The organism is Bacillus sp. JK106, from assembly GCF_053663355.1.
Window position 1 is genome coordinate 972,956 of record NZ_JBSJQC010000002.1, and the last position, 57,671, is coordinate 1,030,626.

Here is a 57,671-nt window from a genome sequence, read left to right on the forward strand (position 1 = left end):
GTGGAAAAAGGGGCTTATATCGTTTCCAAAGCCCAAACGGAATCACCGGCCGCTCTTCTTTTAGCGACAGGTTCTGAAGTCGGACTTGCGATCGAAGCTCAAGCGAAACTGGCTGAAGAAAACATTCACGTATCTGTAGTCAGCATGCCGAGCTGGGACCGCTTTGAAAAACAATCGGCCGAGTACAAAAACAGCGTGCTTCCTCCGAATGTGACGAAACGTCTTGCGATCGAAATGGGTTCAAGCTTCGGATGGGGCAAATTTACCGGTCTTGAAGGAGACGTTCTCGCAATTGACCGTTTCGGTGCTTCAGCTCCGGGAGAAACAATTATGAAAGAATACGGGTTTACTGCAGAAAACGTAGTTGACCGGGTGAAAAAACTTCTAAACAAATAACGAGACAAAAGAGGATGAGTCAAATCATCCTCTTTTTCCTGTTTATGCGACAAAAATAGAAGGGGCGGCGTAACAGTAATAGACAATTCTTTCTTTTCTCCTTTTGTATAATAGAAAGCAATAACGAAGCGCTGTAGAAGGGGATGAGGAAATGGAACGTCATTACTATACGCACCTGATAAAGGATGAGTTTGCGAACCACTACTTCGGGCGGGAAACGGCTATGTTTGAGTTGTTTCGAGACTATCATTGGACAGATCTGACACCCCAGGAATATCAAATGACAGAAAAGCAAGTTCAATATATAACGGAACCGATTCCGGTGATACATATGCATCAGCATCTCCAGCTGCATTTAAACCGAATGAGTTACAGCCGTTTGGATTCCATTTACCGGCTTACACTGCCCGGAGAAAAGGGCCGCGCCACCTTCATGATGAAAGACAGTTTAATTGAGATTGCGGCTTCGGGAGATTATGAGGCGGAAACGATTTTCTTTGAGATTCTGCGTAAAATCAGCCCCTGTTTTCTTGCAATGGATTTCAAGACACGGCGTTACGGGTGGTTAAATCCGGTCAGAGAAAGAAATTTTGTCTAAAAACGAGGAAAAAGAGATGTAAATGTTGTATAATAGCCTTTGGTTTAGTACACTTTAAACTAGACAACATGAAGGAGGAAATAAAATGACTTTATGGGTTGGCATCCTAGTGGGCGTTGTCGCATTGCTCATAGGTGTTGCACTCGGGTTTTTTATTGCTCGTAAATATATGATGAGCTATTTGAAAAAGAATCCGCCTATTAATGAACAAATGTTACGCATGATGATGATGCAAATGGGAATGAAACCTTCTCAAAAGAAAATTAATCAAATGATGAAAGCCATGAATAATCAAGCGAAATAATACGTACAGATTATGATATAGAGATACATGGTTATAAAAATAAAAAACCCGGAGAGGGTTTTTTATTTTGGCGTCATGTTTCACCCCAACTGCCGGTGTGCAGTTCTTTTTGGTATTGTATGAGAAGGTGGTCAAGCTCCTGGCTGAGTTCTATCGTAATGTTTGATGTCATTCCGTTTGTCATGACGATTTTAAGCAGCTCTGCCCGTTTTTTTTCAATTTCATTTAATAGATGCTCTCTAATCACAGGGATATATCCTTTCATACATAAATCTTTCACCTGAGTCGCTATTATTATATCCACATTTATACTGTTTTTCAAATAAGAAGGAGTATAATATCTCGATGTCAAATTAAATTATATAAGCTTTTTCTATAAAAAGTAATCCTTCTCGGGAAAGTGTTAAAAAAATGAAATGATTTTGTCATAACTCGAAGGGAGTGTGTCATCGTGAGTTTTAATTACTTTCTGACGTTTGGGGCCGGATTTCTGTCTTTCATTTCTCCATGCTGTCTGCCGCTGTACCCCGCCTTTTTATCTTACATAACTGGTGTCAGTATGGACGAGGTGAAAACAGAAAAGGTGATGCTGCAAAAGCGTGGCCTCGTGCATACACTTTGTTTTTTGCTTGGTTTCTCCGTGATTTTTATCGCATTGGGATATGGAACTTCGTTTATCGGCAGTTTTTTTACCCAATATCATGAAGCGATCCGCCAGTTCGGCGCTATCATGCTGATCCTTTTCGGGCTGATTACTGCTGGCGTGTTTCAGCCGAAATTCATGATGAAAGAGCGGCGCATTCACTTTAAGCGCCGTCCGGAGGGGTTTATCGGTTCGGTTCTGATCGGTCTTGCGTTTGCAGCCGGATGGTCGCCGTGCAGCGGGCCTATTTTAGGAGCCGTGTTTTCGCTGGCAAATACAAATCCTTCTTCAGCAGTGCCGTATATGTTTTTATATGTTCTCGGTTTTGCGATTCCTTTTCTTGTTCTTTCATTTTTTATTACCAGAATGAATTGGATTCGCAAGCATCAGCTGCTTATCATGAAAATCGGCGGCATTCTTATGATTCTGATCGGAGTTATGCTGTTTTTTAACTGGATGAGCTACATTCTGATCGTTCTGTCAAATCTTTTCGGAGGATTTACGGGTCTGTAACAGATTAATAACTTTTGAACTATTATATACCCTTTCGTTTTTGGTACAATAAGACTAGTTAATGTTAAATATGTGGAGGGGAATATGACACGAGTTTTAGTTGTAGATGACGCCAAGTTCATGAGGGTGAAAATCAGAGAGATTCTGGAATCGGCAAATTACACAGTGGCCGGGGAAGCGGCTGACGGCGAGGAAGCCCTGGCAGTATATCAAAAAATCCGTCCCGACCTGGTGACAATGGATATTACCATGCCGGTCAAAAATGGTATACAGGCGCTGCAGGATATTTTAGCTTTTGACCCGAAAGCCCGGATCATCATGTGCACCGCCATGCGGCAGCAGCGGATCGTTCTGGAAGCGATTGAATTAGGCGCTAAAGACTTTATCGTTAAACCGTTTGAAGCATCTAAAGTGCTGGAGGCCGTAGGCCGGGTAACGGGAACGTAAACGTGTTCTCTTTTCAAATTGGTTTTTTTTATGTTTTTGGAGTATAGTATATAGTATCAAACTCCGTGCAAGCAAAGGAATGATAAAGATGATGATTATAATTTCATCCGTTATTGCAGCGGCCATGGCAATTTCCGTGATGATCGTCAGGATTAAAGCCTCCGACAAGCCCGCTTCACCTAAAAAAATAATTCTCCCGCCGATTTTCATGAGTACGGGAGCGCTTATGTTCCTTTTTCCAATTTTCAGAGTGACGGGCGAAGAATTTTTGGAGGCCATTACGCTGGGCGTGATCTTCTCTATTTTTCTGATTAAAACATCTAAATTTGAGATTAAAAATAATGAAATCTATTTAAAACGGTCAAAAGCGTTTGTGTTTATCCTGATTGGTTTGCTGGTTATCAGAATCGCTATGAAATCCATTTTGAGCACGACGATTGATTACGGAGCTTTAAGCGGAATGTTTTGGATTCTGGCTTTCGGAATGATTGTCCCGTGGCGCATCGCGATGTTTATGTCTTACCGCAAACTTTCTAATGAACTGAAGACCGCTGATATTCAGATGAATTAAAACCTTTCCGTCCGCCGGAAAGGTTTTTTATTTGAGCAGGGCTTGATAAGGAGTAAGATCAATCTGTTTTTCGCGAAGATGCTTTTTTAAAAATTGATGATCACGCTTAGGAGTGGCGAGTATGTAACCCCTGATGATTAAATCACGGTTTATTTGTTCAGCTTCCTCCGCTAAGGAAAGTTCACCGATTTTTCCGGCGATTTTCGCTTTGGCTACATCCCGAAAGAGCTCCGGCACGGGAGCGACCAATTCATCCAAAAACGCCTTGTCACCCGCATTCCATAAGTGCCTGCTTTTTTCAATATAATAGTCCTGCCAATCCAGTTCTGACCGGCCGTCTTCTTTCGGTAAGCGTTTTAAAAATTTTCGAAACATAAAAAACCCGCCGATAGACAGCAATCCGATCATCAGGATGACCCAAAATAAAATAAACCACATAAACCAGCCTTCTAGCATTGTTCTATCTCCTCCTTACTTTAACCATATTGTAAACGAAGACAGAATAGAAGAACACATGAAAAAAAGAATAGAAAAAATGATAGATGTCCAGTCATTCCGGTTGCTAGAACATATTCTATCGTATAGTGATTCTGCTATTTGGCCATGGGAGATTCACTTTTAGGGTATATGACTGATATGACCGGACAAAAAAGCCGCTTCCATTGAGGGATGAAAGCGGCTTTTTTATGTTATAGAGGAAATTGAAAGGAAAATGAGGAAGGAGTCTCATTTGGCTCCTTGTTCATGGAGACGGTCAGAATTTGGTTGGTGAAATCAGTGAAAATATGTTTGTCATTCAGATAAAAAGGAAGCACCATTTGTTTGTTTAACGTCCGTTCAAGCGTTTTAACAGAGAGCATAAACTCATTTCCCGAAAGGGTGACGGTGATCGCCTGCACCTGCTTCAGCGCCGTCAGGTCGGCTTCAATGATATATTGACGGCTTGTTTCATATAGATCGATCGGCAGCGTCTCGTCATACCAAGCATACGGGTCCTCGTAAAACTGCCGCAGCCATTCTTCCGTATCATCAAATTCTTCAGCGTTTTTTGAGTGATTCATGGAAGCATTCCTCCATATTAAAAAGCCTTGCTATAACGTATGCAGAAGCTTTGAATGGGTGAATGGCACAAAAAAACAGACACCGGGGTCTGTTTTACATATCGTGGCTTGTATTATGTTTTTGTCTTGTATGGTTGCGGTTTTTCACTTTTTTGCTTCCGCTCAGCGGTTCCGGCTGGCCGGGGTTATGGCCCTTCGGAGCATTTTTATGCATATCTTTACTTGTGTTTTTATTTGTCATGTTAAAGCCTCCTTTTTAAGGTGTTCCGGCTATTGGTTTGTTTTTCTTTTTTTATTGTTCTGCCGTTCTTCTTCCGTCAGGACGAGCTGGTCATTTTCTATATAACCCGCGCCTTTGCCTTGGCTTTTCGCATCATTCATGCCGTTAATTACATGATTGGCTTTCCGTTTTACCATGATCATCACCTCAACATTAATATGGCTCTTTACAGCCCGTTGTATGAGGCGGAAAATCGGACAAAATTTACCGAAAATCATGCTGATAAGACGATCTTATTGTATTTAATAAAAACATTGATATTTACTTATGTATGATTTTATACTAAGATGAAATTGTGAGAAAATTGTGATGGAATGTGAACATTCATCTAAAGAACGATCTTGATCATTGAAGGGGGATTTTGGAGAATGACAAATCAGCAAAAAGTCGCAACACAAGACGTTTTCCAAGCAAGAAAAACATTTTCTTCAAATGGGAAAACATACAACTACTATTCATTAAAAGCATTGGAAGACGCAGGGGTCGGCAATGTTTCAAAACTTCCTTATTCTATTAAGGTTCTTTTGGAATCCGTTTTGCGTCAGGTAGACGGACGCGTCATTACAAAAGAACATGTTGAAAATTTAGCAAGATGGGGTACTGCTGAATTAAAAGATATCGATGTGCCGTTTAAACCGTCACGGGTTATTCTACAGGACTTTACCGGCGTTCCGGCCGTAGTTGACCTGGCATCTTTAAGAAAAGCCATGGCCTCTGTCGGCGGAGACCCTGATAAAATCAATCCTGAAATTCCGGTTGACCTGGTCATTGACCACTCCGTACAAGTCGACAAAGCCGGTACGGAAGACGCGTTAGCCATTAATATGGACTTAGAATTCGAAAGAAATGCAGAACGTTATAAATTTTTAAGCTGGGCAAAGAAAGCGTTTAACAATTATCAGGCCGTTCCGCCTGCAACAGGTATCGTTCACCAGGTAAACCTTGAGTTTTTGGCAAGTGTTGTCCATACGAAAGAGGAAGACGGAGAACTTGTGACCTATCCTGATACTTTGGTGGGAACTGATTCCCATACAACAATGATTAACGGAATCGGCGTTCTCGGCTGGGGTGTCGGCGGGATTGAGGCGGAAGCGGGAATGCTCGGCCAGCCTTCATATTTCCCTGTTCCTGAGGTCATCGGCGCGAAACTTGTCGGGAAATTGCCTAACGGAACGACGGCGACTGACTTGGCGCTGAAAGTCACTCAAGTGCTGCGTGAAAAAGGCGTAGTCAATAAATTTGTTGAATTCTTCGGTCCTGGTGTTGCTGAGCTTCCGCTTGCGGATCGGGCGACTATTGCCAATATGGCGCCGGAATACGGAGCGACTTGCGGATTCTTCCCGGTTGACGAGGAAGCACTTTCTTACTTGCGTCTGACCGGCCGTGAAGAAGAGCAGATCGATATTGTGGAAGCATACTGCCGCAACAACGGTTTATTCTATACGCCTGACGCGGAAGAGCCGATTTTTACAGACGTTGTGGAAATTGATCTGTCTAAAATCGAAGCGAACCTTTCAGGCCCGAAACGTCCGCAGGATTTAATCCCGCTTTCCGTTATGCAGGAAACGTTTAAAAAACATCTTGTCAGCCCGGCCGGAAACCAAGGATTCGGAGCGGATGCTGCTGAAGAGAACAAAGAAATTTCTTTTAAACTTAACAGCGGCGAAGAAGCGGTTATGAAAACAGGGGCGATTGCAATCGCCGCTATTACAAGCTGTACGAATACATCAAACCCTTATGTATTAATCGGTGCCGGATTGGTAGCCAAAAAAGCGGTAGAATTAGGATTGAAAGTGCCGAATTATGTGAAAACTTCACTTGCACCGGGGTCTAAGGTTGTTACTGGATACTTAGTCAACTCAGGCCTGCTTCCTTACATGAAGGAGCTCGGCTTTAACCTTGTAGGGTATGGCTGTACGACATGTATCGGGAACTCCGGCCCGCTTTCTCCAGAGATTGAAGAAGCGGTTGCTAAAAATGATCTCTTGATCACTTCTGTCCTGTCGGGTAACAGAAACTTTGAAGGCCGGATCCATCCGCTTGTCAAAGGAAACTACCTTGCGTCACCGCCGCTTGTTGTCGCATACGCATTGGCAGGAACTGTAAACATCAACCTGAAAACGGATCCGATCGGCGTCGGAAATGACGGACAAAATGTTTATTTCGATGACATCTGGCCGTCCATGGATGAAATCAATTCTCTCGTCAAACAGACTGTTACGCCGGAATTATTCCGCAAAGAGTATGAAACGGTATTTGACGACAACCAGCGCTGGAACGAAATCGAAACGACGGATGAAGCGCTGTATAAGTGGGACCAGGATTCCACTTACATTCAAAACCCGCCGTTCTTTGAGGAAATGTCTGTAGAGCCGGGAAAAGTTGAGCCTTTAAGAGGACTTCGCGTTGTCGGCAAATTCGGCGATTCCGTGACGACTGACCACATTTCTCCGGCCGGAGCGATCGGAAAAGACACACCGGCGGGCAAATACCTGCAGGAAAAAGGCGTTTCTCCTCGTGACTTTAACTCTTACGGCTCACGCCGCGGAAACCATGAAGTCATGATGAGAGGAACATTCGCCAATATCCGCATTAAAAACCAAATCGCACCGGGTACAGAAGGTGGCTACACAACACATTGGCCTACCGGGGAAGTGACATCTATTTATGATGCCTGCATGCGGTATAAAGAAGATAAAACGGGTCTTGTTGTCCTGGCCGGAAAAGATTACGGAATGGGCTCTTCACGTGACTGGGCTGCAAAAGGAACAAACCTGCTCGGCATCAGAACAGTTATTGCCGAAAGCTTTGAAAGAATTCACAGAAGCAACCTCGTCTTCATGGGTGTGCTGCCGCTCCAGTTCAAACAGGGTGAAAACGCGGATACACTCGGCTTAACCGGTAAGGAAGTCATTGAGGTGGATGTTGATGAATCTGTACGTCCGCGCGACTTGCTGACTGTCAGAGCAATCAGTGAAGACGGTACGGTAAAAACGTTTGAAGTCGTTGTCCGTTTCGACAGTGAAGTGGAAATTGATTACTATCGCCACGGCGGCATTTTACAAATGGTGCTTCGCGATAAAATGAAACAGTAGCAGAATGAACAAAGGAGAGAAAGCAGTCTGCTTTCTCTCTTTTTATGCGGGAGGCCTTAAGATGCTTGCGAAATGGCTGGGCGGAATGTTACTTATCGGGTTGTTAGTGTATGCGGGCTGGAACATTTATTCTGTGCAAAAAAGTCCGAAAGAAGGGACAGAAGAAGGGATGAAAGCCCCTGACTTTACACTTGATACATTGTCAGGAAAAAGTATCTCCCTTTCTGATTATAAAGGAAAAAAAGTGCTCCTCAATTTCTGGGCGACGTGGTGCAAGCCGTGCAGAATGGAAATGCCCGATATGCAGGAGCTGCAGAAAGAATATCCTGATATTGCGGTAGCAGCCGTTAATTTTACGTCCTCTGAAAAAAATATACAGGCTGTGAAATCATTTGCTGATCATTATCAGCTGACCTTTCCTATTCTGATTGACAAAAGCGGAATTAACGGGGATTTCAACGTGCTTTCTTATCCGACAACATACATATTAGACGAAAAAGGAACCATTCAGCATATTCGCGTAGGCACGATGACAAAAAAAGAAATGAAAGAAAAACTGGATCTCAAATAGGGGTTCAGTTTTTTATTGTAAAGGGCTTAGGTTTTGAAAAATTGGAAAAAATGAATGAAAACACGGAGGTGAGAAGATTGAAAAAAATGCGAAAACGTTCTTTTCATGAATTGGTTATGGAAAATAAACGTGAGCTGATGACCAATACGGAATATTTGAATCAGCTTGAAGAAAAGCTGGAGCAGCGGTTCAAACAAAAATAACCTTTAATTTGCAGTCATGTTTACACCTCCTTTTGCAAAATATACTCTTAAGGAGGGATGAACATGGGCATAAACAAGAAAGACGGCCAGCCGCAATACGCTCCGAGCCACTTAGGGACAAAACCCGTTAAATATAAACGCAATAAAGGGGAAAAGTTTCATGACAAGTCAAACGGACATCCGATTGTCATGCAGACGAAAGGCGAATAACATCATCAAAGGAGAGCAGACATTATGACAAACAATGATCAAAAACCGAATCCGGATGACCGTTCCGATAACGTTGAAAAGCTGCAGGATATGGTGCAGAATACAATTGAAAATATAGAAGAAGCGAAAGAATCAATGGAATTTGCGACAGATGAGGAAAAACAGCGCATTCAAGAGAAGAATGCCAGACGCAATGAAAGCATTGAATCGTTCCGCAGTGAAATTCAGGATGAATCGGCTGCAAGAGAAAACGGCTATCAATCATAATAAAAACCAGGGAAACCTGGTTTTTTTCTCTTTCCGGCTCGTTGTGATAAAATGGGGCTAATCTGATAAAAAGGGAGCAGAGAACGTTGCATGTGTCAAAAAAAGAAATAGAAGTGCGTTATGCGGAAACAGATCAAATGGGCATCGTCTATCATGCCAATTACTTAGTCTGGATGGAGGTCGGCAGAACGGCGCTGATTAAGGAACTCGGATTCCTTTACAAAGATATGGAAGATAAAGGAGTGCTGTCCCCTGTATTGGATATCAGCATTTCTTATAAAAAGCCGCTCCGCTACGGAGAAACGGCTGTCGTACATACTTGGATTGAAGAATATAACGGATTTAAAACCGTTTACGGCTACCACATCTATAATCCGGATCAAGAACTTGCCATCAAAGCGACATCCTCTCATATATGCGTTGATAAAGAGAGCTTCAAACCGATTCAGTTTCGCAAGGCTTTTCCTGATTGGCATGCCGCTTACGAAAAGGCAAAAAAATAAGGAGCGGCTGCAGTTATGGCATTTGGAATTACGCGTAAGGAACTGGAAAGATGGAAGCGGGATGTATCGGAAGGTAAAATCGCTTTTTTAACGCATTACTGGCTGGACGACCGCTTTCCGGAGGCTAAGACCGTGACGAAGGCCGGTTCAAGCGATCTCAATAAACTGATCAGATGGGGAGCGGAGTACGGGCTGAAGCCGGAGTGGATTCACCATAAAAATGAATTTCCCCACTTTGACCTGCTCGGTGATACGCAAAGAAGCATATTAGAAAAAGAACGTCTGACTGATCATCTCAAAAGGTTCAGGCTGTAAAAAAAGAACGCATCCGCTGCGTTCTTTTTTTTACACGTAATCAAATACCGGCTCTTCTGCCTGATCTGAATATGTGACTGACAAATCGTGATTATCAAAGTACCATAAGTCGCTTTCTTCAATAAAAAAGGTAATGCCTTCAACTTCCGTGCTGGTGCCGATGTTCATCGGCCGGTCTTTTAAAATGCCGAGAGAAAAGCCTTTCTGAACGTTGCTGCATCCCCCGTAACGGACAAAGAAACGGACATGGTCGCCTGTTTCCAGATCGAGCTCTTCTTTGTACCAATCCAGCGCGCCTTTCGTTACTTTCATGTTCATCCGGAACACTCCCTTTTTGTTTCTCATATAAAGAAATTATCTCTATTATAAACGCATATGGCATTTTGATGTCAAAATTGAAGTTTCATCAAAACCATTTGATCTTCGGTTCTGTTTTGTTTATAATCCGTTTGATGTTTGCCCTGTGTCTGTAGATAACAAACGCGGTCAAGAGCGTCACTACGATTAATAAATAAGGGTCTTTTACAAACAGACAGTAAATAATCGTATAAATCCCTGTTAACATTGAAGACAGAGAAACAAATTTCGTAAGGAATAAAAATACGAAAAATACTGCAACCATCGTAACGAATAACAGCGGAGCATAAAACAGCAGGACGCCCCCTGATGTGGCTACGGCTTTGCCTCCTTTAAACTTTGCGAACACCGGGAATACATGGCCGATCACTGCTGCCACCCCTGCGAGAAGAGGATGAATGGGGACGTGCAGTAAATATGGGAGCGCTGCGGCCAGGGTGCCTTTTAAAATATCGGCTGCGACGACGACAGATCCCGCTTTAACGCCAAGCGTGCGAAAAGCATTTGTAGCGCCCAAATTGCCGCTTCCGTGTTCTCTAATATCGATCCCTTTCGCAAGTTTGCCTACGACTAAACCTGACGGGATGCTGCCTATTACATAGGCCAAAATAATCAATAAAGCAATCAACATCTACATTTCTCCTTTTCAATGTCCCTTCACTCTATTTTAACACGAGTTGTTACCGTCTGATGACAAGTTTTTTGAGAATTAAGCTGACAAAGCGCTTTTTTTGATTCCGGCGAAGCGGTCATGTACAATATATCAAAAGGAGATGGTAAAGATGCAAAATCCTTCAAAATCAGAGATTAAAGAAATTCTGGACCGGAGCAAACGGATCGCAGTCGTCGGGCTGTCAGACCGTCCCGACCGGACTTCTTACATGGTTTCCAAAGCGATGCAGGATGAAGGGTATGAAATTATTCCCGTCAACCCAACGATTGATGAGGCGCTTGGCGTTAAAGCCGTTGCTTCGTTAAAAGACGTGGAGGGACCGATTGATATCGTGAATGTGTTCAGACGCTCTGAGCAGCTTCCCGGCGTTGCTGAAGAATTTTTACAGACGGAGGCTCCCGTTTTTTGGGCGCAGCAGGGCCTTGCAAATGAAGAAGCGTATCGCATGATTACAGACAAAGGACGGACGGCTGTTATGGATTTATGTATAAAAGTCGCCCGCGCTGTTATAAAATAGGAACAAAAAAGGCAAAAATCCTTGGCAAATCAGGGGTTTTTGCTTTTTTATTGAAAGAATACTCTTTGCGTATGATGATGAAACAGATACAATAAAGCATGAACAGCTTTTTTAGAAACCCCTTTATACAGGGGTTTACAGTCTGTTTGCGATGGCCGGCATAAAGCTATATAATAGAAAGCGAACTCATGTTCTTATCTGCCGAAAAGGGCACCAAAAAGATGAAAAGCCGTTCGAATGTATGTCTTGCGGCCTAAAAAACGAGCCATTCGCTTAAATATGTTGCGAAATCAAGCATATTGGTTATAATTGTGAGTCCGAGGAGAATTGGACCGAAGCTTGTGCATACTGAAAAACAAAGACATGAAAACATTTAAAAAAGAGAATGATTAAGAGCAGGTTTTTTGAAAGGGGTTTGTACGTTTGGCTAGAAAACAGCAATTTGATTACAACGAAGATGCCATACAGGTGCTTGAAGGCCTGGAAGCCGTCAGAAAACGACCGGGAATGTACATCGGTTCGACGGACGCACGCGGCCTGCACCATCTGGTATATGAGATCGTCGACAATTCCGTCGATGAAGTTCTTGCCGGCTACGGAGATCATATTATCGTAACGATACATAAGGACAACAGCATCTCTGTACAGGATAGAGGACGCGGAATGCCGACCGGGATGCATAAGCTCGGAAAGCCGACGCCGGAAGTTATTTTCACCGTGCTGCATGCCGGGGGGAAATTCGGACAGGGCGGCTATAAAACAAGCGGCGGTCTGCATGGTGTCGGCGCATCTGTCGTAAACGCGTTATCGGAGTGGCTGACAGTTACTATTGAGCGTGACGGATATGTTTATAAACAGCGGTTTGAAAACGGCGGCAAGCCCGTGACTTCACTTGAAAAAATCGGAACGACCAAAAAAACGGGAACGCTTACCCATTTTAAACCTGATCCGTCAATGTTCAGCGCAACGGTTTATAATTTTGACACGCTGTCAGAACGTCTGCGCGAATCGGCTTTCTTGTTAAAAGGTTTGAAAATAGAATTAATTGATGAACGGAACGGCGTAAAAGAAGTATTTTATTATGAGAACGGAATTGAAGCATTTGTCGCTTATTTAAACGAGGAAAAAGACGCTTTATGCGAAGTCGTTTCCTTTGAAGGCGAGCATCATGACATTGAAGTCGATTTCGCGTTTCAGTTTAATGACGGGTATTCAGAAAATATGCTGTCATTCGTTAATAACGTCAGAACAAAGGACGGCGGCACCCACGAATCAGGAGCCAAAACGGCAATGACAAGAGCGTTTAACGAGTATGCGCGAAAGGTCGCCCTTTTAAAAGAGAAAGACAAGAATCTTGAAGGCGCCGATATCAGGGAAGGTTTGTCCGCAATCATTTCCGTCCGTATCCCGGAGGAACTGCTGCAATTTGAAGGCCAGACGAAAGGGAAGCTCGGCACAAGTGAGGCGAGATCCGCCGCGGATGCCGTCATTTCTGAGAATCTTGCTTATTTCTTGGAAGAAAACCGCGATACGGCAACCCTGCTTGTCAAAAAAGCGATTAAAGCAAGTCAGGCCCGTGAAGCGGCCCGTAAAGCGAGAGAAGAAGCGAGAAGCGGCAAAAAGCGCAAAAAATCAGAAGCGACGCTGAGCGGAAAACTTACACCGGCCGGTTCCAGAAATCCGGCGAAGAATGAATTGTATCTGGTGGAGGGAGACTCTGCGGGAGGTTCTGCAAAACAGGGAAGAGACCGGAAATTCCAAGCCGTGCTGCCCCTTCGCGGAAAGGTCATCAATACAGAGAAAGCAAAGCTTGCAGACATCTTCAAAAATGAAGAAATCAATACGATTATTCATGCGATCGGCGGCGGTGTCGGCGCAGATTTTGATATAGACGACATCAACTATGACAAGATCATCATCATGACGGACGCAGATACCGACGGCGCGCACATTCAAGTCTTGCTGTTAACGTTTTTCTACCGCTATATGAAACCTTTAATTGAGCACGGAAAAGTCTTCATCGCGCTTCCGCCTCTTTACAAAGTGAGCAAAGGAAGCGGTAAGAAAGAGATTATTGAATATGCTTGGTCCGACGAAGAAATGGACGGCGTTTTAAAGAAAGTCGGCAAAGGTTATACCATTCAGCGTTATAAAGGTCTGGGAGAAATGAACGCAGACCAGCTCTGGGAAACGACGATGAATCCCGAATCGCGAACGCTCGTCAGAGTCAAGATCGACGATGCGGCACGGGTAGAGCGCCGTGTAACGACATTAATGGGAGACAAAGTAGAACCGAGAAGAAAATGGATTGAAAAGAATGTTGCCTTCGGATTAGATGAGGAAAGCAATATTTTAGAAAATGAAAACTTGTCGGTCGCTGAGGAGGTTTAATAGTGGCACAGCCAGAATTATTTCATGATTTACCGTTAGAAGAAGTAATCGGCGACCGTTTCGGACGCTACAGTAAATACATTATTCAAGACAGGGCGCTGCCCGACGCTCGTGACGGTTTAAAGCCGGTGCAGCGGAGAATTTTATACGCCATGCACGCAGACGGAAATACATTCGATAAAAATTTCCGTAAAGCGGCGAAAACGGTCGGAAACGTTATCGGTAATTATCATCCGCACGGTGACAGCTCCGTTTATGAAGCGATGGTGCGGATGAGCCAGGATTGGAAAGTGCGGAATGTGCTGATTGAGATGCACGGCAATAACGGAAGCATTGACGGTGATCCGCCGGCTGCCATGCGTTATACGGAAGCGAGATTATCTTCTATCGCGTCAGAGCTTTTGCGTGATATTGATAAAAATACGGTTGAATTCGTTCCGAACTTTGATGACACCAGTAAAGAGCCGGTTGTTTTGCCCGCCATGTTCCCTAACTTGCTTGTCAACGGATCAACCGGGATTTCAGCGGGCTATGCGACTGATATTCCCCCTCATCATCTGGGTGAGGTCATTGATGCCGTCATTAAACGGATTGAATGTCCGGATTGCACCGTCGATGACTTGATGCAGGTGATTAAAGGGCCTGACTTTCCGACAGGAGGCATTATTCAAGGAGTCGATGGCATTCGGAAGGCTTATGAAACCGGTAAAGGCAAAATTATTATCCGCGGCAAGGCTGAAGTGGAATCCGTAAGAGGCGGACGGGAGCAAATCGTCATTACAGAAATTCCGTTTGAAGTAAACAAAGCCAATCTCGTTAAGAAAATGGACGAATACCGCATAGACAAAAAAGTCGAAGGCATTTCTGAAGTCAGGGATGAAACTGACCGCACAGGGCTCCGGGTGGTCGTTGAGTTAAAGAAAGAAGCCGATGCAAAAGGCATCCTGAATTTCTTATATAAAAACACTGATCTACAGACAACATATAACTTTAATATGGTCGCCATACATAACCGCCGGCCGATGCTGATGAGTCTTACGGCCATCCTGGATGCGTATATTTCCCATCAGAAGGAAGTGGTGACAAACCGCTCCGTCTTTGAATTACAAAAAGCAAAAGAGCGGCATCACATCGTTGAAGGACTGATGAAGGCACTGTCCGTGTTAGATGAGGTCATAGCGGTCATCCGGGCAAGCAGCGACAAGAAAGATGCGAAACAAAACTTAATTTCTAAATTCGCATTTACGGAGCCGCAGGCCGAAGCGATCGTATCCTTGCAGCTGTATCGTCTGACAAACACGGATATTACGGCGCTAAAAGAGGAAGCGGAAGAGCTCAGCAAGAAAATTCAGGAGCTCGAAGCCATTTTAAGTCATGATAAAAAGCTGTTAAAAGTCATTACAAGCAGCCTGAAAAAATTGAAAAAGACCTATGCTGACAGCAGACGGTCTGTCATTGAAGAAAAGATTGAGGAAATTAAAATCAATCTTGAAGTCATGGTTGCCTCTGAGGACGTATATGTGACAGTCACAAAAGACGGCTATGTAAAACGAACAAGCCAGCGGTCATTTGCTGCTTCTAACGGCCAGGATTTCGGTATGAAGGATACTGACAGGCTGATTCACCAATTCGAAATGAATACAACGGATGTTCTTCTGCTCTTTACCAATAAGGGAAGCTATGTTTATTGTCCGGTTCACCAGCTTCCCGATATCAGGTGGAAAGACATGGGACAGCACGTAACGAACATCATCACGATTGACCGTGATGAAACCATCGTGAAAGCTATACCGGTAAAAGAATTTGATCCATCTTCATATTTATTGTTCATGACGAAAAACGGTATGGTGAAGAGAACTGAAATGACGCATTACAAAGCGCAGCGTTACTCGAAAGCGCTTGTTGCCCTTAACCTTAAAGGGGATGATGAGCTGATTGATGTTCATGTCACAGACGGCGGCAGCCAGCTGTTTATCGCCACCCGCCTCGGGTACGGTTTATGGTTCGGTGAAGATGAAGTAAATGTAGTCGGTGCCCGTGCGGCCGGCGTAAAGGGCATAAATTTAAAAGACGGTGATACCGTCGTATCAGGGCAAATCCTGCATGAGACAGATTCGCTCGTCCTCGTCACACAGCGGGGAGCGATCAAACGGATGAACCTATCTGAATTCGAAAAAACATCCAGGGCGAAACGCGGTGTCATCATGCTGCGAGAGCTTAAAAAGAACCCGCATCGGGCAGTCGGCGTATTCGCGTGCGCTTTAGCCGACATGATCGCTGCGGAAACAGAAAAAGGCGAGAGAATCGAAATCGCCGTGAAGTCCTTGCGGTCGAATGACCGATACAGCAACGGCTCCTTCTTTACCGATGAAGATGAGACAGGGCCGGTAACAGATGTATGGCGTATCCCTGCATACGATGTTTAAGAGTAAAATTAAAATAAAAAACCTCCGCTCATTGAGCGGAGGTTTTACTATTTAGCTTTCATGGCTGCCGAATAAGTCAGTGATAGCGTGAATGACTTCGATTCCCTGCCATACAAATAAATTCAATGCAGTGAATGAAAACAACCCTAAAATCACCATTCGTAAGATAAACAACATGTTTAACAACCTCCTCATTTTATGTTACATAGATAGGCGATGTTGAACATGAAGCTCATCGAAATACGAGGACTGATAAAATTTAGCGATTAAAAAGCTTTTCTTTCGCTGTCTTCTCCGGGAAGCGGGGCGTCTCCTGTCTGATATCACGATCAGTGAGACAGAAGCGGCAAAAAGCGCCGTCAAGATATATGAGCCCGTCAGCGATTTTTTCTCATCATCAGCATTTTGGCCGGCCTTCATTTCGTGCATTTCCTGCTGGTCGGCTACCGCTTTAAAATGATGAGCGGTATCAAACGCATGGGGAATGGAGAGCAAATGAAAGCTTGCAATCGCTAAAAATAAAATAGAAGCTTTTAAAAACAAGATTTTTTTCAAATGTTCTCCCCCCTTCATAAGTCTGAATATTTTTATTATAATACCCTAATTTAAATGTAAAGTAAACACATTTATTAAATTTAAAAAATTATTATCCTGGTTAAGTATATACCATTCCATCCATCTTTTCATCTCTTTTTTCTTAAAGACCTATTTGTTATGATATGCACGCATTCCTTATGACGTGACAACATTTTTCGGGCTGTAAGATAAAAAACGGGGCATGACAGCAAAAGATGTGATGAAGAAACCGAAACATTTTCTTAAAAAAACTTCTCAACCACTGTTGTTGTGATATAATAATACCCGTTGTGTTAAAAGATCTAACATATGCAGCAAAAATGACAGTAAAAGATATGTAAAAGGGAGGTTAAACATGGAGGCTTTCATCAGTGAAATCATAAATGTTCCAAATGATTTTATTTGGAAGTATCTTGTTTATATTTTAGTCGGGATCGGATTGTACTTTACGTTCCGTTTTCGCTTTATTCAATTCCAGTACTTTTTTGAAATGTTCAGAATCGTCGGGGAGAAGCCGCAAGGAAATAAAGGAGTGTCTTCAATGCAGGCATTCTTTATCTCAGCCGCTTCTCGTGTCGGAACCGGAAACTTGACCGGCGTCGCGCTGGCGATTGCAACAGGCGGTCCCGGCGCAGTATTTTGGATGTGGATCGTAGCGATTGTCGGTATGGCTTCCAGCTTTGTGGAAAGCACCTTGGCGCAGTTGTATAAAGTGCGTTCCGGTGACGAATTCCGCGGCGGTCCGGCATATTACATGGCAAAGGGACTGGGCGCCCGCTGGCTCGGTATTTTATTCGCCGTATTGATTACCGTTTCTTTCGGACTTATCTTTAACGCGGTGCAGTCAAATACGATTTCTGTGGCGTTTGACGAAGCATTCCATGTGAATAAAACAGTTATCGCAATCATTTTAGCTGTATTAACGGCTTTCATTATATTCGGCGGTCTGAAGCGTGTTGTATCTGTCTCGCAATTAATCGTTCCGGTTATGGCGGGAATGTATATTCTGATCGCGCTGTATGTCGTGATTGTAAATATCTCGGCGGTACCTGAGCTGCTTGTTACCATTGTGAAAAATGCGTTCGGTTTTGAGCAGATCGTCGGCGGAAGCTTAGGAAGCATCATTATTATCGGAGCGCAGCGCGGCCTGTTTTCAAACGAAGCGGGTATGGGAAGCGCGCCGAATGCCGCAGCAGCTGCACATGTGTCGCATCCGGCTAAGCAGGGATTAATTCAGACCCTCGGCGTGTTCTTTGATACGTTTATCGTTTGTACATCGACTGCTTTTATCATTTTATTGTACAGCTTTACGCCTAAAGGCGACGGCATCCAAGTGACGCAAGCCGCACTGCAGCACCATCTCGGCGGATGGGCGCCGACATTTATTGCGATTGCGATGTTTTTATTCGCATTCAGCTCAGTCGTCGGCAACTATTACTATGGTGAAACGAATATCGAATTTATTAAAACAAGCAAAACATGGCTTAATATTTACCGCGTATTCGTCGTAGTGATGGTGGTATACGGATGTTTGGCTGACTTCCAGATCGTCTGGGACATGGCAAACTTGTTTATGGGACTCTTGGCTCTCATTAACTTAGTGGCAATCTTACTGCTGAGTAATGTAGCCTACAAGATCTATAAGGATTATGCCGCTCAGCGCAAAAAAGGTCTTGATCCTGTATTCAAAGCCGAGAATACCCCGGAGCTCCAGCATATTGAAACATGGGCGGAAGAAGAAGGTACAAGCCCTGAACGTAAGACTGCTAACTGAGGAAACATGCATACAATTTTCAAAAAAACCCCTTACATTTTGTTGTGAGGGGTTTTTTATGTGAAAAACCGGGTTACTTTTACTGAAAACAGATTTTTTTGAATTTATTGTATTTTTCTCTTGTGTATGTAAGGGCTTTCATATAAAGTTTAACTAAACCGGTTTACCAAACCGATTTAGTCTTAAAGGAAAGGAGTATTGATGTGGCTTCTGATTATGGCATTTTTACGATCGGTGATGCGATGATCACCTTAAATCCCGCAAGCACAGGACCTTTGCGTTTTGTTACCCATTTTGAACGAAAAGCAGGAGGAGCTGAACTGAATTTTGCGATTGCATGCGCCAGATTGAACCTGCACTCAAAGTGGGTCAGCAGACTGGGGAAGGATGAGTTCGGCAGAGTGATTTATCAGTTTGCCAAAGGAGAAGGAATTGATGTGACTGACGTCTCCTTTGTTGAAGGCTTTCCTACATCTTTAAATGTCAAAGAGATCAGAAATGACGGTTCAGGCAAGACGTTTTATTATCGTTTCAATTCACCAATTCTGACTCTTGCACCGGAAGATATAACAGAGAATATGTTTGCCGGCATTCACATCGTTCATCTTACCGGTGTGTTCCTCGCGCTTGATAAGAAAAACCTTGAAATTGCTGAAAGGGTGCTTTCCATCGCCAAAGCAAGAAAGATTCCCGTATCTTTTGATCCGAATATCAGGCTGAAGCTGTGGACGATTGAGGAGGCGCGTGCGGCATTTCATCAAATCTTTCCGCATACTGATATTCTTCTGGCGGGGCGGGACGAAATGAAACAGCTGACAGGTATAGGAGAAAATGAAGCATTAGCCCGGTTTGCAGAGAGCTATTCAATCAGTCAGCTTGTCATAAAAGACGGTGAAGCGGGTTCTGCGCTGTATCATGATCATAAGTGGGTTCACAAAGAGGCTTTCCCGGTTGCGCCTGTCGACACGGTAGGAGCGGGTGACGGCTTTAATGCCGGCTACCTGTACAGTTATCTGCATGGTTTTGAACCGGAAAAACGTCTGGAGTTTGCAAATGCAGTCGGTGCGCTCGTCACCACAGTTTCCGGTGACAATGAAGGGCTTCCCTACCTAGAGGAGGTTCTGTCATTTGTAAACAAAGAGACTGTGATTGAACGGTAGCAAGCACAACTTAAAAAGCGGGTGAAAAAATGAAAGCGGTTCAAGTACGGAAAGCATTTGATCTGATGGTGACGGAATGTGAGAAACCGTCTGTTGTCCACGCGGATGATGTTCTTGTCAAGGTGAAGCGGGTCGGAATTTGCGGATCAGATTTGCATATTTATCATGGGACAAATCCGTTAGCGTCCCTGCCGAGAGTAATCGGACATGAAGTCACAGGGGAAGTCGCAAAGACCGGTTCTCATGTCCGGCGTTTCAAGCCGGGTGACCGGGTAGTGATTGAACCGATATCTTATTGCGGAACATGCTATGCCTGCCGGAAAGGACGTCCGAACGTCTGCAAAGCGCTTTCGGTGTTCGGCGTTCATGAAGATGGCGGGATGCGGGAATATATTGTGCTTCCGGAAAAGCAGCTGTATGCCGTTTCGCCCGATCTGCCCTGGGAGGAGGCGGTCATGGCAGAACCATATACGATCGGCGCCCAGGCCGTTTGGAGAGGCAGCGTCGAGAAGGAAGATACCGTTTTGATTCAAGGAGCGGGGCCAATCGGAATCTGCATATTAAAAATGGCAAAGTTCAAAGGCGCTTCCGTCATGATAACCGACTTGAATGATGAACGCTTAGCATTCGCTGAAAAAAACGGTGCGGACGTTACCGTCAACGCGCAAAAAGAAGATCCCGTTTTGCGGGTGAACGAATGGACAAAAAATGAAGGCGCCAATGTCGTCATTGATGCTGTCTGTCTCCCCTCAACGTTTGAAACGTCCATTGACGCGGTGTCTCCGGCCGGTCATGTGGTTGTGCTAGGTTTTGATGAGAGGACTGCCGGCATTTCTCAGCTTCCGATCACAAAAAAGGAAGTCACGATCACCGGTTCAAGATTGCAGACGAATCAGTTCCCGTACATTACAGACTTACTGAATAAAGGCCTGTTAACGCACGGCGGTCTTATTACACATACATTTTCAGCAGATGACGTCCATCAAGCATTTCAGTTGATCGAACAGCACCCGGGCAAGGTGGGAAAAGCAATCATTACGTTTGATTAAAGGAGGAGCGAGAATGCTGCCTAAGTACGCCATTTACGAAAAACTTCTGCATGCACAAGTGGTGGCTGTCATAAGGGGACAAAACAGCCAAGAGGCGCTTGAAGTTTCAAAAGCGGCCATTTCAGGAGGTATCAGCGCCATTGAGCTTACATACACAACTCCTGAAGTGGAAGATGTCTTTAAGGAACTCCGGCATCAAGATATTCTTCTTGGAGCCGGTTCTGTAATGGATACAGAAACGGCGAGACACGCCATTTTATCAGGCGCCTCATTTATCGTCAGCTCTCATTTTGTAAAAGAGATAGCATCTCTATGCAACCAGTACAGCGTACCGTATCTTCCGGGATGCATGAGCGTGTCTGATATGGCTTTGGCGCTCGAAGCCGGATGTGATGTGGTAAAGCTGTTCCCCGCTAATTCGTTTGACCCTTCATTTATCAAGTCGGTCAACGGCCCTCTGCCGAATGTCCGCATTATGCCGACCGGGGGTATCTCATTAAACAGTATGAATGACTGGCTTTCTGCCGGAGCGGTCGCGGTCGGAGTGGGAAGCGACTTGACAAAAGCATATCAAAAGGGCGGCTATGAAGCTGCCGTATCCCTCAGCAAAGAATACGTCTGCCGAAAAAACGAATATACGGGGGTGTAACATGAATATCACGTTTCGCTGGTATGGCCAAGGTAATGATACGGTGACTCTTGAACATGTCAGACAAATTCCCGGGGTCAAAGGCATCGTCTGGGCTCTTCACCAGAAGCCCGCGGGCGAAGTATGGGAAAAGGAGGACATTGAAGCGGAAGTCAGATTCATTCAATCCTATGGGTTTCATGCAGAGGTCGTGGAAAGCGTGAATGTTCATGAAGCCATTAAACTCGGCCATGAAGAACGCGGACAATATATCGAACACTATAAACAGACCATTCGCAATCTGTCCGAATTCGGCGTGAAAGTCATCTGTTACAATTTCATGCCGATATTTGACTGGACGCGTACCGATATGTTCCGAGTGCTGGAGGATGGGTCAACCGCTTTGTTTTTTGAAAAAGCGAAAGTGGAAAGTCTGCCTCCGGAGGAACTGATCCGCACGGTTGAGAAATCTTCTGACTTGACGCTTCCGGGGTGGGAGCCGGAGAAAATGGCCCGGATCAAGGAACTGTTTGAGGCCTATCAAACGGTCGGTGAAAAACAGCTTTGGGCCAATCTAGAATTCTTTTTACATGAAATCCTTCCTGTAGCGGAGGAACACGGCATTCAAATGGCCATTCATCCGGATGATCCGCCCTGGTCAATTTTTGGCCTGCCCCGTATTATCACCGGTGAGAAAAGTTATGAAAAGCTGCGAGAGATTTCAGATTCACCCGCCAACTGTATTACGTTGTGCACGGGTTCGATGGGAGCGGATCCCGCCAATGATATGGTGAAGATCGCCAAACACTATGCGGGAGCTGCGCCGTTTGCCCATATACGAAATGTGAAAATCTGTGATAACGGTGATTTTACGGAAACTTCGCATCTTACCAGTGATGGGTCCATTGATATTACCGGTGTGGTAAAAGAATTGCACGGCCAAGGCTACAAAGGATATGTACGGCCTGATCACGGCCGTCATATCTGGGGCGAACAATGCCGGCCGGGTTATGGTTTATATGATCGTGCCTTAGGAATTATGTACTTGAGCGGACTGTGGGATGCATTCTCGTCTCATGAGAAAGAGGTGAAGGGATGAGACCGATTCATGAACGTTTATCAGGAAGAACCGCTGTCATAACAGGCGGGAGCGGTGTTCTCTGTTCAGCAATGGCAAAGGAGCTTTCACGGCAGGGGATGAAAATTGCGATCGTCAGCCGGAATGCTGATAAAGCAGAGCGTGCGGCGGGCGAGATTGCTGACGCTGGAGGAACCGCGGTTTCTGTACCGGCTGATGTTTCAGCCCGTGATTCGCTCGAAAAGGCAAAAGACGAGATTATCAGCCGGTTCGGTTCTGTCAATCTTTTAATTAACGGAGCCGGGGGAAACCACCCGGATGCGATCACTGCCAGTGAGACGTATGAAGAGGATGAGCAGAGCCCATCATTTTTTGATATGGACGAAACGGGGTTTTCCAGCGTATTTTCAAGCAACTTTACCGGTGCATTTCTGGCATCGCAAGTGTTTGGAAAAGACCTTTTGAAGGCGGAATGTCCCGCGATTATTAATATTTCTTCTATGAGCGCGTATACACCGATGACAAAGGTGCCCGCCTACAGCGCGGCTAAGGCGGCGGTTCAGAATTTTACGATGTGGATGGCTGTTCATTTCGCAAAAAAAGGGCTGCGGGTGAATGCCATCGCTCCGGGTTTCTTTTTGACTGCGCAAAACCGTGAGTTGTTATTACAGGAAGATGGAAGTCTGACAGACCGATCCAATAAGATTATGGCACATACACCGATGAAACGTTTCGGGAAACCGGAAGACCTTCTGGGAACGCTCCTGTGGCTTTCGGATGATTCATGCTCAGGCTTTGTCACCGGGGTCACCGTTCCCGTCGACGGAGGTTTTATGGCTTATTCCGGAGTGTGACAGAATCCATGTCCCTGTCAGATTGTAAACGATTTACTTCTGACTTATACTAGTGAAAAATGAAGACAGACGGGGATGAGTCTATGAAAACCATTACAATTTCTGATGTGGCGAAATATGCAAACGTATCTAAAAGCACCGTATCTCAATTTTTAAATCAGCGCTATGACTATATGAGCGAGAAAACGAAACAAAAAATAGAAGCGGCCATTCAAGAGCTGAACTATCAGCCGAATTTCGTCGCCCGCAGCTTAAAACAGAAATCAACATTTACGGTAGGTGTGGTGGTGGCTAATATTCTTCACACCTTTTCCACTCAGGTCATCAGGGCGGTGGAAGACTATTTTCATGAACAAGGATTTCATATTATTGTCTGCAATGCGGATGATGAACCGGAAAAAGAAAAGAAATATATTGAAATGCTCAGGGCCAAGCAGGTGGACGGAATTATTATTTTTCCGACGGGCGAAAATCTCTCTTTATATGAAAAGATGAAACGCGATACGTTTCCGGTTGTGTTTATGGACAGAACCATTGAAAAACTCGGGATTCCCACAGTGATGCTTGATAACCATCATGCAGCCGGTCTTGCCGTTGACCGGTTTATCGAGAGCGGCATTAAGAGAATCGCGATTATTACGACGTCCATTATTCGGGAAATCAGTCCGAGGGTAGAGCGGATTGAAGGGTATAAAAAGGCGCTTGACCGCCACGGAATGATGGTGCGGAACGAATATATCAAAACAGCCGATGCGGCTGATATTTCCAATGTTTTGTCAGAGCTGTTCTCACTTCAGGAGCCTCCGAAAGCGATATTGGCGGCAAACGATATCGTTCTTGTTGAGGTGCTGAAGTATATGAAGGAGCATGATATGACAATTCCTGATAAGGCAGCCGTCATCGGAATTGATGAAGTTCCTTTTGCGGGTTTTTTTACTCCTCCGATTACGACGATCGTCCAGCCTGCGGCAGAAATGGCGCGAAAAGCGGGAAGCCTTCTTCTTCGCCAGATACAAGAAAAAGATAGCGGTGAAAAACGGATATACCGCTATAAACCGGCGCTTCTCGCAAGGCAATCCGGATAACCGGTTTCATTGCATAAACCGGTTTACTCCGGCAATTTAAATTATGAAATAAGAGGGAGGGATTTTATGTTCTCAAAGGATAGATTCCCTATTATTCTTCTTTTATTTTCAGCCGGGGTGATTAACTATTTAGACCGCTCAGCGCTGTCTATTGCAGCGCCGTTCATACAGCAGGATCTCACATTGTCTGCAACCCAAATGGGGCTGATTTTCAGCAGTTTTTCTGTCGGATACGCTGTGTTTAACTTTCTCGGCGGTGTTGCATCTGACCGGTACGGGGCTAAATTGACATTGTGTACGGCGATGATCGTTTGGTCTCTTTTCAGCGGGGCGGTTGCGCTTGCTTTCGGATTTGTAAGTCTTTTGATTATCCGTATTTTATTCGGTATGGGCGAGGGGCCGCTGTCGGCTGCCATAAGCAAAATGGTCAACAATTGGTTTCCTCCGTCTCAGCGCGCCACGGTCATCGGCCTGACAAACAGCGGCACGCCGCTCGGCGGAGCGATTTCCGGCCCGATTGTCGGGATGATTGCTGTGGCATTCAGCTGGAAGGTTTCCTTTGTCCTGATCATGATCGTCGGTTTAGTCTGGGCGTTTATCTGGTTTAAATTTGTCAAAGAACGGCCGGCACAGACGGAAGACGCCCCGGCAATGAAAGCGGCGATTCAATCGCATGAGCAGCATATCCCGATGACCTTTTATTTGAAACAAAAAACGGTTCTCTTCACGGCTTTTGCCTTTTTCGCCTACAATTACATCTTATTTTTCTTCTTAACATGGTTTCCGAGCTATCTGGTGAAAGAACGCGGTTTAAGTGTTGAATTTATGAGCGTGGTGACTGTTATTCCCTGGATTCTTGGATTTATCGGTTTGGCGGCAGGCGGAATGATTTCTGATTATGTATACAAAAAAACCGCCGGAAAAGGGGTTTTGTTCTCACGGAAAGTCATTCTTGTCACTTGCCTGTTCGCTTCCGCTGTACTGATCGGATTTGCCGGACTTGTTACCACTATCGTAAGTGCCGTTATTCTCGTTGCTTTATCAGTCTTCTTTTTATATATAACGGGCTCTATCTATTGGGCGGTGATTCACGATGTGGTTGATCAAAGGAATGTCGGGTCAGTCGGCGGCTTTATGCATTTTCTTGCAAACACGGCCGGTATTATCGGGCCTGCTTTAACCGGCTTTATCGCGGATAAAAGCGGATCATTCTCGGGGGCGTTTTTGCTTGCAGGCGGATTAGCCGTTTTGGCCTCGGCTGCGGTAATCCGTTTCGTGCGCCCGATTATCATTCAAACCGCTTCTGAAGATAAAAAAGATACGATACCTTATTCGTAAGCCATCAAAGCCACTGAGGCTGTCCTGCCGATAACGGGATGGCCTTTTCGTTCTGCCGCTTGATCTGTTCCTATGATAATATAGGAATTGTTTACAAAAGAAGGGAAGAGGAGGGGGCATGAAACAGAAGCCGATATATGTCGAAATCAATATTGCATCTGATATAGAAACGCTTTGGGAATATACGCAAAACCCGCATCTTCATAAGGAATGGGATCTGCGTTTTTCTGACATTACATATCTTCATAGGCTGCCAGATGAACCGCAGAGATTTCTATATGAAACACGAATCGGTTTTGGGCTGAAGGTATGCGGCACAGGCGAATCAATAGGTGACATGAGGCCTCGCTCGTCAGAAAGAGTGTCTTCGCTCGCTTTTGCCTCTGATCATCCGCTGTCACTTATAAAAGAAGGCAGGGGCTACTGGAAGTATATAGAGCGGGATAACGGACAAACCTCATTTTTGACTCAATATCAATATGAAACGGCCCGCGGTCTGCCGGGAAGTTGGATAGACCGGTTTTTATTTCGTCCTCTGCTAAGCTGGGCTACCGCATGGAGCTTTGATGCGTTGCGGCTTTGGATAGAACAAAACAGACATCCGAAGATATCAGTCCGTTTCGGATTTGTCTATGTCTGTATGTGTCTCGTATTCAGTCTGTATTGGTTTTTTCAAGGCTTTCATGATGGCTGTGCCGATGCAGAGATCGTGAGGGGAGCGCTGGAGACAGGGTTAGGGGTATTATGGCTGCTTCCCATGCGGAGAAAGTGGCTGATTCACGCCGGGCAGTCAGTCTTCTTTTGTGTAACGGCACTGCTATATTCCGACGGCGGATTCGTGATCTCTTTAGGAGTGCTTACGATAGCCGGCATGATTCTTAAGTTCAAGCTGCCGAGCGCCTGGCATACAAAACGAAAGAGAGAAGTGAAATGACGGATTCAATGTATGAAAAAGCGATTACTCATTATCAATCACTGCACCCGATGCTGCAGAAACGGTACAGATTTGACGGATCACGCAGGTTTTGCGGAGAAGGCGTTATGTCAGAAATAAAGGGAGGTTCTTTTCTTGTCAGAATGCTTTTAAAGACCGGTGTTTTTTTCAGATGTTTTTTCTCAGAGAGGGGAAACGATATCCCTTTCACTATCGAAAACAAAATCAGGCAAAATGGCGTGGAATGGAATCGTACCTTTTTCTTTAAAAGCAAAACGCGTTTTTTTGATGCAGTCATGGAATATGATGAGCGGGAAAACAGAATTCTTGATTACTTCGGCAAACCTCACATCCTACTGTCTGAACTGCATTTAGAAGCGTCTTCAGACGGAGGGCTTGTTATTACATCCGGAAGGCAGTGGCTCCTGATAGGCGGAAAGAAAATCCCGCTTCCGGCATGGCTGTGCGGCAGTTCAACCGTTTATGAGGCTTATGATGAGGAAATGAATTGCTTCAGCATAAAGGTTCATGTGAAAAACCGGATACTCGGCACGCTTTTCTCTTACCGGGGGACTTTCCGGGAAACAGAGGGAGAAACATGCTGAAGCGTCATCTCATGGTCAGCGTGATTAGCTTTTTGGGATTTGCGGCGGCTGAAGCTCCGTATATATCAGCTGCTGAGACGTTTGTTTTATTATCCATACTTTTTTTCGTTCCCGCTGTATTCTGCTTTGCTTTTCGGCCGTCAAAGACCTTAGAGAATGTGTTGTTACGGAGTTATCCTGTTGCCGCTATAGGTGCGGCGCTTGCGCTTGTCACAGGCTTCAGTTTTTTTGCCTTTGTGTGGCTCATTTATACGCTTGGACTGGCACTGTATGCTGTCTGGCGGCTGATGAAAACAAATATTCACAGAACAGAAGAGATGTCTGTTATGGCGGGTTTCATTTATTTGGCCGGGGGCGGATTCTGGTTCTTCGCATATGTTCTTGAGATTCCCGTCATGAATTTCGGCCCGCTTATCGTTCTGCTGACGGCGGTGCACTTTCACTATTCCGCTTTTCTCATTCCGATCTTTAACGGATTGCTCGGCAGGATCATACGGGAGAAACGCGTACTTTACCGGTGGAGCACGGTCATTATTTTGATTTCGCCGGTCCTTATTGCCTTGGGGATTACATTTTCAAAGACACTTGATGTGATTGCTGTCGCTCTGTACCTGGCGGGTCTGTATGTAAATGCATATCTCGTCTTTAAGGCGCCGTTTGTTACGAAAACAGGCAGGATCTTGATCAGGAGTTCTTCGGCTGTGTTAATGATCACAATTGCTTTTTCTTTGATATATTCGTACGGTGTCTACCGCGAGGAGGCAACGCTCACGATCAGCCAGATGATTTGGATTCACGGGGCCGTCAATGCATTCGGCGTTATCCTGCCGGCTTTGGCGGGGTGGAGAATAGAAAATCCTAGACCGTTCGATGAGAACAGTGAAAGAACGTTCAGCAGAATTTACGGGAAAGGAACGATAGGCAAAGATTTTTTGACTGACATTCATGCAGCAAATGACATCCATTATACCGGCCTTCTGGATCAGCTGAGAGAACTGCATTCTGAAGACTTTTCAACTGAAAAGCTGGCGCCGGCCGTTATTTCCTTTTATGAAAAGACAATTGATTATGACATCATGGCGAAAGTGACGTGGAGCGGATGGTTTCGTCCGTTCGCGCGCGTGTACGAGCCGTTCAGCAGAAGAGCGGGGCAGATTCATCTGTCCATGAATCCGGATTGGTATATCATGCACAGTGATATTATAGGAGTTGACTCTGACAAAGACGGCAGAAAAAATGTCCGTGCGTGGATCAGAACAAATGAAAAGCAGGAAACCGTTTTTACTGCGCTGTATTCAGCGTACAGGGCAAAAGGGGAAGGATACATGAATATCTCTCTTCCGCTGCCGTACGGCCAAATGACGGGCATTTTAAAGCCTTATGTGCGTAAGCAGAATCTTGTTTTGACAAGCAGACGGCGAAAAAGCGGAGCGGGTGATGAAGGGATTTATCTCCAGACGAAATGGGGAACGTGTCATCTTCCGCTGGCAGAGACATTTCTTATTTCAGCCCAGAGCGAAACAAGCCTGAAGGCCGTTCATCATATGTGGCTGTTCGGACTGAAATTTTTAACTGTGCATTATCGGATCACTCACGCTTCCGCAGGTAATCGAAGCAAATATTAAGCTGCAGAGCCGTCTGTTTATCAGGCGGCTTTTTCTCATGCAAAGATCCATTGAGCGGCATGATGAAGGCAGCCGGGCAGATGTCCCTGCTGAAAATCTTGTTTTTGTCCATTTTAGCCCATGGCATGATTTTTACGGCAATGTTTGGCTTCACGACGGCATATTGGAATGTCGATTGAGTCTGTTCCGGCGGGCATGAGAGCAACATCGATGGGGCATACCAGGCGCTTTATGCACTCGGTATTTTCGGGGGACCTTGGTTGCGGGATTTTTTAATGATTGGCTGGGCTCAGAGCCGGATTTTATTTCGCGGCAGTGCTTTGGCTGGCGGCTGTCATACTTGCTCGGGGAGCCGATGCGAAAAATTCGTCGGAAAAAAGCAGGGAAGATGCGGCAAAGTATTATCAGACCTGATTTTTTATATGCTTGCCTAAAGAAATGATCTCATTGCGGGTAATGACCAAACAAGAAATTCATTTCAAGCTTGCTTTTGCGTTAGGTTTTATTTCAGCTGAATCAAAACTAACGCTGTAAACATTTTTATACGTGTAACGCTAACTGCAATAACACAATGTGCGGTTATTGCAGTTATAAATTTCTCTTTTTTGTCTCAATAACTAAAGTATACTTGGTTTATGAGACTTGTAATTCATTTCTCTGTATAACTTCCTAGAATATATATTATGTAAACTAGAAATTATGAAGAGAATATAAAAGCGAATCCATATTCTAACAGCATCCCCTTTTTTGTAAGGTAATATTAAAAAACCTCTACGTCCTTAATAAATTAAATTGGTCATAAAGGTTTTTCAGTTTGAGTATTTTCATCGGTTATGTCACTTGTTGCTGGTCTTCTTGATCAAGTCCACGCCATCGTATGCCAGACTTTCCACACTTGCAGCTTTCTGCAGGATGTAATGATCAAAAAAGTTCTTCGTATAGTCTGTAACAAGATTTCGCATCTCCGTGGCATCCCGTTCGCCTCTAAGTTCCTCATTCACACTGGTAAACACGATGTCGCAGTAATCTAAATGCGCAGCACGATCAACAGAGAAATAATAGGTATCCATGCTATTGTTAGCCCCAATGATCGCATTCATGTTATAGTTCGGTTCAGAAAACAGCAGCAAAAAGGGATTCTTAAGGTCGCTGCCCTGAAGGCCGAACGCTCCGCTGTCCAATCCAATCCCGCAGGCAAACCGGTCGTCGTCCCGGCAAACAATCGCCGTCGTAGCCCCGCCATAAGAATGTCCGACTATGCCCATGCCGATGTCAAGCAACAATCTGTCCTTAAAGATGGAATTCAGCTCTCCAGAGTCCAGTTTGACAAGATAATCGGCTGCATACCTTACATCTTCCGCCTGCAATTCACAATACTTTGTTAACTTGCCAAGAATCGGCAGTGTAAACACGTTATGGCACATCTCAATGGCAGTTTCATCGTCAGGACGCATCTCCATCTTACCAGCCAACGCCAGCATCTCCGGATCTTCAGAAAACGCCAAAATGGCAGCAGAAAAATCCTTTGATACATTAAACAGGCGCCCATCTTTACGCTTATACATCGTGCTATTCTGATGGCCGATGCTTACCGCCACATATCCCATGCTTGCCAAGTCTGTACAGATCACTGTGCCCCATTCTGGAGAACCGCCTCCGCCGCAAACATAGAATAACACCGGATAACGCTTTTCTTTCCCGGAGAGAGCAAGGTCGTCGTAACATTGGGTCTTGATATCTATAGAGTAAGCATCCTTCAACGCAGTGAGAATCGGCTGCTCATCAAGCATTTCGCAGACTTCAGGAAACATGTACGTTGATGTAGTCTTCCCTTCGCTGCTGTCGGACGGATAGTACACAAACGCCGTCAGTTCTCTTTTTGTATGATCTGATGCCGTGTACTCAAAATCCATTTGGGTGCGGCCGACAGTATAGCCGCCAATTGGCTCTGGAAATGCGTCATACCTTTTCATTCTCTTGTTCCCCCTTAAGTAATAAAAGTGGCGGATGTGAAATACATACATTGCGCGATAAACGCTTTTCAAAACTGTGAAACGATTACATTATATGTTCAGTGAATCATATCTACTCCGTCACGTAAACCTCCATGTATTGCTGTTTAAGATGATAAAAGCGGACATCGTTGCTGATGTCCGCCTAAAGCTTAACTAATGGGGTTCTGTTCCCCAAATCAGTTTTCCTTGATGATATAATGTAATTTTTTTCGTTGTTTTAAACGTATTTGATTGAAAAAAGGAATAATCGCCGCTTTGTGCATAATTACTCCAGTCATCATGGTGAAGACGAAGCTGAATATTCCCTGTGCTTGCTCCCGGTGACAGCGTTCCTGTTTTAAACCCCAGTTCCAGATAGGTATCTGCACCTTGCTTACACAAATTTGTGGATCAGATTGCCGCATCCAATCTGCGCGTAGTCACAGTCATAGTTTTGGCCTTTGTTTTTCGCGCTATACCAGTAACGGGCAGTGACATCTTTTAAATCAACCGTCGCATTGCCGTTATTTTTTATGTGAAGCTGCGGGCGGATTTGGTTGCTGTTCACACTCCCATCCCCTGCTTTGTATTGTACGGAAATGCCTTTTTCCTGTGCGGGATTATCTTGTGCTGGCGTTTCAGGGGCATCCTTCGTTGAATCTTTGCTGCCGCGAATGTTTTCTCTTACGAATGTTCCTGAAGCAGTTAAATCTGTAAGCGGCCAGCCGCCTGTTTTAGATGCTCCCGGCTTTAAAGCCGAAGATGATTCCTGCTTATCAGAAAGATTCCAGTTCACCCAGCTGATGTTCTTGCTGTCGAGATAATTCAGCCATTCCCGCGACTGGTCAAGGAATACACCGCCATTTCCAGACGCGTCGCTTGTTCCCCATTCCGTCACGAAAATAGGCGCTCCTTTGCTGAGTGCATAGTTTGCTTTATCCTGTAAAGATTGGCCGTGTGTGCCGGCATAAAAATGAAGCGCGTACATGACGTTTGCATCTTTTAGCTGGTCATCGGCAGCATCATTCACATCTTGGCTCCATGTACCGGTTCCGACAATGATGATGTTGTCTGGATCATTTTTGCGGATAGCGGAAATCACGTCTTCCGCATACGGTTTAATATCACGCTTCCAGTTCACATCACCGTTTGGTTCGTTTGCAATTTCATAAATGACGTTTGGCGTGTTTCCGTAAAGACTTGACATTTCCTTAAAAAATTCTTTTGCCTTCTCTTTATGTTGGTTTGGGTTGCCGTCATTTAAGATATGCCAGTCAATGATGACATATATCCCAAGTTCTTTTGCCGCTTCAACCGCTTCTTTTACTTTATTTTTCACGGACGGATTATCAATATAACCGCCATCTGCCGTATACATCGCCGCGCGGAAAACGGTTATGCCCCAATCGTCTCTCAGCCATTTTAAGCTGTCTTTATTGACGAAATCGCCATACCATTGCAGTCCATGTGAACTGATCCCTTTCAATTGTACCGCTTTGCCGTCTCGGTTTACGAGCTGTGTTCCTTTTATGCTAAGCTGACCATTCTTGGCTGCTGGCATTTTTGTCCCTGCTGCAGATGCCGGCGAAGCCGGCAAGCCGCCCATTGTCAATACCGTAATCAATAAACACGTAATAAAAATAGAAATTGACCGTTTCATATCTGATCTTTTCCTCCTTCGCATCATTTTGGCTCTTCGCTTCTTATGAGCTCGAACTCATTGTAAAAATCTTTCTCGTGATTGTCTATCAACCTAATTTCTTGTTTTCGGGAGGTTTAAAAGCCTGTCAATTTGCTCTATCTCTATTGAATAAGACACACCTGACACATATAGAACAAAGAAAACTGGACTGAATCGGGACTTTACACGTTATTTTTCAATCGAATCGAAAAATTAAATGTATTTCCAACGTAGTCGCGCTAAATATGATGAGTCTCAATATGGCATTGAATCTTATGATTGCTGTAAAAAGACGAGCCCTTGCCCGTCCTTGTTAATTTAAGGTTGATGTAAGGTTCGGATTAATACGGGTTAAGGTTGGAGTTGTACAATAAGATTGTACTTCAGTGTGGGCTTCAGCCAGAAGAATTCCCCCTTCAATAAATCATAGAGGTGAAAAGGTTTGAGAGAAAATAAAATTTTGTCTTCATTATGTTACTTCAGTATATTTTTTGCACCGTTTCTGTTTCCGATTATCGTCTATTTCTTAAGCCAGGACGATGTGAAAGATCATGCGAAAAAATCTTTATGGACGCATCTGATTCCTTATTTGATTTTTGGAATTGGCATCATCGCTTCAGGTTTACTTGGTATGAATGATATCAGACATGCCGGGCCTTTCCTGCTTGCGACTTATGCTGTTACATTCCTTGTGGCGATCTATTTTTTCATTTGGAACATTGTCAAAGGAATCAAAGTGTTTTCGGAATAATAGGAAAAAACGGTTCTGTTATTAATCAGCAGAACCGTTTTTTGTATAGCCATTATGATAATTGTATATCTATCGTTGTCCCTTCTCCCGCGGTGCTGTGAATGGTGATGTCCCCTCCGTGCTTTTGGATAACATCCTTTGCTATGGCCATTCCAAGACCAGAGCCTGCATGCGTCGTTCCTGTATTTGTCCCCCTGTAATAGCGATCAAACACTTTTTCCAGCTCCTCTTCTTCTATCCCTTTGCCGTTGTCCTTAATTGTCACATGAGTTCGTTCTTTTTGTTCAAGCTGTACAACGATCTTCACATCGGGATCATTGTGAACGAGGGCATTTAAAATGAGATTCGTGACCGCTCTCCGAATCAATATCGCATCAAGGTCCAGCATCAGCTTTTCCAGGTTCGTTTGAAGCTCAATGGACTTATCCGCATATCTGGAATCGTTTAAAATATCAATTAACGTTTCCCGCAGAAGCGATACAAGGTTTACCCGTTCTTTATTTAACATCACATCGTTGTTTTTCAGCCTTGTCGTTAAATTTAAATCTTCCATCACATCTTTCATATAGAGGGATTTACTCTCAATGATCCGGGCGTAATCTCTGATCTGTTCGACTGTGAGATGATAATTCGGATCTTTGATGATTTCTGCATAGCCTTGAATAGATGCTAATGGTGTTTTAATGTCATGAGAAATATGACTGATCCACTCTTCACGCATTTGCTCTAATTTATATTTTTCTTTTTTGCTTAAAGATAGTTGTTCCGATAAGTGATTGACATTATAGAACACATCTTTATAAATGCCTTTGGATTTCATTTTGATCGTATAATCTCCATTAGCTAACCGCTGGATTCCTTGAATGACACGGCCGAGCGGTTTTGTGAGCTGCCGGCTGAATAGATAGCCAATGAGTAACGCGATTAATGCATCTATTGATAATAATATGATGGTTCCTGCATTGAACTTCGTCACAAATTCCTTGGTATCATATGAGAGGGCAAATTTTCCGAGAGAGGGATTTTTAAACCCTATAAAGTAACTGTACTCCTTGCCGTTTACTTTTTTTCCGCCGGCGTAAATGGTTGATAATAATTGTTCATCCTTATATTTATGTAAATTTACAATTTCAATAGGCGTATATTTTTTCTTCAGTCCTTTAGGTTCTCTATCATGATAAACATCCTGTCCGTTTTCATCTAATATTTGAATCCATGCATTCTGCTCTTTTAAAGCTTTTTGGCCCTCTTTGTTTACTGTGATACCATTGTTCGATAACGTGACATATTGTCCGAATGATCTTGTGAAAGTTTCCGGTGTACTTTCTTCGTCATGTTGGGTGTTCGCCTGGAAAACGAGCCAAAACATAAAAATAAATAAATTAATGAAGACTGTAATGATGGTCACTATGATGACAGATACCATGTATCTGCCTGTTAATCGCCAATTCATCCCTACGCATCCTTTACAACAAATTTGTAGCCTAACCCTTTCACAGTGACGAGAAATTCTGGTTTTGATGGGACAGTTTCTATTTTCTCACGGAGCCTGCGTATATGAACCATCACCGTGTTGTCAGAACCGAAAAAGTCTTCTCCCCATACAGCTTGATAGAGTGTTTCTTTACTGATCACCCGATTGGGATGCTGCAGAAAATAGGTCATAAGCATAAGTTCTTTAGGTGTTAACTCAATAGCCGCTCCATTTTTGGTGAGCTCGGCTTGTTGTTGGTTTAATTCAAATGGCCCTTTTTTTATCACGGTTCCGGTTTGAGAAGGCTGTAAGTAAGAGACCCGTCTCAGCTGCGCTTTGACCCGGTATGCGACTTCTTTAGGGCTGAAAGGTTTTGTAATGTAGTCGTCCCCGCCGATGGCAAGTCCTACAATTTTATCCGTTTCCTCCCCCTTTGCAGACAAAAAGATGATAGGAATGTGTGAAATGTCCCTTATTTGCTTGCAGATATCATAGCCTTCACCGTCTGGCAGCATGATATCCAATATCACAAGATCGGGATTTTCTTGATGAAATTGAGCCAATCCGTCACGGGCAGTTGAAGCGGTCACTACGCGATCAATGCCTTCTCTTATTAATACGGTTTTGATCAGTTCCGAAATTTCTTTTTCATCGTCTATGATTAATACTTTGCTGTGAAGCCGTGACATATATTGATCACTCCTTGAAGTCATTGTCATTATTATACCCAATGTCAGTGTATCGTTAAAAAACCAACACTTCTCTCCCACAGAAAATAAGCCAATTTTCTTTTTCGAGTAAGAAAATTGGCTTAATGCAATGCTGATGCCTTTAACGCTTTACAACAAATGTTGTCACGCTTTGAGCCGGCAGATGGGCCCAAAAATGATTATCCGTTACTTTGAGATCCGTTCCAGGTTGAAGATTGCTGCTGCTGCTCGTGATCCATCTGGATACTTGCGAAGCAGACCCATTCTGCAACACGAAGTTTTGGTTGACCCCTGTGTTATTTTTATTAATGGCAACAATCACGACTTTATTGTCTCCTTTATAGGCTGACACGTAAACATTCGGTTCAGGATTTTTCGTTGCATCAATCCTTACATAGCCAGGGCGCACAAATTTTGAGAAATGAGCCATATTGTATCCGCGTTTGCTGATCATCCCATCTTCTTTCATAGGGCCGTATGATCTGCGGATGTACCACCACACATAAGCTTGAAAATCTCCCTCTACCATTGAATGATGAATATGCTCTGAAACACCTAAAGCCTCAGGCCAGCGATCCGCTGAATTGTTGTCACTGTTCGGATAGTATACCTCCGTCATCCATAGCTCTTTCCCTCCTCCTTTTTGTTTGAAAAGAGGATAAGGAAACTGACTGACCTGAGTGCCGTACAGGTGGGTTCCGAGGATATCCATATTCCTAAGCGCCTGCGGATCGTTCAAAATGGGATCCGATATATTTTTCAGGTATTGAAATGATTCCGGCGCAATCACACGGGCATTAATGGAACCGGCATTCTCTCTCAGGAAACGCAGGATTTCTTGGGGCGTCCACCATGTCCATTCGTGAGCGTAATCAGGCTCGTTCTGCATAGAAATCGCATACAGATTCACACCATTACTCTTCATGAAATTAACGAAATCGTTAAGATGCTGCGCGTATGCGGCGTACTTATCGTATCTCAGCCGCTTAGCTGATGTGTCACCATTATGATTGAAAGTCTCAACCATATCGTTTGGCGGATTCCAAGGGGAAGCAAAAACGATTGCTCCATGTTTGATCGCACTCTTTGCAGTCTCCACTTCCTTGTACCAATTATTTCTATTCTCATCTACATGAATTCTTAAGACCGAAAAACCTAACTGATTCTGTCCATTGCCAAAAGCGGTCTCCCGTTGAGCCGCAGTCAAGTCTCCAATCCAAGCCGGGTGGTTCATTCCTCCAAAACCGCGAATCACTTGTCTTTCTGCAGATATATTAACTGTTGCATCACTTGCTGCTGAAACTTCAGTAACTCCCGGTCCTAACAGCATGACGGACAGCATTGTGAAACATACCAATAATACACAAATTGGTTTTTTTACGCTCGACATCATTTTTTCCTCTCCTTCATTTGTCTTTTATAGACTTAGAAAACGTACCTTTGCTTATCTTTGTGTAAACTGCCAGTAATCAACATTAAACAAGTTCCCTGTACCAGTTCCGGTAAATACAAAGAATACGTTGTGAACACCGGATGCGCCGCTTACCGCAGTTTCTATTTCTCTCCAGGATTGCGTTCCGCCTGTGGAAGGGACATTCAAGGTTCCGACAAGCTTACCGTTTGCACTGTCTAGTCGCACTTCTATTCTTCCGCCAAGAGCGGACGCTACATTTGCTTTAAACGTCCTGGCACCGCCTGACCCGAAGTCTGCATTTCCAACAGCAATCCAGTCTCCGTTATGAATGTTTGTGACATGTTGATTATTGACCGGCCCGCCGGGTGCAGAGGAATTCTCGGTCAAAATCCGTCCGTTCCAGGCAAACGTTTCCGCTTCTACCCGGTGATATGGATTCAAGTTGGATAGCTGTTTGACACCTGCAAAATTTGCCGCTACCTCTTGCAGGGAGCCATCAGGATTATGCACAAGCTTATTTATATGGGGAGAACGGTATCCTTTGCCGGCCCCGTAAAGAGCGGAGCTGACAGTTTGGGTATGATACACCACATACCACTCGTTTTTAAAATTGAAAACAGCATGGTGATTGTTTCCGCCGCCTCCGAAAAATGCTCCCGGATTTTTCAGAAAGTGCCCTCTATACGAAAAAGAATTCATAGGACTTGAGCTGGTCATATAGCCGATCTCACCTGGAGGTTTATCGGCCGGGTGCGCGCCCCCGAAATTGATACAATAGGAATAGTAATATTTTCCGTTATACTTATGCATTCCCGAATCTTCAAACATAAAAGGCGCATCAATCGCAGATGCACTTCCGGCAACACTGGTCATATCAGGCCCTAATTTCATGACTCTTGCTGTTTTAGGATTGGCCCATTGTCCCTGCGTTGGATTTGAACCGCCCGGAACGCCTCCGCCGGCATATAGGTAACCGGTACCGTCATCATCTACGAATACTGCCGGATCAAAAAGCCATACAACACCGGACATTCCTGGTGTACTTGGCGTCACCAGCGGTTTTCCGATCGGATCTGTCCATGGGCCGGTCGGGCTGTCTGCGGTGAGAACCCCGATACCCCCGCCGCCGTTTGCGAAATAAAGGAAAAATTTATCCTTACCGTTGATCTTTTTCACCGCGGCTGACGGGGCCCATGATGCTCCTGCCCATTTGGCAATCCCCCGGCCGCCATTCACCCCATTGGCACCCGCTGCGGGAATCGCTCCGTGATCTGTCCAGTTCACCATATCCGCTGAAGATATGACGGATATTTTATTCAAATTGGCAAATGAATTATCCTTAATCGTTCCGTCACTGTTATATTCATAGTCATCGCTTGACATATAGATGTAGACTCTTCCGTTATAGGTCAGCGCAAACGGATCCGCGCCCAGATGATGGTCGATAAGCGGATTTGAATTCCCAACATGTTTTGCAATTGGAGTGCTTACCGCATTCGCATATTCCCCAGGTAAACAGCTCAATAATAAAGCAAGAACAAATAAACATACGCTGCACTTTTTCATCAGCTTAACATCCTCCTGTTTCCGCATATTAGGTTTTTAAAAAATATGATAACAACAGGTCATGAAGAATGCGTAAAATGAATGATTTTTAGAGTGAAAACGTTGCAAATATCTGACCCTCTTTTATGAAAAATGCCGCCGATTGCAGTCAGCGGCATTTTGCCCTGAATCACTTACATTTTGTCAAACTTCGTGTCGCCAGCAAACGATCCTATTGACAGTTGTTCTTCAAGAACAAGTCCGTGATGATGCCGTTCTTCAATCCTTTTGATAAGAGATCGAATTGTATCCGTATTTTCTTCGATATTGTGAGGGTCAAAGATCGTCACATGGTCTCCTTTTAATTTGTACTCAAGGTAATGCTGTGCGGTTGATTGCTTCCATCCTCTATCGGTCAACTCGCCGCATAGAAAATGATGAATGTTGGCGTTCACCGCGCCGGAATTGATCAGTTTATTGTGATATGTGAGATAGCTTCTGATTTTAACCTTAATGGAAGGAATGGTTAATAATTCTCTGTAATAATCCGGAATGATATCCAGATTCCGATGAATGATCTCTTCGGTTTCCTCTTCCGAAAAATAATTCACCGAAACGGCTCTTTTAGAATCAAGCATCATAATGTCCGATACGATGCGTCCGCGCTTCTCCAAGGCTTTGGCAACCTCAAAAGCCAAATTCGACCCCGAGGAGTAACCGAGTAAAACAAAAGGCCCTTGTTCCTGAATGCCTATCATGCTTTCTGCATACCGGTCGACGATCTCTTGCTCGTAAGACGGCTCTTCTAAGAAATCAGCGGCATAGACGGTGCAGCGGCCGTCTAGTCTTTTCGCCATTTCATTATAGACCAGCCCGTACCCGATTAAAGGCGGGAAACAGAACAAAGGGATTGAACCGTTCTGATTCATCTTGACGAATACGTTATCCGTCTTGGACTCGAAAACTGCCGCTTGAATGGCGCGTGCCATTGTTTCGATGGTAGGAAAATCGTATACGGCTTGATAATGCATTTTGATTCCCATACGGTCGTTGATTTGATGAATAACTTGCAATACTTTGAGCGAATGGCCGCCAACGTCAAAGAAGTTATCTTTAATTCCCGGGTCACTGAGAGCTAAAATGTTCTTCCATATCTCGGCCAGCTGCTTTTCAATTAACGTTCCGGGCGCTTCGTATTCGGTTCCGGTGAGCCTATTTCCCTCAGGAGCCGGCAAAGCTTTTCGATCGATTTTTCCATTTGCGGTTATCGGCATCTTCTCCATTTGAACAAAGTAAGCCGGTATCATATAAGCGGGCAGTTTGTTCAGTAAATGACGCTTCAGCTGCGCCGTATTTAATGAATCGTCTCCTGACAAGTAGGCGCACAGCTGCTTTGAGCCCTCTTCTTCAATCGCGATGACGACCGCTTCTTTGACAGATTCCGATTGCAATAAAGCCGCTTCGACCTCGCCAATTTCAATCCGGTAGCCCCGGATTTTCACCTGATGATCAATTCTTCCTAAATACTCGATATTGCCGTCAGGCAGCCACCGGGTGACATCTCCCGTTTTGTACATTTTTTCGCCTGCAGCAAACGGGTGTTCAACAAATTTCTCAGCCGTTAATTCCGGGCGGTTCAAATATCCTCTGGCCAGTCCCTCTCCTGCCACATAGAGCTCGCCCGGTATGCCCATTATCTGAATGCGTTGATATTCGTCCAAAATATACGCTTGCAGAGTAGGAATAGGTTGTCCGATGTTGCTTCTGCCCTCGTTAATTTCCCGTTCCGTGATTTCTTTATATGTGACATGAACGGTGGTTTCGGTGATGCCGTACATATTGATTAATTGTGTTAAAGGATATTTAAGCTTCCAGTCTTTCAAGAAGGATGGATTTAACGCCTCTCCGCCAAATATGATTTTTCGGATGTTTAAATTGGATTGGGGATCTGCTCTCTCCTCCTGCATCAGTTGATAAAAATAACTTGGCGTTTGATTTAAAATGGTCACAGCTTCCGATTTTAACAATTGTAAATACCTTTCCGGGTTTTTGGCTATTTGTTTCGGAACAATCACTAATTTGCCTCCATACAGCAGCGCTCCGTACATTTCCCATACTGAAAAATCAAAGCAGAAGGAATGAAACAAAGTCCAAGTGTCCGATGTGTTAAAATCAAAAACATTTTTGTTGTTAAATAACAGACGAACCACGTTTTTATGTTCAATGAGCGTGCCTTTCGGATTCCCCGTAGTTCCTGATGTATAAATCACGTAGGCTAATTGATTTGGCATCACGCTCAGATTGAGATTAGATGGTTCGGCGTCGTATGATGACGGATCGTCAAGGAAGACAGTATGACTTTGATAATCGGTACCTTCCAGAAGATGATGTTGCAATAATAAGATAGAGACGTTAGAATCCTCAAGCATATAATGGATGCGTTCTTTCGGATAATCCGGATCGATCGGTACGTAAACGCCCCCGGCTTTCAAAATAGCAAGGATGCCTATCACCATCTCCGGTGAACGTTCCGCCATAATGCCGACAAGCTCCTCGGCCTGAAGACCTTTGGCAACCAAGGTTCGGGCCAGCTGATTGGCGCGTTCATTTACTACCCGATACGTCAGCTTCTTATCTTCAAAAACAATCGCTGCTTGCTCCGGCGTTCGCTCCGCTTGTTCTTCAAACAATTGATGTATCGTCTTTTCCTTTGGATACTCAGCCGCCGTATCGTTGAACTTATCTATCAGAAGCGATCGCTCATCTGCTGTTACGATATCAAGGTCTTGTACGCGAACTTCCTGATCGTCCGCCATTTGCTTCATGATTTGCATGAAATGCGTCTGCATCCGTTCGACACTTGCTTGATCATAAACAGCGCGGTTGTATACAAAACGAATGTCAATTTCTCCATCCGGCATCACGATAAAAGTAAAGTCGTAATGTGTATGTTCTTCCATATGAAAATCGAGAATGTCTAATGCGTTGTCATCCTGCTTCATATGTTCTATTTGTTTCTCAACCGGGTAATTCTCAAATACCATAATATGATTGATCAACTGCTGCTTTTGCTCAGTTTGAGCCTGAATGTCATACAACGGAAATGTATCATATTTTTGAGAAGCCAGTGCCCGCTCCTGGTTCACTTTCAATACTTGTGCAGCTGTCATTTCAGGCTGCGTATGAATACGTACGGGAATGGTATTTATAAATAAACCGACCATGGTTTCAATTCCTGGAATTTCTGCCGGTCTGCCGGATACGACCGTGCCGAAGACGACATCCTGACTTCCGTTATATCTTTGCAGCAATAAGCCCCATGCGGTTTGTATCCATGTATTGACGGTGACTTGCTGGCGGCTTGCGGCCCGTTTGATTTCGTCTGAGAGCTGCTTTCCTAAATGAAACGTATGCTCTCCTTTTTCGTATCCTTTCGTCTGGTTCGTCTGGCCGGAAGGTTGTTCTTGTAACAAAACAGTTTGCCCTTCATAACCTTCCAAGTAATTACGCCAATAGGCTGACGCCTGTTTGTGATCTTGTTGATCGAGCCATTCGATATATCGGCTGTATGGAGTGACGGCTCCCCGCTTCGGCTGCCTTTGTTCGAGTATCGCATAATAGGTTTCAAACACTTCTTTCGTAACAAGAGGCAAACACCAGCCATCCATTAAAATATGATGAAAGCTCCATATCAATCGCGCTTGGTCTTCCTCTGTCCGCAGGATCGATACGCGCATTAAAGCATCCCGGGTGAGATTGAATCCCCGCGCCTTATCTCTTCTAGCAAAATCGGCAATAAACTCGCTGCGCTGATGACTGTTCATGCTGCGAATATCTTCAACAGCCGTTTCAATCGGCTTTTGCCGGAATACAATCTGCAAAGGCTGATCTTTCCATTCTGTATAAAAAAGAGTCCGAAGAATGTCATATTTTTCGGCCAGATGCGCTAAACTCATCCTGAATGCATCGATATCCAAGAAACCTTTCAGATCAAAAGCGGCTTGTTCAAAGTAAGCTTCGGAAGCCGAATCAATCAAGCTGTGGAACAACATTCCTTTCTGCATCGGGGTTAATGGGTATATATTTTCAATGTCACCGAGATGACTCGTTTGCTGCACAAATTGATCCAGTTCACCGATCGTTATACCTTTTAACGAAATGTCGCTTGGCGTCAGGTGAATTTGATCTTGAGCATCACAATGTGCGATGACTTGCTGCAGGCTGCTTTTTAAGAGATCGGCACAGGCTTCCATTGTTTCTCTTTGATATTGTTTACCGCTATAGCTGATGGCCAGCGACAATCGGCCTTCTGAAATCATGCCGTTGATATCAAGTGTATAGGTCAAGGGGCGATTGTCACTGGCTGTTTTCCCGCTTGAGTAAGGGGATACTTCCATCCTGCCGTTCCGGACATCTTGATCAAATTGACCCAAATAATTGAAACGTATTTCCGGATGTCCGGTCCATTCATTCGCCTTCGGGTGATCGGACAAATATTTGATCAGGCCGTAACCTATTCCTTTTTGGGGGATCTGACGCAAATTTTCTTTCACTGTTTTAATCCGCTCCGGGATATCCTGATCAGCTTTGATTTGAAGCGAAACCGGATATAGGCTTGTGAACCATCCCACGGTACGCGAAATATCGAGATCCGGAATGATAGACTCTCTGCCGTGTCCTTCAAGGTGAATGAGAATGTCTTCATATCCGGTCCAACGATGAACAGCAATTCCCAGACCGGTCAGTAATAAATCGTTCATATCGGTCGAATAAGCCCTGTGAGCGTTTTTTAATAAACGTTCGGTTTCCTCGACGGTCCATTGAACGATGACCGTTTCCTTGTCTTTGGCCAGACCGGTCTCCTGTCCATTGTCCTTTGGCAATGTATGTTGCGGATTATGTTTCTGTCTGAACCAGTATTGATTTTCCGCTTCGAATTCCTGACTTTCTGCATAACGATTCAACTGTTCAGCCCATAACAGGTAAGAGTCCGTTTTCTTCGGAAGCCGGATCGCTTCGCCGTTTTGAAGCTGCTCATAAGCTGCCGCTATATCCTCAAGTAAAATCCTCCACGATACGCCGTCGATGACCAGATGATGAACCGCAATCAGCAAATGATCTCCCTCTTGACACCGGAACAATCCCAGTTTCATGAGCGGTCCTTCGGCTAAATGAATGGATTGCTGAATCTCATTGGAAATGGTTTCTATCGTCTGGGACACATTTTTTTCTTCGCGTAATGAGATCACTTCAAGGCTGAACAGATCACCTTCTTCGATCCCCCGATTTCGGGCTTCATATCCATCTTCTGTCGGGACATAGACCATGCGCAACGCATCGTGATGCTCTGTGATCTTCTTCATGACTTTCCGAAGCTTGGATTCATCCAGTCCCTCTTTCCAATAAAGCATAATCGCTTGATTGTAATGGTGTAATTCCGGGTATTTCTGGTCGAAAAACCAATGCTGAATCGGTGTCAGCAGCGCACGGCCTTTGATTACTCCTTGTTCTGCGATTCGGGTTGCCGGCTCTACGTATGGAACAAGCTCGGAGATGGTTGGGTATTTAAACAAGTGTTTGATTTCAAACTTATACCCGGCTTGGTATAATCTTGAGGACACTTGAATCGACTTAATGGAATCGCCCCCCAATTCGAAGAAATGATCTGAGATTCCGACCCGTTCTAAGCCTAAGACCGACTCCCACACCGCGGCCAGTATTTTTTCCAGTTCTGTTCGAGGAGCTTCATAGTTCATACCTGTAAGATTCTCTCTTGGAGAAGGAAGGGATTTACGGTCTATTTTCCCGTTGAAAGTAAGCGGCATCTCTTCCAGCTGAACGAAATACGCAGGTATCATATAGGATGGAAGCTGCCGGGACAGCTCTTCACGGAGCTCGCCTGCAGTTAAAGCATGTTGTGCGGTATAATAGGCGCACAAGGATGTTTCCCCATCGATTTCCCGGGCGATGACGATGGCTTCTTTGATCGCCGGCAGCTGAAAAAAAGCGCCTTCGACTTCGCCGATTTCAATGCGGTAACCGCGGATTTTCACCTGGTGATCAATCCGGCCCAAATACTCGATATTGCCGTCCGGCAGCCATCTTGCCAAGTCTCCCGTCCGGTATATCCGTTCTCCTGATGCAATCGGATGGTTTACAAACTTCTCGGCCGTCAGTTCGGGACGATTCAAGTAGCCCCTTGCAAGCCCATCGCCCGCTATGCACAGTTCTCCCGCCACACCGATCGGCTGCATATGTTCCAAATCAGCATGTAATATATACAATTGAATGTTGGAAATCGGTTTGCCTATCGGAATCGTTGCATATGTTTCTTCCGTCTGGCAATCAAAGTATGATACATCAATTGTTGCCTCAGTCGGTCCGTACAAGTTGATGATTTGAGCCTGGCTCACCGACATGATGATGCGTTTGAAGCCTGCGACATGTACAGGCTTCAAAGCCTCACCGCTTGCAAACACATGTCTTAATGACGCTAATTTTTGTTTCAACATCCCGCTTGGCTTCTGATCCATGGATTCCAGGAAGGCATGCAGCATCGCCGGTACAAAATGCAGTGTGCTGACGCCTTTTTGTGCAATTGTATCTAAAATCAGCTCGGGATTCTTTTCTCCTCCGCTTGGCAGCAGCACCAGTTTAGAACCTGCCAGCGTCCACCAGAACAGTTCCCACACTGATACATCAAAGGTGATCGCAGTTTTTTGCAGAATCGCATCCCGCTCATCCAGAGGGTATTTTTCCTGCATCCACACCAGCCGATTGATGACCGACCGGTGCTCAACCATAACCCCTTTCGGCTTGCCCGTTGAACCCGATGTATAAATAACATAGGCCAGATGATCCGGACCAGCAGCCGGCTCTACATTCGACCCGTCTTCACAAAAGTTGTGCGGATCTTTCATATCCAGCACTTTTCCCGTAAAAGGTACTCTCTCTTGCGATTGATTCTGCACGAGTAACAACTTCGTATCCGAATCCTCCAATATGTATCGAACCCGTTCCTCGGGATAGCCCGGGTCAATCGGTACATACGCCCCGCCGGCTTTCAAGATCCCGAAGATCCCTACAATCATATCCAGAGAGCGTTCGGCCATAATCCCGACCGGCTGATCCGGCTGCACGCCTTCAGATTGCAGTGTCCGAGCGAGTTGATTCGCCTTTTCATTCAATTCCCGGTACGTCAGACGGCTATCCTCGTAGACAACAGCCGTTTGATCAGGGGTGCGTTCCGCTTGTTCCTCCAAAAATTGATGAATCGTTTTTTCTCTTGGATACTCTGCAGCCGTTTGATTATAGGCGATGAGTTGATTTGTCTCTGAGTCTGACAGAATATTAAGCTGTCGGATCATAAGGTCGGGTTGGAATAACAAACTTGAAAAGACCCGGTTTACATGTTCGATCACTTGCATCATATACTGGCGATCATAAGCTTGTTCATTATAAGTTAACTTTAAATGAATCGAATCATTTTCGATGGAAAACTGAAATAACGTATCAGCAGCAGCCGTTTCTATAAAACGAATGGGATGAAGCTGATCTAGTGATACGATCGTATGGATCATTGGCAAATGATTTGAATCGTAGTTCAGATTTAATGGACCGGCCATTTTATCGAAAGGAACGTGCTGATTTAAGATGGCTCCGTTCAGCGTATGCTTGAATTCATTAAATATGGATTTAAATGTGCTGTCAGCATTTATGTTTTGTTTGATTAACATGACTTGATCTAAACGAAGGTCTTCATCGGTTTCGTCTTCAAAGGCCGGTACACCTACAATAACGCCCTCTTCCCCCGTATATTTGTACAAAAGACACTCGATTCCGACCAGGAGAACCATATAAACGGCCATTGGCGATTTATTCGTCATTTTCATGATGCGCAGGGATACATCGGAGCTCAATGAACTGTGAATCCGGTTGGGTGCACTCGGCGCATCGTGCTCTATTGTTGAGTCCGACATTTGAAACGAAGGGATTGCACTGGGACGATCTTCCGCATCGAACATGCTGCTCCAGAACAACTCCTGTTGCTTGAATTCTGACATTAATATCCCTCCAGTGAGTTTTAGCCGGCTGACCGCTGTCCCCGTAAAAACATCATGCCGGGGACAGCCGGTACCGGCCTTTTTTAGAAATTCAATTCGATTTCGCTTGCAAAGTGTTCACTTCTATTTACTTTCTCACTTAATTGAATTTCTTTTAAAGGAATCGATGGGTCTTTTATGATCGCCGACAGAATCATGGCGTAATCTTTGCTCAGCGTAGCGATGGTTTTCTGTTTAAACAGCTTCGTGCAGTACTCAAAGCTTCCTTGAATCTCGTGCGGATTCATCACGAAAGTCAGCTGTAAATCAAATTTGGCCGCCGTATTTGTTTGTTCATATGGTCTGACCGCGAGAGAGTCCAATTCGATATCCGTTTGTTCCGTATTTTGCAGAACAAACATCGTATCGAATAACGGATTACGGCTTAAGTCCCGTTTCACTCCCAGTTTCTCAACTAATTCTTCAAAAGGATATTCTTGATTTTCATAAGCTTTCAGCATCGTTTCTTTTGTTTCCGTTACATAGTCCATAAAGGTCTTTTCTCCAGCCGGAGCCGTACGGATGGCCAGTGTATTCACAAACATCCCGATAATATGCTGTAAATCTTCATGCATTCTTCCCGCAATAGGCGTACCGACGACGATATCTTCCTGACCGCTGTATTTGGCCAGCAGTATGTTATAGGCTGACAGCAAGATCATGTAAGCAGTGGATCCGGTCAATTCTTCCATCTGTTTTATCCCCTGGACCACAGTCTCATCGAGAGCGAAATTGTATCGCTTGCCTTCAAAGCTTCGAATTCGCGGTCTGGCAAAATCTTTCGGCAGCTCAAATGGCGGGAGTTCCTCATGAAATACATTCAGCCAATAGTTCTCCTGCCTTTTGATGCGTTCCCTCTGCTCCGCCTGCTGCTGCCATACAGTGTAATCTTTGTATTGAATCCGGAGCGGGGTTAATTCTTTGCCGTCATACAATTGAATCAGTTCTTCAACGAAAATATTCATAGAAGCGCCGTCTGAAACGATATGATGCATGTCAAACATGAAAACATGTCTGTCCTGTTCTAATTCGATGAGCCCGGCCCGAAGCAATGGAGCCTGACTGAGATCGAAAGGCCGCACGAAATTGCGGAACAGCTCCTCGACCTGCTTATCAGCTGCTTTGTACCTTTCTATAGAGAAATCCGCCTGCGGCTTGATCACCTGCACCAGCTCTCCCCGAACCATTTCAAATCCGGTTCGTAGCGATTCATGGCGCTGGATCAGACTTTGGAACGCAGATTGTAAACGATTCATATCGATCCTGCCTTCCAATGTCAAAATCCCCGGCATGTTGTAACTTAGTTCTCCGCCTTCAATTTGTGTAGACAGGTAAACCATCTTTTGTACGGAAGATACAGGATAAACATCTTTGGCTTCTGCAACAGGGATTTCATCCGGTCCGCTGGTTTCCGCGCCCGCAATGACCCTCGCCATTTCTTCAACCGTCGGGTATTGAAACACTTCTCTCAATGAAATGCTTTTGCCGAATTGCTTATGGATCTTGGTAACGAGCGTCATCCCCCGTAACGAATGCCCGCCGAGATCGAAAAAGTTATCTTTGACGCCGACTTGTTCTAACTTCAATACTTCTTTCCAGATGTGAACCAGCTGCTCTTCCGGCTTTGTCCTTGGAGCAACATAGTCAATCCCGGTCTGCAAGCCTGCTTCAGGCAGCGGTAACGCGCTGCGATTCACTTTTCCATTGGAGGTTAACGGCATTTGTTCCAGTTGCATCAGGTATGAAGGAACCATGTAGCCTGGTATTTGATCGGAGAGTTTTTCTTTAAGCTGATTGATCGGCAGTGACTTCTCCCCTGTAAAATAGGCATACAAATCGCTTTGTCCCTCTGCATTTTCTCTGGCCAGGATCACCGCTTCTTGTACATGCTCGATGTTGAGAAGAGCGGCTTCCACCTCGCCAAGTTCGATCCGGTAACCGCGAATTTTGACCTGATGATCCTTTCTTCCGGCATATTCAATGTTTCCATCCGGCAGGTAACGGGCAAGATCGCCTGTTTTATACATCCGCTCTCCGATTACAAACGGATCGGCTACAAACTTTTCACCCGTTAATTCAGGCAAGTTCAGATACCCTCGTCCTACTCCGTCTCCGGCGATGCACAGCTCACCCTTTACACCTATAGGCAGCATCCGGTCATGGGAATCAACAATATACACACGGTTGTTGCCCAGCGGCTTGCCGATCGGCACGTAACCGCCGTCGTCAGCGGATGCCAATGTCTCCGGTACGATATGGAAGACCGATGCATCCACGCAAGTTTCCGTCGGACCGTATACATTGGTTATGAGCGGCATTGATGACCCGTTCGAAGCGAACAATTCAAGCAATTGCGCCACTGTCGCCTGCGGGAGCGCCTCTCCTCCAATAAGCATGTGCCGGATCGTTACCCCATGAAGGCTGTCTGCAGCGATAAGCAATTGCAAATGTGACGGTGTTCCGTCTGTGACGTCAATGCGGTGGGTGCGATAATAGTTTGACAAGGCATAACCGTCTGATACTGATGCTTTAGGGACGATATACAGTGCATGTCCCCCTAACAGTGCCGCGAAAATTTGCTTGACCGATGCGTCGAAATAGTACGGTGCCAACAGAGACACACGCAATCCCGAATCATAAGCACCGTACACTTGTCCGCGGAGCCCCTCCATCAAATGAAGTACCTGGCGATGCTCAATCAGCGTGCCTTTTGGCTTGCCGGTTGTGCCTGATGTGTAAATCACATACGCCAAGTGATCCGGTCCGGCTGCCGTCACCAGATTCGAGCCATCCCCGCTGTTCATTCGTTCGTCATTCAGCAGTAAAATCTCTCCGGCAAAGGATACACGATCTTGTAAATGGGGCTGTGCCAGCAGAACCTTTGCTCCTGAATCCTCCAGAATATAGCGGATGCGTTCCTGCGGGCTGTCCGGATCCATCGGCACATACGCGCCCCCGGCTTTCAGGATCGCCATAATCCCCACGATCATTTCCAGAGAACGTTCTGCCAGAATACCGACAGGCTGGTCAGGCTGCACGCCTTCGCTTCTTAAAATCCGCGCCAGGCGGTTGGCCCGCTCATTCAGCTCACGGTATGTGAATCGGCTTTTCTCGTAAACTGCGGCCGTAAGTTCCGGCGTACGCTCCGCCTGCTCCTCGAACAATTGGTGAATTGTTTTGTCCCTTGGGCAGTCTATCGCCGGTTGGCCCCATCTCTCCACAATCTGCTCTTTCTCCTTCGCGGTGATCATCTCCAGCGATGAAAGCGGCGCCTGCGGATCATTCGCAATCGCCTCTATCAATTGGATAAAGTGCTTTGCCATGCGTTCCGCAGTTTCCTGCTTGTACAGCGCTGCCGCGTAACTGATCATACCTGTAATTCCGTCTTCATTTTCTGCCGCTTGGAACGTCAGGTCGAACTTCGCCATCGCATGGTTGTCCGGATAAGGGGTAAAACGCACATCATCGAGGCTCAATTCTCCCCGTTCTGTGTTTTGCCATATGAACATCGTGTCAAACAGCGGATGGCGGCTGAAATCCCGGGACACATTCAGCTTGTCCACCAGTTCGTCGAATGGATACTCCTGGTTTTCGTACGCTTTTAATGTATGCTCTTTGACTTCCTGCACGTACTCCCGGAATGTTTTTTCCCCGATCGGTTTCGTTCGTATCGCCAGCGTGCCCACGAACATGCCGATTAAGCTTTCCAAATCCGAATGGGTTCTTCCGGCAATCGGGCTCCCTACTACGATGTCTCCTTGCCCGCTGTATTTGGCAAGCATGGTTGTATAAGCAGCCAGCAGCACCATGTACAGCGTGCTTTCGCTCTTCACCGCCAAGCCTTTCAGCTGTTCCGTCAGCTCCGGTCCGATAACAAACTCGATTTGTCCTCCTTCAAAGCTCCGCGCAGCCGGTCTTCCGTAGTCGGTTGGCATATCCAGCACCGGAACCTCTCCGCTGAACACATCCAGCCAATATGCTTCCTGCTGCTTCATGCGTTCGCTTTGCATATCCGCCAGCTGCCACGCCGCATAATCTTTATATTGAATCCGCAATGGCGGCAACTCTTTTCCTTCATATAATGAAACGAACTCTTCAATCAAATTCTTGATAGATACGCCGTCTGAAATGATATGATGCATGTCAAACAGCAGCAAATGGCGGTCTTTTGCAAGCTCGATCAGTCCTACCCGCAGCAGCGGTGCTTTCTCCAAGTCAAATGCCCGCACAAACCCATGAACGAGGGCTTCCGCCTGTTCTTCTTTCGCCTGAGTGAATTCCACTGCAAATCGGACGTCGTCATAGATCCGCTGCACCGGTTCTCCATCTATCAGTTCAAAGCCGGTACGCAGCGTTTCATGGCGCTGAATCAGCTTGCGGATCGCCTTCTCGACAAGTTCCCGATCCAGAGCTCCATCGGCCCTCATGACACTCGGCATGTTGTAGCTCAGCTCTCCGCCTTTCAGCTGATTCAAAATGTACAGCCGTTTTTGCGCCGAGGAGACGGCATAGTATTCTTTTGCGTCAACGGCCGGGATAGATGTATATGCTGTGTGTTTCATTCCGGTAATCGTTTCTGCCATTTCTTCAATTGTTGGCGACCGGAACACTTCCCGCAGCGGCAGGCTGACCCCCATCTCTTTGTGCAGCTTCGCCGTCAGAGTCGTTGCCCGCAGCGAGTGACCGCCGATGTCGAAGAAGTTATCTTTCACGCCGATACGCGGAAGTCCAAGCACCTCTTTCCAGATATGCGCCACCTGCGCTTCCGCCGCTGTACGGGGAGCAACGTATTCGCCCCCTGTTTGCACGCCTCCTTCTGGTGCTGGCAATGCTTTGCGGTCGACTTTTCCGTTTGCCGTGAGCGGCAAACGCTCTAGTTGGATAAAGTACGACGGGATCATATACCCCGGCAGTTCCTGCGACAGCGCTATTCGCAGCTCGCTCACCATCAGCTCGGTGTTCGCTGAAAAGTATGCGCATAGCTGCTTTTCTCCGGCTCCGTCTTCAAGAGCGGTGACTACTGCTTCCTGTACATACTCTATCTTTAAGAGCTGAGCTTCCACCTCGCCGAGTTCGATCCTGTATCCTCGAATTTTCACCTGATGATCGATCCGGCCCAAATATTCGATGTTACCGTCCGGCAGCCATCTCGCCAGATCGCCCGTCCGGTACATCCGTTTGCCGGGTTCGAACGGATGATCCACGAACTTCTCCGCAGTCAGCTCCGGACGGTTCAGGTACCCCCTCGCCAGTCCGTCGCCTGCGATGCAAAGCTCTCCCGGTACTCCGACTGGCTGTAGACGCATTGATCCCGGTGCCATCATATACAGCTGTATATTCGAGATCGGCTTGCCGATCGGCACCGATGCATACGCTTGGTTCGCTTCGCAGTTGAAGTACGACACATCGACCGTTGCTTCCGTCGGGCCGTACAGGTTGATCAGTCGGGCGCCGTTCATAGGCGTAATAAGGCTATGAAATCTTGCCGTATGTGCCGGCATTAAAGCCTCGCCGCTTGCAAACACTTGCCGCAACGTACGCAGCTTGCTTGTCTGTACGCTCGCCGTCTGTGCTTCCGCAAACTTCAGGAAGGCGTGCAGCATCGCCGGGACGAAATGCATTGTCGTGATACTTTGCTCTTCTATTGTGTTCCAAATCACTTCGGGGTCTTTCTCTCCGCCGAGCGGAAGCAGGCACACCTTTGCACCGGTCAAAGCCCACCAGAACAGCTCCCATACCGAGACGTCGAAGGTGATCGCTGTCTTTTGTAAAATCGTATCGCCGCTGCCGATCGGATAAGCCTTTTGCATCCACATCAACCGGTTTATAACCGGACGATGTTCAACCATAACCCCCTTGGGCTTGCCGGTCGATCCGGACGTGTAAATTACATATGCCCTATCGTCCGCACGGGACAGCGGCTCCAAGTTAGAAACGTCATCATCGTAAACGGAAGTATCATCGAGATCGATGACCGTTCCTGCAAAAGCAACCCGTTCTTTCACGTGACGCTGTGACAGCAGCAGGGTCGCTCCTGAATCTTCAAGGATGTAGCGGATGCGTTCATCCGGGTAATCCGGGTCGATTGGCACATAAGCGCCGCCCGCTTTCAGGATTGCATAAATCCCGACCATCATTTCTAGAGAACGCTCAGTCATGATCGCAACAAGCTGGTCGGCCTGTAGGCCTTCAGCTCGTAAAGTGCGTGCTAGTTGATTGGCCCGTTCATTTAACTCAAGGTATGTCATACGCTGCTCCTCGAATATAACCGCCTCATGGTCCGGCGTCCGGAGTGTTTGTTCCTCGAACAGCTGATGAATCGTTTGTTCACGTGGGTAATGCATTTCGTTAGACTGAAAACGGCTGTGCAGCTGTTCTTTTTCTTGCTGCGTCAGAAGTTCCATTTCTTCTATTTTGATAGACGGCTGCTGCAAAATTTGGTGAATGAGCTGTTCAAAATGTCCGCGAATCCGCTCTGCCTCTGATTGTCCATATTCATTTTGGTTGAAATCAAAATGAACGGTGAGTTGTTCGCCAGGGATGACAACTACATTAAAATCGTAATGGGTATGTTCTTCTATATGGAAATTCACGATATTTAAATCCGCAGCATCATGGCCCTTTTCGACTTGCTGCTCTATCGGATAATTTTCAAAGATCAGTATATGATCAATTAAGTTTTGCTTTTGTTCCGTTTGGGCCTGAATTTCGTATAAAGGATAGGTATCGTATGATTGGGAAGCCAGAGCGTTTTGTTGAACCATTTGCATCGTATCAGCAAAAGTGCAGTCCTCATCGCAGCGGATGCGAACCGGAATGGTATTGATGAACAGGCCGATCATCTGTTCTACATCAGGAATTTCCGCCGGCCTTCCCGACACGACACTGCCAAAGACAACGTCTGCTGACCCGCTGTATTTCTGTAATAAAACTCCCCATAACGTTTGGATCAACGTGTTTAATGTAACCTGATGCTGATTTGCGATCTGCTGTAATTGTTTTGTCTGTTCGTGATCAAATCGGCAGATCACATTGGCATAGGCGTATTCTTTTTGTTCATGCTGCTCTATTTTATGAAGAAGCGTGGTTTCACCTGTATATCCTTCAAGATACCCGCTCCAGTACCGCTTTGCCGCTCCCTGATCTTGGCGGTCAAGCCACTCGATATAGTCGCTGTAAGGAGCTGCCGATGACGGTTCTGGTTCCCTGCCTTCCTGTAAGGCGCGATAATGATCAAACACTTCCTTCGTGATAAGAGACAGGCACCAGCCATCCATCACAATATGATGGAAGCTCCAAATCAAATGATATTTGCGGTCTTCCATACGGAAAATCGCTATGCGCATCAGCGGATCCCGAGCCAAGTCAAATCCTTTTGCCTTATCTTCTCTTTGATAGGCTGCGATTGCATCCTCTCGCAGGTGCTCCTCTATGTCACGCAAATCTGCAAAATGAATTTGCGGTGTTTGCGTTTTATAGACAATTTGTAAAGGAGTATCGTTCCAGCCGCTGTAAAAACGGGTTCTGAGCACGGCGTATGTTTCAAATAATCGTTCAAGGCTTGCTTTAAACCAATCAATCTTTAACTCTCCCTGCAAATCGAACGATGCTTGTTCAAAATAAGAACTTGAGGCCTCGTCCAGCAGGCTGTGGAAGAGCATTCCTTTCTGCATCGGAGTGAGCGGATACACGTTTTCAACCTCACCTGCATGCGGCAGTTGAATGAGGAGCTGATCCAATTCGTCAATGGACATGCCTTTTAACAAAATATCGCTTGGCGTCAGTTCCGATTGTTCTTTATGAACGCAATGCGTAATGATTGTCCGCAGGCGGCTTTGAATCGTTTCCGATAACCGCATGATCGTTTCTTTTGCGTACTGTTTGCTGCTGTAGCTGATCGTAAGCTTCAGCCGGCCGTCGGTGATCAATCCGTTTATATTCAATACATACGGTCTTTCTTGATCTCCGCTAGAGTCTGAACCGCAAGAATAAGAAGATAATTGAACCCCATGCTGCTGCAAATCTTGGTCAAACTGTCCCAGGTAGTTAAAGCTGATCTCAGGATTGAGTTTCGATGGCATTCCGCCGCTTAAGTACCTTGCTATTCCATATCCGATCCCTTTATGCGGAATTTGGCGCAATCCTTCTTTTGTCGTCTTAATATAATCAGAGATCTCTTTGCCCGGATGCGCGTGCAGCACAACCGGATACAGACTTGTAAACCACCCGACCGTGCGGGAGATATCTATATCTTGTATAATCTGTTCTCGGCCGTGTCCCTCTAAATGAATCGGAATTTGTTCCAGTCCTGACCAATGCGATATGGAAAGACCGAGAGAAGTTAAAAGCAAATCGTTTATTTCCGTGTTATAAGCGCGATTCGCTTGTTTTAATAGTAGCTCCGTTTCCTCTTTCGTCCATTCCACAGTTGCTGTTTCACTGTCTTTTGCAGTTGTATGGGTTTCATGAAAATCTTTAGGCAGCGGTTTGACTTCGGTTTGTTCGATCTTTGTCCAATATTCCTGTTCCTGTTTTATGGTTTCACTTTGCGCATATTCTGAAAGTCTCTTAGCCCATAATTGGAAAGAGTCTGTTTTTTGCGGCAGTTGAATCACTCGCCCGTTCTCGGCTTGCTTGTAGCCGCTGACGATATCTTCCAGTAAAATACGCCATGAAATCCCGTCTATAATCAAATGATGGATGGCAATGAGCAGATGATCTCCATTTGCGCATTGAAACAACCCGGCTTTCATTAACGGCCCATCACTTAAACGCATACTGCTTTGTATCTCATCAGCTTTGGCTTCAATTGTCCGTCCCGGATCGGAATCTTCTTTCAGATTCAGGACTTCTAAGCGGTACAGTCCGCTTTGGGCGATTTCTTCATTCTGTGCCTCGCAGCCATTTTCCGTAGTCCGGAACGTCATGCGGAGCGCATCGTGATGTTCAGCAAGCTTTTGCAGGGTTTGACGAAGCTGCGTTTCCTGAAAACCTTCCGGCGCATGCAGCATGACGGCTTGATTATAATAATGCTGATCTGTCGTTATGTGATCAAAGAACCAATGCTGAATAGGAGTCAGGCTGACTTTTCCTTTGACCTCACCTTGATCGGCTATACGCAGATTCTGCTTGATATGCGGACTCAATTCTGCAATTGTTGCATATTGAAACAAGTCTTTGATTTCCATTTTGTATCCTTGCTGATTTAATCTGGAGGATACTTGAATGGATTTAATGGAATCTCCGCCAAGGTCAAAGAAATTATCAAGAATACTGACGTTTTCAGCGCCTAATACCGATTCCCAGGCAGAAACTAATATTTCTTCCGCTTTTGTTCGGGGAGCTTTATACTCTGCTCTGTCCTGCAGCTCGAAATCCGGAGCCGGCAGCCCTTTTTTGTTTATTTTTCCGTTAGAAGTTAAAGGCATTTCATCAAGCTCGATAAAATAAGCCGGAACCATATAACTTGCAAGGGTATGAGACAATTGTTTCCGGAGCCGGGCAGCCGTTGTTTGCCCGCCGCTTACGTAATATGCACACAATTGTTTAAACCCGTGGACATCCTCTCTGGCTGTAACGACAGCTTCTTTGATCGCTTCTTCTTGAAGCAGTGCCGCCTCGATCTCGCCTAATTCGATACGATAGCCTCTGATTTTCACTTGTTCATCTATTCTGCCCGCATATTCAATGTTTCCGTCCGCCAGCCACTTCGCCAAATCTCCGGTCTTATACATCTTCGCTCCGGGTTCAAACGGGTCATCGACAAATTTCTCTGCCGTTAATTCGGGACGGTTCAAATATCCTCTTGCCACACCGGCGCCGCTGATATAGATTTCTCCCGGCACTCCGATCGGCGCGGGTTTCATATTCTCATCAAGAACGTAAATGCTCGTGTTTGCCGCAGCGGTTCCGATCGGTACCGATTCCCGTCTGTCCTTTGCGGCATCATAACGGTAAATCATGCAGCCGACAACGGTTTCCGTCGGTCCGTACTCATTGCATATTTCAACCCGGCCTTCGAACTGTTCATGAATGCTGCGGGCTAACCGGGTGCTTAAGTTTTCCCCGCCCACAATCATTCTTCGGACAGCTGTTTGATCGGCAATGTTCATTTCTTTCAAAACCTGCAAATGGGCCGGAGTCAATTTAATGATATCCACCCTCGGGTCCCTCACAATCGATTCAAGCAGAGCTGTTTTATCTTCTCCGTCATAGACGATGATTGCATTTCCTGTGACAAGCGGCGTAAAAATAGAAGTCACCGTCAGATCAAAAGAAATTGACGAATACAATGGGAAGTTGGCTTTCTCGCCTTTTACATAAACCTCTTTCGCCCACCAAATATAATTGGTCAAGCCTCGGTGCTCGATTAGTACGCCTTTTGGCCGGCCTGTGGAACCTGACGTATAAATGACATATGCCAAATGGCTCACATCATTTATCGGAGCAAGGTCAGAGCCATCTTGGTGATAAGAACTTTCATCATCAAGTAAAACCGTGACGCCTTCATAGGCGAGCTGTTTCCTGACGTCCCGCTGCATTAAAACGATTCCGGCTTGGGAGTCATCCAGCATATACCGGATGCGGTCTTGCGGATATTCCGGATCTATAGGGACATAGGCTCCGCCTGATTTTAAAACGGCAAGGATTCCGACCACCGATTCGATGCTGTTTCTTGTGATGATGGCTACAGGCTGATCCGTCTGGACTCCTTTCGCTCTTAACGTTCGCGCCAGTCGGTTGGCCCGCTTATTGAGCTCTCCGTACGTGAGCTGCCTGTCCTTATCAATGACGGCTGCTTGATCGGGCGTACGCTGCGATTGCTCTTCAAATAATTGATGAACCGGCGTCTGCGGAAACGGCGCGGCCGTGTCGTTAAGCGTCTGCAGAAGGGTTCTTCTTTCGCCTTCCGTTAACAATTCCGCTTGATCCACCCGGATATCCGCATTTGTC

The 57,671-nt window shown here is 45.4% G+C and carries 45 protein-coding genes and 1 pseudogene (2 of these 46 running past the window's edge); 29 read left to right on the plus strand and 17 right to left on the minus strand.

Annotation, left to right across the window (positions count from 1 at the left end):
* The 3 genes from tkt to ACWJJS_RS10040 form a co-directional block, all read left to right on the plus strand.
* Positions 1-396, plus strand: the 3' end of a protein-coding gene (gene tkt, locus ACWJJS_RS10030) for a transketolase (protein ID WP_007611727.1). Its footprint begins 1,608 nt before the window's first position; 396 of the gene's 2,004 nt are visible here — the last part of the coding sequence; its start codon lies beyond the left edge, outside the window; its stop codon occupies positions 394-396.
* Positions 397-547: 151 nt separating this feature from the next.
* Positions 548-994 carry a sporulation inhibitor of replication protein SirA gene (gene sirA, locus ACWJJS_RS10035; RefSeq protein ID WP_069013573.1) on the plus strand — a complete coding sequence of 149 codons (447 nt, stop codon included), beginning with the start codon at positions 548-550 and terminating at the stop codon, positions 992-994.
* An 85-nt stretch (positions 995-1,079) separates the two neighbouring features.
* Positions 1,080-1,298: a YneF family protein gene (locus tag ACWJJS_RS10040; protein ID WP_003153994.1), complete on the plus strand. Its 219-nt coding sequence runs from the start codon at positions 1,080-1,082 to the stop codon at positions 1,296-1,298.
* Positions 1,299-1,371: 73 nt separating this feature from the next.
* Here the strand turns inward: ACWJJS_RS10040 and ACWJJS_RS10045 are convergent, their stop codons facing one another.
* Positions 1,372-1,545: an aspartyl-phosphate phosphatase Spo0E family protein gene (locus ACWJJS_RS10045; protein WP_012117647.1), complete on the minus strand. Its 174-nt coding sequence runs from the start codon at positions 1,543-1,545 to the stop codon at positions 1,372-1,374.
* Positions 1,546-1,746: 201 nt separating this feature from the next.
* Between ACWJJS_RS10045 and ACWJJS_RS10050 the strand changes: the two genes are divergently transcribed.
* The 3 genes from ACWJJS_RS10050 to ACWJJS_RS10060 all read left to right on the plus strand — a co-directional run bounded on the left by ACWJJS_RS10050 (position 1,747) and on the right by ACWJJS_RS10060 (position 3,472).
* Positions 1,747-2,454, plus strand: coding sequence for a cytochrome c biogenesis protein CcdA (locus ACWJJS_RS10050; RefSeq protein WP_088056486.1), 708 nt, complete (start codon positions 1,747-1,749; stop codon positions 2,452-2,454).
* Between the two features lie 84 nt (positions 2,455-2,538).
* Positions 2,539-2,901, plus strand: coding sequence for a response regulator (locus ACWJJS_RS10055; RefSeq protein WP_007410327.1), 363 nt, complete (start codon positions 2,539-2,541; stop codon positions 2,899-2,901).
* A 79-nt stretch (positions 2,902-2,980) separates the two neighbouring features.
* A complete protein-coding gene (locus ACWJJS_RS10060) occupies positions 2,981-3,472 on the plus strand; it encodes a CcdC family protein (RefSeq protein ID WP_088005392.1) in 492 nt (163 codons plus the stop codon).
* A gap of 27 nt (positions 3,473-3,499) precedes the next feature.
* On the opposite strand, the gene ACWJJS_RS10065 is transcribed toward ACWJJS_RS10060, so the two are convergent.
* The 4 genes from ACWJJS_RS10065 to sspO form a co-directional block, all read right to left on the minus strand.
* Positions 3,500-3,928, minus strand: coding sequence for a DUF2621 domain-containing protein (locus ACWJJS_RS10065; RefSeq protein ID WP_146283483.1), 429 nt, complete (start codon positions 3,926-3,928; stop codon positions 3,500-3,502).
* Between the two features lie 233 nt (positions 3,929-4,161).
* Positions 4,162-4,533 carry an Hsp20/alpha crystallin family protein gene (locus ACWJJS_RS10070; protein ID WP_102422677.1) on the minus strand — a complete coding sequence of 124 codons (372 nt, stop codon included), beginning with the start codon at positions 4,531-4,533 and terminating at the stop codon, positions 4,162-4,164.
* A gap of 94 nt (positions 4,534-4,627) precedes the next feature.
* Complete coding sequence (locus tag ACWJJS_RS10075) at positions 4,628-4,774, minus strand: small acid-soluble spore protein P (RefSeq protein WP_003153984.1); 147 nt, start codon at positions 4,772-4,774, stop codon at positions 4,628-4,630.
* 29 nt (positions 4,775-4,803) lie between these two features.
* The gene (sspO, locus tag ACWJJS_RS10080; RefSeq protein WP_003153982.1) at positions 4,804-4,950 is read right to left on the minus strand and encodes an acid-soluble spore protein SspO; all 147 of its coding nucleotides are present in this window, start codon (positions 4,948-4,950) and stop codon (positions 4,804-4,806) included.
* 231 nt (positions 4,951-5,181) lie between these two features.
* Here sspO and acnA point away from each other — a divergent pair, with 231 nt between their 5' ends.
* From acnA to ACWJJS_RS10115, 7 genes are all read left to right on the plus strand, one after another.
* Complete coding sequence (gene acnA / locus ACWJJS_RS10085) at positions 5,182-7,908, plus strand: aconitate hydratase AcnA (protein ID WP_070081882.1); 2,727 nt, start codon at positions 5,182-5,184, stop codon at positions 7,906-7,908.
* Between the two features lie 61 nt (positions 7,909-7,969).
* Positions 7,970-8,479 carry a TlpA family protein disulfide reductase gene (locus tag ACWJJS_RS10090; RefSeq protein WP_003153980.1) on the plus strand — a complete coding sequence of 170 codons (510 nt, stop codon included), beginning with the start codon at positions 7,970-7,972 and terminating at the stop codon, positions 8,477-8,479.
* A 77-nt stretch (positions 8,480-8,556) separates the two neighbouring features.
* A complete protein-coding gene (locus ACWJJS_RS10095) occupies positions 8,557-8,682 on the plus strand; it encodes an FbpB family small basic protein (protein ID WP_012117651.1) in 126 nt (41 codons plus the stop codon).
* Positions 8,683-8,745: 63 nt separating this feature from the next.
* The gene (locus tag ACWJJS_RS10100) at positions 8,746-8,892 is read left to right on the plus strand and encodes an acid-soluble spore protein N (RefSeq protein ID WP_003153977.1); all 147 of its coding nucleotides are present in this window, start codon (positions 8,746-8,748) and stop codon (positions 8,890-8,892) included.
* A 24-nt stretch (positions 8,893-8,916) separates the two neighbouring features.
* Positions 8,917-9,159, plus strand: coding sequence for a small acid-soluble spore protein Tlp (tlp, locus tag ACWJJS_RS10105; protein ID WP_003153975.1), 243 nt, complete (start codon positions 8,917-8,919; stop codon positions 9,157-9,159).
* Positions 9,160-9,245: 86 nt separating this feature from the next.
* Positions 9,246-9,662: a YbgC/FadM family acyl-CoA thioesterase gene (locus ACWJJS_RS10110; protein ID WP_070081885.1), complete on the plus strand. Its 417-nt coding sequence runs from the start codon at positions 9,246-9,248 to the stop codon at positions 9,660-9,662.
* 15 nt (positions 9,663-9,677) lie between these two features.
* Complete coding sequence (locus ACWJJS_RS10115; RefSeq protein WP_007611759.1) at positions 9,678-9,977, plus strand: hypothetical protein; 300 nt, start codon at positions 9,678-9,680, stop codon at positions 9,975-9,977.
* A 30-nt stretch (positions 9,978-10,007) separates the two neighbouring features.
* Here the strand turns inward: ACWJJS_RS10115 and ACWJJS_RS10120 are convergent, their stop codons facing one another.
* Both ACWJJS_RS10120 and plsY read right to left on the minus strand, forming a co-directional pair.
* Complete coding sequence (locus ACWJJS_RS10120; RefSeq protein WP_007410318.1) at positions 10,008-10,295, minus strand: HesB/YadR/YfhF family protein; 288 nt, start codon at positions 10,293-10,295, stop codon at positions 10,008-10,010.
* Between the two features lie 88 nt (positions 10,296-10,383).
* Positions 10,384-10,965 (minus strand): glycerol-3-phosphate 1-O-acyltransferase PlsY, encoded by a 582-nt coding sequence (gene plsY / locus ACWJJS_RS10125; RefSeq protein ID WP_065180807.1) that lies wholly within the window; start codon positions 10,963-10,965, stop codon positions 10,384-10,386.
* Between the two features lie 151 nt (positions 10,966-11,116).
* Between plsY and ACWJJS_RS10130 the strand changes: the two genes are divergently transcribed.
* The 3 genes from ACWJJS_RS10130 to parC all read left to right on the plus strand — a co-directional run bounded on the left by ACWJJS_RS10130 (position 11,117) and on the right by parC (position 16,341).
* Complete coding sequence (locus tag ACWJJS_RS10130) at positions 11,117-11,524, plus strand: CoA-binding protein (RefSeq protein WP_454023529.1); 408 nt, start codon at positions 11,117-11,119, stop codon at positions 11,522-11,524.
* A gap of 423 nt (positions 11,525-11,947) precedes the next feature.
* Entirely contained in the window at positions 11,948-13,915 is a 1,968-nt protein-coding gene (gene parE, locus ACWJJS_RS10135; protein WP_014305073.1) for a DNA topoisomerase IV subunit B, read from the plus strand.
* Positions 13,916-13,917: 2 nt separating this feature from the next.
* Positions 13,918-16,341 carry a DNA topoisomerase IV subunit A gene (gene parC / locus ACWJJS_RS10140; RefSeq protein ID WP_454023530.1) on the plus strand — a complete coding sequence of 808 codons (2,424 nt, stop codon included), beginning with the start codon at positions 13,918-13,920 and terminating at the stop codon, positions 16,339-16,341.
* 51 nt (positions 16,342-16,392) lie between these two features.
* On the opposite strand, the gene ACWJJS_RS10145 is transcribed toward parC, so the two are convergent.
* Positions 16,393-16,518 carry a hypothetical protein gene (locus tag ACWJJS_RS10145; RefSeq protein WP_003153957.1) on the minus strand — a complete coding sequence of 42 codons (126 nt, stop codon included), beginning with the start codon at positions 16,516-16,518 and terminating at the stop codon, positions 16,393-16,395.
* Positions 16,519-16,542: 24 nt separating this feature from the next.
* Positions 16,543-16,896 (minus strand): hypothetical protein, encoded by a 354-nt coding sequence (locus tag ACWJJS_RS10150; protein ID WP_003153956.1) that lies wholly within the window; start codon positions 16,894-16,896, stop codon positions 16,543-16,545.
* Between the two features lie 376 nt (positions 16,897-17,272).
* Here ACWJJS_RS10150 and ACWJJS_RS10155 point away from each other — a divergent pair, with 376 nt between their 5' ends.
* The 12 genes from ACWJJS_RS10155 (at position 17,273) to ACWJJS_RS10210 (ending at position 29,461) form a co-directional block, all read left to right on the plus strand.
* Complete coding sequence (locus ACWJJS_RS10155; RefSeq protein WP_071391774.1) at positions 17,273-18,691, plus strand: alanine/glycine:cation symporter family protein; 1,419 nt, start codon at positions 17,273-17,275, stop codon at positions 18,689-18,691.
* A 203-nt stretch (positions 18,692-18,894) separates the two neighbouring features.
* Positions 18,895-19,851, plus strand: coding sequence for a sugar kinase (locus ACWJJS_RS10160; RefSeq protein WP_101563058.1), 957 nt, complete (start codon positions 18,895-18,897; stop codon positions 19,849-19,851).
* Between the two features lie 29 nt (positions 19,852-19,880).
* Positions 19,881-20,900, plus strand: a complete 1,020-nt coding sequence (locus ACWJJS_RS10165) for a zinc-binding alcohol dehydrogenase family protein (RefSeq protein ID WP_077722389.1) — start codon at positions 19,881-19,883, stop codon at positions 20,898-20,900.
* A gap of 13 nt (positions 20,901-20,913) precedes the next feature.
* The gene (locus ACWJJS_RS10170; protein WP_012117658.1) at positions 20,914-21,549 is read left to right on the plus strand and encodes a bifunctional 2-keto-4-hydroxyglutarate aldolase/2-keto-3-deoxy-6-phosphogluconate aldolase; all 636 of its coding nucleotides are present in this window, start codon (positions 20,914-20,916) and stop codon (positions 21,547-21,549) included.
* A 1-nt stretch (position 21,550) separates the two neighbouring features.
* Positions 21,551-22,627, plus strand: a complete 1,077-nt coding sequence (gene uxuA, locus ACWJJS_RS10175; RefSeq protein WP_229154084.1) for a mannonate dehydratase — start codon at positions 21,551-21,553, stop codon at positions 22,625-22,627.
* Positions 22,624-23,460: an SDR family oxidoreductase gene (locus tag ACWJJS_RS10180; RefSeq protein WP_454023531.1), complete on the plus strand. Its 837-nt coding sequence runs from the start codon at positions 22,624-22,626 to the stop codon at positions 23,458-23,460. The genes uxuA and ACWJJS_RS10180 overlap by 4 nt, the downstream gene beginning before the upstream one ends.
* 83 nt (positions 23,461-23,543) lie before the next feature.
* Positions 23,544-24,545: a substrate-binding domain-containing protein gene (locus tag ACWJJS_RS10185; RefSeq protein ID WP_278071879.1), complete on the plus strand. Its 1,002-nt coding sequence runs from the start codon at positions 23,544-23,546 to the stop codon at positions 24,543-24,545.
* A gap of 66 nt (positions 24,546-24,611) precedes the next feature.
* Positions 24,612-25,883 carry an MFS transporter gene (locus ACWJJS_RS10190; protein WP_172614718.1) on the plus strand — a complete coding sequence of 424 codons (1,272 nt, stop codon included), beginning with the start codon at positions 24,612-24,614 and terminating at the stop codon, positions 25,881-25,883.
* Positions 25,884-26,001: 118 nt separating this feature from the next.
* Positions 26,002-26,817: a hypothetical protein gene (locus ACWJJS_RS10195; RefSeq protein WP_454023532.1), complete on the plus strand. Its 816-nt coding sequence runs from the start codon at positions 26,002-26,004 to the stop codon at positions 26,815-26,817.
* A complete protein-coding gene (locus ACWJJS_RS10200; RefSeq protein ID WP_454023533.1) occupies positions 26,814-27,422 on the plus strand; it encodes a DUF4166 domain-containing protein in 609 nt (202 codons plus the stop codon). Before ACWJJS_RS10195 ends, ACWJJS_RS10200 begins: the two co-directional genes overlap by 4 nt.
* Entirely contained in the window at positions 27,416-29,047 is a 1,632-nt protein-coding gene (locus tag ACWJJS_RS10205; RefSeq protein ID WP_454023534.1) for a YndJ family protein, read from the plus strand. The genes ACWJJS_RS10200 and ACWJJS_RS10205 overlap by 7 nt, the downstream gene beginning before the upstream one ends.
* Before the next feature lie 279 nt (positions 29,048-29,326).
* Positions 29,327-29,461, plus strand: a complete 135-nt coding sequence (locus tag ACWJJS_RS10210; RefSeq protein ID WP_255219917.1) for a hypothetical protein — start codon at positions 29,327-29,329, stop codon at positions 29,459-29,461.
* Positions 29,462-29,883: 422 nt separating this feature from the next.
* Here ACWJJS_RS10210 and ACWJJS_RS10215 read toward each other — a convergent pair whose 3' ends face one another.
* Both ACWJJS_RS10215 and ACWJJS_RS10220 read right to left on the minus strand, forming a co-directional pair.
* A complete protein-coding gene (locus ACWJJS_RS10215; protein WP_182068880.1) occupies positions 29,884-31,020 on the minus strand; it encodes an alpha/beta hydrolase in 1,137 nt (378 codons plus the stop codon).
* 195 nt (positions 31,021-31,215) lie between these two features.
* Positions 31,216-32,701 (minus strand): annotated as a pseudogene (locus ACWJJS_RS10220) (cellulase family glycosylhydrolase).
* Between the two features lie 463 nt (positions 32,702-33,164).
* On the opposite strand from ACWJJS_RS10220, the gene ACWJJS_RS10225 reads away from it, so the two are divergent.
* Positions 33,165-33,473, plus strand: coding sequence for a DUF4870 domain-containing protein (locus tag ACWJJS_RS10225; protein ID WP_031379072.1), 309 nt, complete (start codon positions 33,165-33,167; stop codon positions 33,471-33,473).
* A 52-nt stretch (positions 33,474-33,525) separates the two neighbouring features.
* Here ACWJJS_RS10225 and ACWJJS_RS10230 read toward each other — a convergent pair whose 3' ends face one another.
* The 6 genes from ACWJJS_RS10230 to ACWJJS_RS10255 all read right to left on the minus strand — a co-directional run.
* A complete protein-coding gene (locus ACWJJS_RS10230) occupies positions 33,526-34,926 on the minus strand; it encodes an ATP-binding protein (protein WP_454023535.1) in 1,401 nt (466 codons plus the stop codon).
* A 2-nt stretch (positions 34,927-34,928) separates the two neighbouring features.
* On the minus strand, positions 34,929-35,636 hold the full coding sequence (locus ACWJJS_RS10235) for a response regulator transcription factor (RefSeq protein ID WP_146276872.1): 708 nt from the start codon (positions 35,634-35,636) through the stop codon (positions 34,929-34,931).
* 142 nt (positions 35,637-35,778) lie between these two features.
* Positions 35,779-37,050 (minus strand): glucuronoxylanase, encoded by a 1,272-nt coding sequence (locus ACWJJS_RS10240; protein ID WP_454023536.1) that lies wholly within the window; start codon positions 37,048-37,050, stop codon positions 35,779-35,781.
* A 51-nt stretch (positions 37,051-37,101) separates the two neighbouring features.
* The gene (locus tag ACWJJS_RS10245; RefSeq protein ID WP_101563152.1) at positions 37,102-38,640 is read right to left on the minus strand and encodes a glycoside hydrolase family 43 protein; all 1,539 of its coding nucleotides are present in this window, start codon (positions 38,638-38,640) and stop codon (positions 37,102-37,104) included.
* 170 nt (positions 38,641-38,810) lie between these two features.
* Positions 38,811-46,679, minus strand: coding sequence for a bacillomycin D non-ribosomal peptide synthetase BamC (bamC, locus tag ACWJJS_RS10250; RefSeq protein ID WP_454023537.1), 7,869 nt, complete (start codon positions 46,677-46,679; stop codon positions 38,811-38,813).
* Positions 46,680-46,762: 83 nt separating this feature from the next.
* A protein-coding gene (locus ACWJJS_RS10255; RefSeq protein ID WP_454023538.1) for a non-ribosomal peptide synthase/polyketide synthase crosses the window boundary here: on the minus strand, positions 46,763-57,671 show its 3' portion. Its footprint extends 5,216 nt past the window's final position; 10,909 of the gene's 16,125 nt are visible here — the last part of the coding sequence; its start codon lies off the right edge, out of view; it ends in the stop codon at positions 46,763-46,765.

Bases quoted from the DNA above. Each gene is read 5' to 3' on its own strand.
- ACWJJS_RS10055 (WP_007410327.1), top strand. From the start codon at position 2,539: ATGACACGAGTTTTAGTTGTAGATGACGCCAAGTTCATGAGGGTGAAA.
- ACWJJS_RS10165 (WP_077722389.1), top strand. From the start codon at position 19,881: ATGAAAGCGGTTCAAGTACGGAAAGCATTTGATCTGATGGTGACGGAA.
- ACWJJS_RS10155 (WP_071391774.1), top strand. From the start codon at position 17,273: ATGGAGGCTTTCATCAGTGAAATCATAAATGTTCCAAATGATTTTATT.
- ACWJJS_RS10145 (WP_003153957.1), bottom strand. From the start codon at position 16,518: ATGTTGTTTATCTTACGAATGGTGATTTTAGGGTTGTTTTCATTCACT.
- ACWJJS_RS10185 (WP_278071879.1), top strand. From the start codon at position 23,544: ATGAAAACCATTACAATTTCTGATGTGGCGAAATATGCAAACGTATCT.
- acnA (WP_070081882.1), top strand. From the start codon at position 5,182: ATGACAAATCAGCAAAAAGTCGCAACACAAGACGTTTTCCAAGCAAGA.
- ACWJJS_RS10170 (WP_012117658.1), top strand. From the start codon at position 20,914: ATGCTGCCTAAGTACGCCATTTACGAAAAACTTCTGCATGCACAAGTG.
- bamC (WP_454023537.1), bottom strand. From the start codon at position 46,679: ATGTCAGAATTCAAGCAACAGGAGTTGTTCTGGAGCAGCATGTTCGAT.
- sspO (WP_003153982.1), bottom strand. From the start codon at position 4,950: ATGGTAAAACGGAAAGCCAATCATGTAATTAACGGCATGAATGATGCG.
- ACWJJS_RS10120 (WP_007410318.1), bottom strand. From the start codon at position 10,295: ATGAACATGAAAGTAACGAAAGGCGCGCTGGATTGGTACAAAGAAGAG.
- ACWJJS_RS10090 (WP_003153980.1), top strand. From the start codon at position 7,970: ATGCTTGCGAAATGGCTGGGCGGAATGTTACTTATCGGGTTGTTAGTG.
- ACWJJS_RS10200 (WP_454023533.1), top strand. From the start codon at position 26,814: ATGACGGATTCAATGTATGAAAAAGCGATTACTCATTATCAATCACTG.
- ACWJJS_RS10130 (WP_454023529.1), top strand. From the start codon at position 11,117: ATGCAAAATCCTTCAAAATCAGAGATTAAAGAAATTCTGGACCGGAGC.
- ACWJJS_RS10070 (WP_102422677.1), bottom strand. From the start codon at position 4,533: ATGAATCACTCAAAAAACGCTGAAGAATTTGATGATACGGAAGAATGG.
- ACWJJS_RS10230 (WP_454023535.1), bottom strand. From the start codon at position 34,926: ATGAATTGGCGATTAACAGGCAGATACATGGTATCTGTCATCATAGTG.
- ACWJJS_RS10040 (WP_003153994.1), top strand. From the start codon at position 1,080: ATGACTTTATGGGTTGGCATCCTAGTGGGCGTTGTCGCATTGCTCATA.
- ACWJJS_RS10180 (WP_454023531.1), top strand. From the start codon at position 22,624: ATGAGACCGATTCATGAACGTTTATCAGGAAGAACCGCTGTCATAACA.
- ACWJJS_RS10195 (WP_454023532.1), top strand. From the start codon at position 26,002: ATGAAACAGAAGCCGATATATGTCGAAATCAATATTGCATCTGATATA.
- ACWJJS_RS10205 (WP_454023534.1), top strand. From the start codon at position 27,416: ATGCTGAAGCGTCATCTCATGGTCAGCGTGATTAGCTTTTTGGGATTT.
- uxuA (WP_229154084.1), top strand. From the start codon at position 21,551: ATGAATATCACGTTTCGCTGGTATGGCCAAGGTAATGATACGGTGACT.
- ACWJJS_RS10190 (WP_172614718.1), top strand. From the start codon at position 24,612: ATGTTCTCAAAGGATAGATTCCCTATTATTCTTCTTTTATTTTCAGCC.
- ACWJJS_RS10065 (WP_146283483.1), bottom strand. From the start codon at position 3,928: ATGCTAGAAGGCTGGTTTATGTGGTTTATTTTATTTTGGGTCATCCTG.
- ACWJJS_RS10215 (WP_182068880.1), bottom strand. From the start codon at position 31,020: ATGAAAAGGTATGACGCATTTCCAGAGCCAATTGGCGGCTATACTGTC.
- ACWJJS_RS10115 (WP_007611759.1), top strand. From the start codon at position 9,678: ATGGCATTTGGAATTACGCGTAAGGAACTGGAAAGATGGAAGCGGGAT.
- plsY (WP_065180807.1), bottom strand. From the start codon at position 10,965: ATGTTGATTGCTTTATTGATTATTTTGGCCTATGTAATAGGCAGCATC.
- sirA (WP_069013573.1), top strand. From the start codon at position 548: ATGGAACGTCATTACTATACGCACCTGATAAAGGATGAGTTTGCGAAC.
- ACWJJS_RS10235 (WP_146276872.1), bottom strand. From the start codon at position 35,636: ATGTCACGGCTTCACAGCAAAGTATTAATCATAGACGATGAAAAAGAA.
- tlp (WP_003153975.1), top strand. From the start codon at position 8,917: ATGACAAACAATGATCAAAAACCGAATCCGGATGACCGTTCCGATAAC.
- ACWJJS_RS10100 (WP_003153977.1), top strand. From the start codon at position 8,746: ATGGGCATAAACAAGAAAGACGGCCAGCCGCAATACGCTCCGAGCCAC.
- ACWJJS_RS10060 (WP_088005392.1), top strand. From the start codon at position 2,981: ATGATAAAGATGATGATTATAATTTCATCCGTTATTGCAGCGGCCATG.
- ACWJJS_RS10240 (WP_454023536.1), bottom strand. From the start codon at position 37,050: ATGATGTCGAGCGTAAAAAAACCAATTTGTGTATTATTGGTATGTTTC.
- ACWJJS_RS10075 (WP_003153984.1), bottom strand. From the start codon at position 4,774: ATGACAAATAAAAACACAAGTAAAGATATGCATAAAAATGCTCCGAAG.